56 protein-coding genes and 2 tRNA genes (2 of these 58 only partly in view) are annotated in these 55,324 nt (G+C 62.0%); 34 read left to right on the top strand and 24 right to left on the bottom strand.

The annotated features are described in order from the left end of the window. Positions 1-122 carry the beginning of a PilZ domain-containing protein gene (locus LB543_RS14745; RefSeq protein ID WP_224614564.1) on the bottom strand. Its footprint begins 496 nt before the window's first position, so 122 of the gene's 618 nt are visible here — the first part of the coding sequence; its start codon is at positions 120-122; its stop codon lies beyond the left edge, outside the window. Positions 123-235: 113 nt separating this feature from the next. Next, a complete protein-coding gene (locus LB543_RS14740) occupies positions 236-871 on the bottom strand; it encodes a PAS domain-containing protein (RefSeq protein WP_140760088.1) in 636 nt (211 codons plus the stop codon). 446 nt (positions 872-1,317) lie between these two features. Here LB543_RS14740 and LB543_RS14735 point away from each other — a divergent pair, with 446 nt between their 5' ends. The 5 genes from LB543_RS14735 to LB543_RS14710 all read left to right on the top strand — a co-directional run bounded on the left by LB543_RS14735 (position 1,318) and on the right by LB543_RS14710 (position 5,708). Further along, a complete protein-coding gene (locus tag LB543_RS14735; RefSeq protein ID WP_224614563.1) occupies positions 1,318-2,073 on the top strand; it encodes a rhomboid family intramembrane serine protease in 756 nt (251 codons plus the stop codon). 87 nt (positions 2,074-2,160) lie between these two features. Beyond that, positions 2,161-2,592: a CBS domain-containing protein gene (locus LB543_RS14730; protein ID WP_140760092.1), complete on the top strand. Its 432-nt coding sequence runs from the start codon at positions 2,161-2,163 to the stop codon at positions 2,590-2,592. 268 nt (positions 2,593-2,860) lie between these two features. Further along, complete coding sequence (gatB, locus tag LB543_RS14720) at positions 2,861-4,360, top strand: Asp-tRNA(Asn)/Glu-tRNA(Gln) amidotransferase subunit GatB (protein WP_140813318.1); 1,500 nt, start codon at positions 2,861-2,863, stop codon at positions 4,358-4,360. 2 nt (positions 4,361-4,362) lie between these two features. Then, positions 4,363-4,857 (top strand): GNAT family N-acetyltransferase, encoded by a 495-nt coding sequence (locus LB543_RS14715; protein WP_224614562.1) that lies wholly within the window; start codon positions 4,363-4,365, stop codon positions 4,855-4,857. 152 nt (positions 4,858-5,009) lie between these two features. Next, positions 5,010-5,708: an AIM24 family protein gene (locus tag LB543_RS14710; protein ID WP_224593924.1), complete on the top strand. Its 699-nt coding sequence runs from the start codon at positions 5,010-5,012 to the stop codon at positions 5,706-5,708. A gap of 246 nt (positions 5,709-5,954) precedes the next feature. Here the strand turns inward: LB543_RS14710 and panC are convergent, their stop codons facing one another. Together panC and panB are read right to left on the bottom strand one after the other, a co-directional pair. Beyond that, positions 5,955-6,806: a pantoate--beta-alanine ligase gene (gene panC / locus LB543_RS14705; protein ID WP_224614561.1), complete on the bottom strand. Its 852-nt coding sequence runs from the start codon at positions 6,804-6,806 to the stop codon at positions 5,955-5,957. Continuing rightward, positions 6,803-7,645: a 3-methyl-2-oxobutanoate hydroxymethyltransferase gene (gene panB, locus LB543_RS14700; protein WP_224593935.1), complete on the bottom strand. Its 843-nt coding sequence runs from the start codon at positions 7,643-7,645 to the stop codon at positions 6,803-6,805. Before panB ends, panC begins: the two co-directional genes overlap by 4 nt. 229 nt (positions 7,646-7,874) lie before the next feature. On the opposite strand from panB, the gene LB543_RS14695 reads away from it, so the two are divergent. From LB543_RS14695 to LB543_RS14685, 3 genes are all read left to right on the top strand, one after another. After that, a complete protein-coding gene (locus LB543_RS14695; protein WP_140760106.1) occupies positions 7,875-8,273 on the top strand; it encodes an NADH:ubiquinone oxidoreductase subunit NDUFA12 in 399 nt (132 codons plus the stop codon). Between the two features lie 138 nt (positions 8,274-8,411). Beyond that, positions 8,412-8,999: a DUF2155 domain-containing protein gene (locus LB543_RS14690; protein WP_224595445.1), complete on the top strand. Its 588-nt coding sequence runs from the start codon at positions 8,412-8,414 to the stop codon at positions 8,997-8,999. A 63-nt stretch (positions 9,000-9,062) separates the two neighbouring features. Beyond that, on the top strand, positions 9,063-9,446 hold the full coding sequence (locus tag LB543_RS14685) for a hypothetical protein (RefSeq protein WP_140813356.1): 384 nt from the start codon (positions 9,063-9,065) through the stop codon (positions 9,444-9,446). A 10-nt stretch (positions 9,447-9,456) separates the two neighbouring features. Here LB543_RS14685 and aat read toward each other — a convergent pair whose 3' ends face one another. The 6 genes from aat to LB543_RS14655 all read right to left on the bottom strand — a co-directional run bounded on the left by aat (position 9,457) and on the right by LB543_RS14655 (position 14,811). Further along, positions 9,457-10,074: a leucyl/phenylalanyl-tRNA--protein transferase gene (gene aat, locus LB543_RS14680; RefSeq protein WP_140760111.1), complete on the bottom strand. Its 618-nt coding sequence runs from the start codon at positions 10,072-10,074 to the stop codon at positions 9,457-9,459. 26 nt (positions 10,075-10,100) lie between these two features. Then, positions 10,101-11,444 carry an acetyl-CoA carboxylase biotin carboxylase subunit gene (gene accC, locus LB543_RS14675; protein ID WP_140813326.1) on the bottom strand — a complete coding sequence of 448 codons (1,344 nt, stop codon included), beginning with the start codon at positions 11,442-11,444 and terminating at the stop codon, positions 10,101-10,103. 10 nt (positions 11,445-11,454) lie between these two features. Continuing rightward, positions 11,455-11,916, bottom strand: coding sequence for an acetyl-CoA carboxylase biotin carboxyl carrier protein (gene accB / locus LB543_RS14670; RefSeq protein WP_140760115.1), 462 nt, complete (start codon positions 11,914-11,916; stop codon positions 11,455-11,457). Positions 11,917-11,942: 26 nt separating this feature from the next. Further along, on the bottom strand, positions 11,943-12,377 hold the full coding sequence (gene aroQ, locus LB543_RS14665) for a type II 3-dehydroquinate dehydratase (protein ID WP_027146847.1): 435 nt from the start codon (positions 12,375-12,377) through the stop codon (positions 11,943-11,945). 145 nt (positions 12,378-12,522) lie between these two features. Then, the gene (locus tag LB543_RS14660) at positions 12,523-13,353 is read right to left on the bottom strand and encodes a DsbA family protein (protein ID WP_224614560.1); all 831 of its coding nucleotides are present in this window, start codon (positions 13,351-13,353) and stop codon (positions 12,523-12,525) included. A gap of 63 nt (positions 13,354-13,416) precedes the next feature. Then, entirely contained in the window at positions 13,417-14,811 is a 1,395-nt protein-coding gene (locus LB543_RS14655) for a M48 family metalloprotease (RefSeq protein ID WP_224614559.1), read from the bottom strand. Between the two features lie 147 nt (positions 14,812-14,958). Between LB543_RS14655 and LB543_RS14650 the strand changes: the two genes are divergently transcribed. Both LB543_RS14650 and LB543_RS14645 read left to right on the top strand, forming a co-directional pair. Beyond that, positions 14,959-16,107 carry a pyridoxal phosphate-dependent aminotransferase gene (locus tag LB543_RS14650; RefSeq protein ID WP_224595450.1) on the top strand — a complete coding sequence of 383 codons (1,149 nt, stop codon included), beginning with the start codon at positions 14,959-14,961 and terminating at the stop codon, positions 16,105-16,107. A gap of 4 nt (positions 16,108-16,111) precedes the next feature. Further along, the gene (locus tag LB543_RS14645; protein WP_224595452.1) at positions 16,112-17,041 is read left to right on the top strand and encodes a glutaminase; all 930 of its coding nucleotides are present in this window, start codon (positions 16,112-16,114) and stop codon (positions 17,039-17,041) included. Between the two features lie 97 nt (positions 17,042-17,138). On the opposite strand, the gene LB543_RS14640 is transcribed toward LB543_RS14645, so the two are convergent. Further along, positions 17,139-20,096, bottom strand: a complete 2,958-nt coding sequence (locus LB543_RS14640) for a ribonuclease E/G (RefSeq protein ID WP_224614558.1) — start codon at positions 20,094-20,096, stop codon at positions 17,139-17,141. A gap of 653 nt (positions 20,097-20,749) precedes the next feature. Between LB543_RS14640 and LB543_RS14635 the strand changes: the two genes are divergently transcribed. The 7 genes from LB543_RS14635 to LB543_RS14605 all read left to right on the top strand — a co-directional run bounded on the left by LB543_RS14635 (position 20,750) and on the right by LB543_RS14605 (position 28,965). Further along, positions 20,750-22,012 (top strand): N-acetylmuramoyl-L-alanine amidase, encoded by a 1,263-nt coding sequence (locus LB543_RS14635; protein WP_140760128.1) that lies wholly within the window; start codon positions 20,750-20,752, stop codon positions 22,010-22,012. 213 nt (positions 22,013-22,225) lie between these two features. After that, positions 22,226-24,670, top strand: a complete 2,445-nt coding sequence (locus LB543_RS14630) for a penicillin-binding protein 1A (RefSeq protein ID WP_140760130.1) — start codon at positions 22,226-22,228, stop codon at positions 24,668-24,670. 123 nt (positions 24,671-24,793) lie between these two features. Then, positions 24,794-25,925, top strand: a protein-coding gene (prfB, locus tag LB543_RS14625) for a peptide chain release factor 2 (protein WP_224595458.1) whose coding sequence is annotated in 2 segments (ribosomal slippage) — positions 24,794-24,859 and positions 24,861-25,925 — 1,131 coding nt in all. Because the reading frame shifts where the segments join, the coding sequence is not laid out codon by codon here. 512 nt (positions 25,926-26,437) lie between these two features. Continuing rightward, positions 26,438-26,815 carry a hypothetical protein gene (locus LB543_RS14620; protein WP_140760134.1) on the top strand — a complete coding sequence of 126 codons (378 nt, stop codon included), beginning with the start codon at positions 26,438-26,440 and terminating at the stop codon, positions 26,813-26,815. 116 nt (positions 26,816-26,931) lie between these two features. Continuing rightward, the gene (locus LB543_RS14615; RefSeq protein ID WP_140760136.1) at positions 26,932-27,300 is read left to right on the top strand and encodes a GFA family protein; all 369 of its coding nucleotides are present in this window, start codon (positions 26,932-26,934) and stop codon (positions 27,298-27,300) included. 153 nt (positions 27,301-27,453) lie between these two features. Next, complete coding sequence (locus tag LB543_RS14610; RefSeq protein WP_140760139.1) at positions 27,454-28,104, top strand: OmpA family protein; 651 nt, start codon at positions 27,454-27,456, stop codon at positions 28,102-28,104. A 255-nt stretch (positions 28,105-28,359) separates the two neighbouring features. Beyond that, entirely contained in the window at positions 28,360-28,965 is a 606-nt protein-coding gene (locus LB543_RS14605; protein WP_140760141.1) for a hypothetical protein, read from the top strand. A 150-nt stretch (positions 28,966-29,115) separates the two neighbouring features. Here LB543_RS14605 and LB543_RS14600 read toward each other — a convergent pair whose 3' ends face one another. Next, on the bottom strand, positions 29,116-30,693 hold the full coding sequence (locus LB543_RS14600) for a DEAD/DEAH box helicase (protein ID WP_224614557.1): 1,578 nt from the start codon (positions 30,691-30,693) through the stop codon (positions 29,116-29,118). 192 nt (positions 30,694-30,885) lie between these two features. Beyond that, a complete protein-coding gene (locus LB543_RS14595; protein ID WP_224614556.1) occupies positions 30,886-31,659 on the bottom strand; it encodes an NAD kinase in 774 nt (257 codons plus the stop codon). Positions 31,660-31,992: 333 nt separating this feature from the next. Here LB543_RS14595 and LB543_RS14590 point away from each other — a divergent pair, with 333 nt between their 5' ends. Beyond that, the gene (locus LB543_RS14590; protein ID WP_127869399.1) at positions 31,993-32,184 is read left to right on the top strand and encodes a hypothetical protein; all 192 of its coding nucleotides are present in this window, start codon (positions 31,993-31,995) and stop codon (positions 32,182-32,184) included. Positions 32,185-32,416: 232 nt separating this feature from the next. Beyond that, a complete protein-coding gene (locus LB543_RS14585) occupies positions 32,417-33,385 on the top strand; it encodes an NAD-dependent epimerase/dehydratase family protein (RefSeq protein WP_224614569.1) in 969 nt (322 codons plus the stop codon). Positions 33,386-33,418: 33 nt separating this feature from the next. Here LB543_RS14585 and glf read toward each other — a convergent pair whose 3' ends face one another. Together glf and LB543_RS14575 are read right to left on the bottom strand one after the other, a co-directional pair. Further along, positions 33,419-34,603 carry a UDP-galactopyranose mutase gene (glf, locus tag LB543_RS14580; RefSeq protein WP_224614555.1) on the bottom strand — a complete coding sequence of 395 codons (1,185 nt, stop codon included), beginning with the start codon at positions 34,601-34,603 and terminating at the stop codon, positions 33,419-33,421. A gap of 16 nt (positions 34,604-34,619) precedes the next feature. Next, on the bottom strand, positions 34,620-35,522 hold the full coding sequence (locus LB543_RS14575; RefSeq protein WP_224614554.1) for a hypothetical protein: 903 nt from the start codon (positions 35,520-35,522) through the stop codon (positions 34,620-34,622). A gap of 187 nt (positions 35,523-35,709) precedes the next feature. Between LB543_RS14575 and LB543_RS14570 the strand changes: the two genes are divergently transcribed. The 4 genes from LB543_RS14570 to LB543_RS14555 all read left to right on the top strand — a co-directional run bounded on the left by LB543_RS14570 (position 35,710) and on the right by LB543_RS14555 (position 40,211). Further along, positions 35,710-36,639 carry a hypothetical protein gene (locus LB543_RS14570; protein ID WP_224614553.1) on the top strand — a complete coding sequence of 310 codons (930 nt, stop codon included), beginning with the start codon at positions 35,710-35,712 and terminating at the stop codon, positions 36,637-36,639. 287 nt (positions 36,640-36,926) lie between these two features. Beyond that, complete coding sequence (locus LB543_RS14565; RefSeq protein ID WP_140760159.1) at positions 36,927-37,961, top strand: extracellular solute-binding protein; 1,035 nt, start codon at positions 36,927-36,929, stop codon at positions 37,959-37,961. Positions 37,962-38,060: 99 nt separating this feature from the next. Then, positions 38,061-39,488, top strand: a complete 1,428-nt coding sequence (locus LB543_RS14560; RefSeq protein WP_224614552.1) for an amidase — start codon at positions 38,061-38,063, stop codon at positions 39,486-39,488. A 21-nt stretch (positions 39,489-39,509) separates the two neighbouring features. Next, the gene (locus tag LB543_RS14555; protein WP_224614551.1) at positions 39,510-40,211 is read left to right on the top strand and encodes a TetR/AcrR family transcriptional regulator; all 702 of its coding nucleotides are present in this window, start codon (positions 39,510-39,512) and stop codon (positions 40,209-40,211) included. A gap of 8 nt (positions 40,212-40,219) precedes the next feature. On the opposite strand, the gene LB543_RS14550 is transcribed toward LB543_RS14555, so the two are convergent. Genes LB543_RS14550 through LB543_RS14530 form a run of 5 tightly spaced genes read right to left on the bottom strand, consistent with a single transcriptional unit; the run spans position 40,220 to position 44,795 of the window. After that, on the bottom strand, positions 40,220-40,981 hold the full coding sequence (locus LB543_RS14550) for an MBL fold metallo-hydrolase (protein ID WP_224614550.1): 762 nt from the start codon (positions 40,979-40,981) through the stop codon (positions 40,220-40,222). 2 nt (positions 40,982-40,983) lie between these two features. Continuing rightward, positions 40,984-42,048 carry an ABC transporter ATP-binding protein gene (locus LB543_RS14545; protein WP_224614549.1) on the bottom strand — a complete coding sequence of 355 codons (1,065 nt, stop codon included), beginning with the start codon at positions 42,046-42,048 and terminating at the stop codon, positions 40,984-40,986. Continuing rightward, complete coding sequence (locus LB543_RS14540; protein ID WP_224614548.1) at positions 42,045-42,827, bottom strand: ABC transporter permease; 783 nt, start codon at positions 42,825-42,827, stop codon at positions 42,045-42,047. The genes LB543_RS14545 and LB543_RS14540 overlap by 4 nt, the downstream gene beginning before the upstream one ends. A gap of 2 nt (positions 42,828-42,829) precedes the next feature. Continuing rightward, complete coding sequence (locus LB543_RS14535; RefSeq protein WP_224614547.1) at positions 42,830-43,696, bottom strand: ABC transporter permease; 867 nt, start codon at positions 43,694-43,696, stop codon at positions 42,830-42,832. A gap of 13 nt (positions 43,697-43,709) precedes the next feature. Next, entirely contained in the window at positions 43,710-44,795 is a 1,086-nt protein-coding gene (locus LB543_RS14530) for a spermidine/putrescine ABC transporter substrate-binding protein (protein ID WP_224614546.1), read from the bottom strand. A gap of 92 nt (positions 44,796-44,887) precedes the next feature. Here LB543_RS14530 and LB543_RS14525 point away from each other — a divergent pair, with 92 nt between their 5' ends. Together LB543_RS14525 and LB543_RS14520 are read left to right on the top strand one after the other, a co-directional pair. Beyond that, positions 44,888-45,502 (top strand): TetR/AcrR family transcriptional regulator, encoded by a 615-nt coding sequence (locus LB543_RS14525; protein ID WP_224595485.1) that lies wholly within the window; start codon positions 44,888-44,890, stop codon positions 45,500-45,502. A gap of 128 nt (positions 45,503-45,630) precedes the next feature. Next, positions 45,631-46,200: a DUF2569 family protein gene (locus LB543_RS14520; RefSeq protein WP_224614545.1), complete on the top strand. Its 570-nt coding sequence runs from the start codon at positions 45,631-45,633 to the stop codon at positions 46,198-46,200. Positions 46,201-46,368: 168 nt separating this feature from the next. On the opposite strand, the gene LB543_RS14515 is transcribed toward LB543_RS14520, so the two are convergent. Further along, a tRNA-Thr gene (locus tag LB543_RS14515) sits at positions 46,369-46,444 on the bottom strand. A 146-nt stretch (positions 46,445-46,590) separates the two neighbouring features. Here LB543_RS14515 and LB543_RS14510 point away from each other — a divergent pair. From LB543_RS14510 to LB543_RS14500, 3 genes are all read left to right on the top strand, one after another. Next, positions 46,591-46,758, top strand: a complete 168-nt coding sequence (locus LB543_RS14510) for a hypothetical protein (protein WP_224614544.1) — start codon at positions 46,591-46,593, stop codon at positions 46,756-46,758. Between the two features lie 169 nt (positions 46,759-46,927). Next, positions 46,928-47,143, top strand: a complete 216-nt coding sequence (locus tag LB543_RS14505; RefSeq protein WP_224614543.1) for a hypothetical protein — start codon at positions 46,928-46,930, stop codon at positions 47,141-47,143. Positions 47,144-47,456: 313 nt separating this feature from the next. After that, positions 47,457-47,762, top strand: a complete 306-nt coding sequence (locus LB543_RS14500) for a BA14K family protein (RefSeq protein WP_140760197.1) — start codon at positions 47,457-47,459, stop codon at positions 47,760-47,762. Positions 47,763-47,842: 80 nt separating this feature from the next. On the opposite strand, the gene LB543_RS14495 is transcribed toward LB543_RS14500, so the two are convergent. After that, entirely contained in the window at positions 47,843-48,229 is a 387-nt protein-coding gene (locus LB543_RS14495) for a hypothetical protein (protein WP_224614542.1), read from the bottom strand. A gap of 182 nt (positions 48,230-48,411) precedes the next feature. Next, entirely contained in the window at positions 48,412-49,233 is an 822-nt protein-coding gene (bhcR, locus tag LB543_RS14490) for an HTH-type transcriptional regulator BhcR (protein ID WP_224614541.1), read from the bottom strand. A gap of 209 nt (positions 49,234-49,442) precedes the next feature. On the opposite strand from bhcR, the gene gcl reads away from it, so the two are divergent. The 3 genes from gcl to LB543_RS14475 all read left to right on the top strand — a co-directional run bounded on the left by gcl (position 49,443) and on the right by LB543_RS14475 (position 53,174). Continuing rightward, positions 49,443-51,224 carry a glyoxylate carboligase gene (gene gcl / locus LB543_RS14485; RefSeq protein WP_224614540.1) on the top strand — a complete coding sequence of 594 codons (1,782 nt, stop codon included), beginning with the start codon at positions 49,443-49,445 and terminating at the stop codon, positions 51,222-51,224. A 42-nt stretch (positions 51,225-51,266) separates the two neighbouring features. Continuing rightward, complete coding sequence (otnI, locus tag LB543_RS14480) at positions 51,267-52,064, top strand: 2-oxo-tetronate isomerase (protein ID WP_224614539.1); 798 nt, start codon at positions 51,267-51,269, stop codon at positions 52,062-52,064. A gap of 192 nt (positions 52,065-52,256) precedes the next feature. Beyond that, positions 52,257-53,174 (top strand): 2-hydroxy-3-oxopropionate reductase, encoded by a 918-nt coding sequence (locus LB543_RS14475; protein ID WP_140811923.1) that lies wholly within the window; start codon positions 52,257-52,259, stop codon positions 53,172-53,174. Positions 53,175-53,295: 121 nt separating this feature from the next. On the opposite strand, the gene LB543_RS14470 is transcribed toward LB543_RS14475, so the two are convergent. Further along, on the bottom strand, positions 53,296-54,144 hold the full coding sequence (locus LB543_RS14470) for a TrmH family RNA methyltransferase (RefSeq protein ID WP_140811922.1): 849 nt from the start codon (positions 54,142-54,144) through the stop codon (positions 53,296-53,298). Between the two features lie 198 nt (positions 54,145-54,342). Between LB543_RS14470 and LB543_RS14465 the strand changes: the two genes are divergently transcribed. The 3 genes from LB543_RS14465 to LB543_RS14455 all read left to right on the top strand — a co-directional run. Beyond that, positions 54,343-54,427, top strand: a tRNA-Tyr gene (locus LB543_RS14465). A gap of 273 nt (positions 54,428-54,700) precedes the next feature. Then, a complete protein-coding gene (locus LB543_RS14460; protein ID WP_084637125.1) occupies positions 54,701-54,859 on the top strand; it encodes a hypothetical protein in 159 nt (52 codons plus the stop codon). Positions 54,860-55,092: 233 nt separating this feature from the next. Next, positions 55,093-55,324: the 5' portion of a hypothetical protein gene (locus tag LB543_RS14455; protein ID WP_140760212.1), read on the top strand. The gene runs 200 nt beyond the window's last position; the window shows 232 of its 432 coding nt (coding positions 1-232); its start codon is at positions 55,093-55,095; its stop codon lies beyond the right edge, outside the window.

The raw sequence follows: 55,324 nt of genomic DNA, 5'->3' as shown, positions 1-55,324 counted from the left end.
ACCTGGCACGGGTGCTCGGTGCGGTCCTCCAGCATGAATCGTCCGTATATCTTGACCCGGACGCGCTGAAAGTTACGCCTTTCGGCTTGGGACGGCGTGTAGTCGACCGCCGCTGACCTCATGACTGCCTACACCCCGTTGGCATCCCGCGCGTCAATGCGAGGGACTTCGTCAGAGAAATACAACAAAGCGGGTTAACAAAGGGGAAAAACGGGTCCGCGGGCCCGTGTGATCATCAACTATCTTCGCGCCCGCCATCGAAGACGACGAGATGGCGGATGCGGCGAGCGTGGCCGAGCGCAGAGATCGTGTCGGGCGTCCCGATCTCGTCGGGAACGAGCGAGGGAACGGCGATCGCCGGGCGGTTGTTCAGCAGCTCTTTCTCCGGGTCGATGACGCGTATGGAATCGATCAAGGCGTCGGTGATCGGATCCGCGCCCAGCCAGAACGGCTTCTCAGCGGCGCTGATCACGCCGAGGCAGCGCGGATTCTCAATGCCGCCATCGAGCGGCAAGGCGAGCAATTCGAACTTGTTGGAGCGGCCGTTGCGGCTGAAGCCCTCGAAATTGATCAGCACGACCGATTTCTGGTCGAAAACTCCGTGGATCAGCCGCGAGACCAGCCGTTGATCCTTCTCGCGCCACAGCGAGGGGAAAGAGAACCCCTTGAGTTCGCGGCCGTAGCAGGCGCAGAGCCTGGTGCCGGCCAGACGGAATACCGGCTGTCCGCGCGTGTCCCTTTCCAGGATGAACGTATCGGCCAGCAGCGACTTGATATCGGCCGGCTCGACTTCCGATCGCTTCGGAGCGGGGCGCCCGTCACGCAGGCGGTTCCAATAGTGGAACAGCGTGATCGATCCGTTTTGGTTCATACTAAAAAGCTCCGCGCATTCTGTCGTCTGATGTCCCATCGGTGAACAGAAGGGCGCCCTCCGATGACCTACATGCGTTGGGGAGCAGGAAGCGTGCCAGCGTCGTTAACACTTGTTCACGGGTCGGGGCCGTTAAGGTTAACAACTGGTTTACGTTGCGCCCTGGCAAGCCGTGTGGCACACCAAAACCACTCCAGAAGCGGTCGTTTTGCGACGATCGGCAGCACTTCAGTCAAGAATTTTAGGGGAGCAGGGGGCTCGACCGGCCGTCCAGGGGAAACCCTGGGCGGCTTCTTTTTGATTCGCGTCCCTGATTCGGACCGGGACGATTCGCCGTTTGCGGTTCCATCGGCGGTGATCTAGATGCTGGCCAGACCGAACCGGCCCGGACCCAACCGGCCCAGACCGAACCAGCCCGACCGAACCAGCATCGAGTGCGATTGCAGATGAGCGAACCGCAATATCCGTCCGAGCCCGAAACGGCTGAGCCCATGCCGCCACCGGCGCGTGAGCCGGTGTTCAACCTGCCGCCGATCGTGCTGGCGGTGATGGGCATCTGCGCGATCGTCTATCTGCTGCAGCAATATGCGCTGAACGACGTCCAGCAGATGACGCTGCTGTACGACGGAGCTTTTATTCCGGTCCTCTATACCGGCCAATACGGCTTCGACTGGTTCCTTTTTACCCGGCCTTTCACTTACGCCTTCATGCATGGCGGCTTTGCCCATATCGCCATCAACATGGTCTGGCTCGCCGCTTTTGGCTCGCCGCTGGCCAACCGTTTCGGCACGCTCCGGTTCGCGCTGTTCTTTGCCGTCACCGGACTGGCTTCGGTGGCGCTGTTCTGGGCGATGCATCCCTATGGAGAAGCGCCGCTGGTCGGCGCATCGGGCGCCATATCGGGCATGATGGGGGCCGCGGCGCGTTTTGGTTTCCACACCGACCGCTCGGCCGGCAAGGCGGCTTTCGCCGGCCCGGTGCTGCCGGTCGCGATCGTGCTGCGCGCGCGCAGTGTCGTCATCTTCCTCGCCATGTGGATGATCATCAATCTCGCCACCGGCCTTCTCGGATTCGCGCCGGGCATCGACGGCCAGATCGCCTGGGAGGCCCATATCGGCGGCTTTCTCGCGGGTTTCTTCGGCCTGCGCTGGTTCGACAGGGGATGGCAAGCACCAGAATGGGACACCTCCGACCGGACTTGAAATGCAACCGATCACGGCGCACCATGTTCACTCTTATGTGAAAACCGGTCAGCGCAGGAACCGGTTGGCAAAGTAGAGGAGGACGCCATGACGGTTAAGGCCATTCTCGAGCAAAAAGGCCATGACGTATTGACGCTCGGGCCGAACGAAAAGCTGAGCGAAGCCATCCGAATCCTCGCCGAGCACAGGATCGGCGCGCTGGTCATCACCAATGGCGATCACAAGATCGTCGGCATCCTGTCGGAGCGCGACATCGTGCGTGTGGTTGCCAGGGAAGGCGGCGCCGCGCTCGATATCCCCGTGCGTTCGGCCATGACGCCGAAGGTGAAGATCTGCAATGAAAACCACACCGTCAACGAGGTGATGGAGATCATGACCAGGGGCCGCTTCCGCCATCTGCCGGTGGAAAAGGACGGCCTGCTGGACGGCATCGTCTCCATCGGCGACGTGGTCAAGCGCCGCATCGAGGACGTCGAGCGCGAGGCGGAGGAAATCCGGGCCTACATCGCCACCGCCTGAGCGGTGATAGGAACCGCCGGCCGAATGCCGGCCGGCGGCGCCAAGACTACCTGTTGTCGAGTTCGGAGCGGACGAATGCGAGCCCGTGCCTTGTGATGCGGTAAGGCCCGCCGCCCGCCGACCGTCGAGACGTCCAGGAAACGCCAGGCCGCGGCTTTGCGCTTGTCTCTTTTGGCGGTTTGCACTAGCGAATGACTTTCACGCCAGACGTGAAAGTCACGCCCAAACGTGAAACTCCCGTCAGAGTCACCGTAATTCGCAGGCCGCCATGTCTCTCATCGATACCCGCACGCCCGACGCCAAACGCCTGATATCAGGCGCCACCGGCGACTGGGAAATCATCATCGGGCTTGAAGTGCATGCGCAAGTGATATCGGAAGCAAAACTGTTCTCCGGCGCTTCGACCGCCTTCGGGGCTGCTCCCAACGCCAATGTCAGCCTGGTCGACGCGGCAATGCCCGGCATGCTGCCTGTCATCAACGAGGAATGCGTCAAGCAGGCGATCCGCACTGGCCTGGGGCTGAAGGCGGCGATCAACCACAAGTCGGTCTTCGACCGGAAGAACTATTTCTATCCGGACCTGCCGCAGGGCTACCAGATCTCGCAATTCAAACAGCCGATCGTCGGCGAGGGCACGGTCATCGTCTCGGTCGGTCCCGACCGCCAGGGCGAGTTCGAGGACATCGAGGTCGGCATCGAGCGCCTGCACCTGGAGCAGGATGCCGGCAAGTCGATCCACGACCAGCATCCGACCATGTCCTACGTCGACCTCAACCGCTCCGGCGTGGCGCTGATGGAGATCGTGTCGAAACCCGACCTGCGCTCCGGCGACGAGGCCAAGGCCTATGTGACCAAGCTGCGGACCATCATGCGCTATCTCGGCACTTGCGACGGCAACATGGACGAAGGTTCCCTGCGCGCCGACGTCAATGTCTCGGTGCGCCGGCCAGGTGGCGAATTCGGCACCCGCTGCGAAATCAAGAACATGAATTCGATCCGCTTTATCGGCCAGGCCATCGACTACGAGGCGCGCCGGCAGATCGCCATCCTCGAGGACGGCGGCAAGATCGATCAGGAAACGCGGCTGTTCGACGCCGTCAAGGGCGAGACGCGCTCGATGCGCTCGAAGGAAGAGGCGCATGACTATCGCTATTTCCCCGATCCCGACCTTCTGCCGCTGGAATTCGACCAGGCCTATGTCGATGCCTTGGCCAAGGAATTGCCGGAACTGCCCGATGACAAGAAAGTGCGGCTGATCTCCTCGCTCGGTCTCTCGACCTACGACGCCGCGATCCTGGTTTCGGAAAAGCCGATCGCCGATTATTTCGAGAAGGTAGCGGCCGGGCGTGACGGCAAGCTCGCCGCCAACTGGGTCATCAACGATCTGCTGGGCGCTCTCAACAAAGCCGGCAAGGACATTGAATCTGCTCCTGTTTCGCCCGACCAGCTCGGTGCGGTCATCGACCTGATCAAGGAAGGCACCATCTCCGGCAAGATCGCCAAGGACCTGTTCGAGATCGTCTGGAACGAGGGCGGCGACCCGCGCCAACTGGTCGAGAGCCGTGGCATGAAGCAGGTCACCGACACCGGAGCCATCGAGAAGGCGGTCGACGAGGTGATCGCGGCCAATCCCGACAAGGTCGAACAGGCACGCGCCAAGCCGACCATGGCCGGCTGGTTCGTCGGCCAGGTGATGAAGGCGACCGGCGGCAAGGCCAATCCGCAGGTCGTCAACGACCTCGTCAAGGCCAAGCTGGGCATCGAGTAAGCATGTTCGTCCGCACCGCCGGAGACCGCGACCTCGCAGCCGTACGAGCGTTGCTGGTCGAGACCTGGCATGCCACCTATGACGCGATTTACGGTGCCGAGCGGGTCACCGAGATCACCAATGAAAGGCACTCGATCGCTTCGTTGAAGGCCAGGTTGGCAAAGCCGAACAGCGAGTTCCTCGTTGCTGATGATGGCAAGCGCATTGGCGGCATGGCGTTTGCCGAAGCCGTCGGAGACGGCGGCGTGGTCATGCTCAGGCAGCTCTATGTGCTTCCCTTGCTGCAGGATCGAGGTATCGGCGGCATGCTCCTCGACGAAATCATCGAGAGTTTTCCGGAAGCCCACCGCATTCGGCTCGAAGTGGAAGAGAAGAACGGCCGAGCCGTTGCCTTCTATCAGGCCAATGGCTTCGTCCAGGCCGGCCGCACCGAGAATTGCGGCTCCGCCGGCTCGGCCATCCCGGCGCTGATCTATGAACGGGTACTTGCCGCCTGAGCACCAGGGCGGCGTGATCACCTTCGCGCGAGCGCGAGACCCGGGCTCTGTTTTCGTTTGACGGCCCTGATGTGCGGCACCAAAGCTGCAAATGCCGACCCGCGCGAAGCCGGAATAATCCGGCACGCGCAGGACGGCTTTTGGGGGGAACCATGCCAAGTCTGCCGGAACTGATGCCGACCGAGGTGTCGGACGAAACTTTTGGTGGCGTCACCTATCACATAGCGGGCGAACTGGTGCCTGTGCTTTCCGTCGACGTGACGCGGATGCCCGTCTATTTCGAGCACCACATCCTGTTGTGGAAGAATTCCACGATCTCCATCGGCCTGAAATCGCTGAAGGGTGCGCTGAAGCGCATGATGGCCGGCATGCAGATTTTCGTCACCGAGGCGTCAGGGGCGGGCGTCATCGCCTTCAGCCGCGACGGGCCGGGTCACATCGTGCCGATTCACCTGCGGCAAGGCGAGGAGATCCAGGTCCGCGAGCACCAGTTTCTCGCCGCCACTGGCAATGTCGACTACACATTCGAGCGTGTACGCGGCCTGGCGACGATGCTGTTCGGCCAGAGCGGCTTCTTCATCGACCGGTTTCGCGGCGATACCGGTGACGGCATCGTCTGGCTGCACGGCTATGGCAACGTTTTTGAAAAGACGCTCGCTCCGGGCGAAACCATAGACATCGAGCCCGGCGGCTGGCTGTTCAAGGATGCCTCGGTCAGGATGGAAACCAAGATCGACCGGCTGTCGAGCGGCTTCTTCGGTGCCAACATGAATTTCATCGTCAACCGCTTCACCGGCCCGGGCAGGGTCGGTATCCAGTCGATGTACCTGCATATGCCAACCGAGGAGTAGGTCGGGGAGCCGCAGGCGGGACGGATGGAGGCCGGAGCAATTCCAGGAAAAGTCCGTAGCGCTTTCCCCAGGGAATTGCGTGAAAACAAAGAGTTGGAGCGGTTCGGCGATTCTCGCTGAACCGCTCCAGGATCAGCGCGAACGCAGCGGCGGCGACGGCTCGCGCATCAGCAGTTCGAGGTCCGCTGTGCGCCTGACGCCGGCGGCGTCGCGCCTGCAAACAGCAATCGAGAGTGCGAACGCCGATCAGGCGGTGGGAACTTCCACATTGTCGATCAGCCTGGTTTTTCCCAGCCAGGCGGCGGCGAGAACGCGGCCGGCGCGGTCGTGCCGCCATGGAGTGAGTGTCAGGCTTTCGCGGGCCTCGACATAATCGACCTTCTGGAAGCCGGCGGCGATCAGGGCGCGGCTTGCTTCGGCGATCGTTTCCTCTTGACCTGCGCCCGCTGCCAGCGCCGCTGCCGCCTTGCGCAGGACAAGGTTGAGCCGGCGGGCGATCTGGAGTTCGGCCTCATCGAGATAGGCGTTGCGCGACGACATGGCGAGGCCATGCGCGTCGCGTATGGTCGGCGCGCCGATGATTTCGACGGGCAGGTCGAGGTCGTGGCAAAGCTGCCTGACGACGCAAAGCTGCTGGTAGTCCTTTTCGCCAAAGATGGCGACGTCGGGTGCAGCCTGCAGGAGAAGTTTGGCCACCACGGTGGCGACGCCGTCGAAAAAGGCGGGGCGAAAATCCGTCTCGAGCCCGGCCGACGGGCCGCCGACCGAGATTTTCGTGGCAAAACCGGCGGGATACATCTCGCTGACGTCAGGCGTGAAGGCAAGATCGGCCTTGGCCGTCGCCACCATGTCGAGGTCGCGCGCCAACTGGCGCGGGTACTTGTCGAGATCCTCGCTCGGCGCGAACTGCGTCGGATTGACAAAGATCGACACCACGCAGCGATCGGCTCTTTCGAGGGCGATCTTGACCAGCGAAAGATGCCCGTCATGCAATGCGCCCATGGTCGGCACCAAGGCGATGCGCAGCCGATCGCGCCGCCAGTCGAGGATTCGCGCGCGAAGCGCGGCAACGCTGTCGACGACGTCGGCCCGGCTCATGCTTCATCCCCGTCATTTGTTTTCGAGAAGACATGGGTAGGACCGGGGAAATCGCGGTCCCGCACCTCCGATGCGTAGCGCTCGGCGGCATGCGCGATCACACTGCGCAGGTCGGCATATTGCTTGACGAATTTAGGCACACGATCGACCGTCAACCCGACCATGTCGTCGGTCACCAGGATCTGGCCGTCGCAATCGCCGCTGGCGCCGATGCCGATGGTTGGAATGGCGATGCGGCGGGTGATGTCCGCGGCGACCGTCTCTATCGTTCCTTCGATGACCAGGGAAAACGCACCGGCCTTCTCAACCGCGAGCGCGTCGGCGATCAGCGTGGCCACATTCTCGTCCGTGCGGCCCTTGATCTTGTAGCCGCCATCCTTTTCCACCGATTGCGGCTGCAGGCCGATATGGCCCATGACCGGGATCTCGGCGGCCACGATCGCCGCGATCTGAGCGGCCATGTCGACGCCTCCCTCGAGTTTCACCGCCTGGCAGCCGGTCTCGCCAACGATGCGCCGCGCCGATGCCACGGCCTGCGCGGCTGAATCCTCATAGGTGCCGGCCGGCATGTCGACGACGACGCAGGCTTTGGCCGAGCCCCGCATCACGGCTTGGCCGTGCGCGATCATCATGTCCAGCGAGGCGCCCAGCGTCGTCTCATGGCCATGCAGGACCATGGCCACGCTGTCTCCGACCAGGAGCAGGTCGACATGGGGATCGAGCAGGCGGGCGATCGGGTAAGTGTAGGCGGTGAGGCACACGATCGGCATGCCGCCCTTGCGGCGGCGAATCAGGTCGGCGCCGATGCGAATGTCGGTGGTCGGCAATTGCGCGGCCAATCGTCGCCTCCTTCAGCCCCAGGCCGGACGGGATTTCCGGACGGGCGCGCAGAGCTTTAGAAAGAGCGGCAACGCTTGGCAAGCGCGCATCCGGTCACCCCCGGGGATCACAGGCTTGTGTCGGGTCCCTGGCGCGCCATTTGCGCGCTCCCCATGGCAAAACTCTTGCCTTCCCGAAAGCCTGACGCCATAAGCAGGAAACGGGCGCCGCCAGCGCGAGGGTTCTGAGATGAAGACTTTCCTGACGCAGTTTTTCACTTGGTGGAACAGCCAGACGCTGGGAACGCGCCTGCACACCTGGCGGTACGGCAAGAAGGTCGGCCAGGACGAGGCCGGCAACGTCTACTACGAAGGCGGCATCGATTCGGAAGGCCGTACGCGCCGCTGGGTCATCTACCGCAACTATTCGGAAGCTTCGGCCATTCCGCCGGGCTGGCACGGCTGGATTCACCATCGGGTCGATGTCGCTCCCCCCAGCGACGACTACCGGCCGCGCGATTGGCAAAAGCCACATTTGCCCAATCTGACCGGCACGCCAGCGGCCTATCGTCCGAAGGGCTCGGTGCTGACCAATCAACATCGCCCGCAGGTCACCGGCGACTACGACGCCTGGACGCCGGGGTCGTAACGGCGCGGGTTGTAACGGTAAGGTGCAGGCCGGTCCTTTATCGCCACAATTGGTGTTTAGCTGCTTGCTGATCAGAAAACGGCGACTAGCCTTGGCGATCGACGGAATCACCTGGGCGCGAACCACCGGTACCCCTGCATGAGCTTTTTCAACCCGATATGGACGGGCGGCCTGACGCTAGCCGCCAGCCTCGCCGTCAGCACCATCGCCTTTGCGGCTTCACCTGCACCCGCCGCCCCGGCGCCGGCGGCGCCCGCGGGATCGGATCGGATCACCAATCCGGTCGCCGAGTTCGCCGGCATCGACAAGATCACCGGCCGCATCATCACCTTCGATGTCTATATCGACGAGACGGTGCAGTTCGGCGCCCTGCAGGTGACGCCACGCGTCTGCTATTCCCGGCCGCAGAACGAAGAGCCGAAGACCGACTCCTTCGTCGAGGTCGACGAGATCACGCTCGACCGCAAGATCCGCCGCATCTTCACTGGCTGGATGTTTGCCGAAAGCCCGGGGCTCAATGCTGTCGAACATGCCGTCTATGACATCTGGCTGAAGGCGTGCAAGCAGAAGTCGGATGTGCCGGCGCCCGATGCCGGCAAGAGCGGTGCGACCAAGGCCGACGGGGCGAAAGCCGACGCGTCGAAGCCAGCCGCGGCCACAGTCGGTCCGGACGCGGCACAGCCCGACGACGCCGCGGAACCCGATACGACGGACACCAACAACTGATCTCTTGGAACCGCCATGGCTGGCGCGCGTTGGACAATCACCACGCGCGTGGAGGACACGCCAATGTCGGACAGCAAGCGGATCATGGCCAACAAGGCCGAGTTGCTGGAACTCGAAAAAGGTTTCTGGACCGGTGACGCCGCCTACTATGCTGCCAATGTCGATACCGAATGCCTGGTGGCGTTTCCGCAGATGGCACAGGCGATGGACAATGCCGATCTGGCCAAGACCGCAACCAAACCCAACCGCTGGCGCGACCTCGACATCGAGCTCAAGGGAATAATCGAACCCGGTAGCGATATCGTCATGCTGACTTACGAAGCGCGCGCGACGAGGGAGAATGGCGAGCCCTATGCGGCGTTGGTCAGCACCGGCTACGTCCATCGCGCCAACGGCTGGAAGATGATGTTCCATGCGCAGACGCCGCTCGAGGCTTCGCCCAAATAGGCCTTGATCCCTACGGAAAAAAGACCGCTTCACCTTTCAGCGCGTCGGCCAGCATCTTTTCGTATTTGCCGCGCGGCACGTCTACCGCGCCGAAGCGCTTCAGGTGCTCGGTGGTGAACTGCGTATCGAGGAGCGCGAAACCGCGTGCCTTCAGGCGCTCGACGAGATGCACGAGGCAGGTCTTCGACGCGTCCGTTTCTTTGGAAAACATGCTTTCCCCGAAAAACACCCGCCCGAGCGAGACCCCATAGAGCCCGCCGACCAGACGCCCCTCGCGCCATGCCTCGACCGAATGGCAGTGTCCCATCCGGTGCAGTTGCACATAGGCTTCGCGGATCGGCGCGTTGATCCATGTCGAGCGGCGCTCCTCGCGCTTTTCGGCACAGCCGTCGATCGTCGCCTCGAAATCGAAGTCGAAACGGATGTCGAACGGGTGCCTACGGATCGTCTTCTTCAGGCTTTTGGGCGTGTGAAAGCCATCGAGCGGAATGACGCCCCGCGTCTCCGGTCGCACCCAGAAGACCTCGGGGTCACCAGCACTCTCGGCCATCGGAAAGACGCCCGAGGCGTATGCCTTGAGCAGAAGGTCGGTGGGAATGCGATAGCCTGGCGCGTAGGGACGGGTCATCGCGTCATTATAGCGGCAAGTTGGGGCTATTCGCCCTTGGCCAGATATTTTTCCAGCCAATGGATGTCGTAGTCGCCGTTGGCGATGTCGGCATTGCCGACGAGATCGCGAAACAGCGGCAATGTCGTCTTGATGCCATCGACGACGAATTCGTCAAGCGCCCGGCGCAGCCGCATCATGCATTCGACGCGATTGCGCCCATGCACGATCAGCTTGCCGATCAGGCTGTCATAGTAGGGCGGGATCTTGTAGCCGGAGTAGACACCGGAATCGACACGGATGCCGAGGCCGCCGGGCGTGTGGAAATGGGTGATGGTGCCGGGCGAGGGGGTGAAGGTGCGCGGATCCTCGGCATTGATGCGGCATTCGATGGCGTGGCCGTTGAACTTGATGTCTTCCTGCCTGACCGAAAGGCCGCCGCCGGAAGCGACGCGGATCTGCTCGTGGACCAGATCGATGCCGGTAATCGCTTCCGTCACCGGATGCTCGACCTGGAGGCGCGTGTTCATCTCGATGAAATAGAACTCGCCGTTCTCGTACAGGAACTCGATGGTGCCGGCGCCAGAATAGCCGAGATCGGCAATCGCCTTGGCGCAGATGCCGCCGATGCGCGACCGTTCCTCGGCGTTGAGCGCCGGCGAATTGGCCTCTTCCCAGACTTTCTGGTGGCGCCGTTGCAACGAACAGTCGCGCTCGCCGAAATGCACGCCGTGGCCAAAGCCGTCGCCGAACACCTGCACCTCGATGTGGCGCGGTTTCTCCAGGTATTTCTCGATGTAGACCGCGTCGTCGCCGAAGGCCGCGCCCGCTTCCGAGCGCGCCGTCTGCAAGGCGATCTCGAGGTCGGCCTCGGTATGCGCCACCTTCATGCCGCGTCCGCCGCCGCCGGCCGAAGCCTTGATGATGACGGGATAGCCGATCTCGGACGCAATGCGCCTGGCTTCCTTCTCCTCGGTCACCGCGCCGTCGGAACCCGGCACCACCGGAATGCCGAGGCGTTTTGCCGTGCGCTTGGCCTCGATCTTGTCGCCCATGACGCGGATGTGGTCGCCGGACGGGCCGATGAAGGTGATGTTGTGTGCCGCCAGAATGTCGGCGAACTTGGCGTTCTCCGACAGGAAGCCGTAGCCCGGATGCACGGCGTCGGCGCCAGTGATCTCGCAGGCCGCGACGATCTGGTGAATGTTGAGATAGCTGTCGCGCGACGGCGGCGGACCGATGCACACGCTCTCGTCGGCGAGCCTGACATGCATGGCGTCAGCGTCGGCGGTCGAATGCACCACCACGGTCTGGATGCCGAGTTCCTTGCAGGCACGCAGCACCCGAAGCGCGATTTCGCCGCGATTGGCGATGAGGATCTTCTGGAACATCCGGTCGGCTCTACTCGATCACGACGAGCGGCATGCCGTATTCGACCGGCGTGGCGTCCTCGAACAGGATCGCCGTCACGGTGCCGGCGCGTGGCGAGGGGATCTGGTTCATTGTCTTCATCGCCTCGATGATCAGCAGCGTCTGGCCTTCCTTGACCTTCTGGCCGATCTCGATGAACGGCTTGGCGTCCGGCGAGGGCGCGAGGTAGGCGGTGCCGACCATGGGCGAAGGGACGGCGTTCTTGGACACGTCGACCGCCGCCGGGGCAGCCGCGGCGACAGATTGGGCGGCCGCTGCCGGCGCATAGGTCGGTTGCGGTGCGGCGATCGCATGGACGGTGGGCGCCTGCCGCGACACCCGCACTTTCAGGTCGCCGAGTTCAACCTCGATCTCGGTCAGGTTGGTGTCGTTCAGTATGCCCGCGAGATCGCGGATCAGTTGCTGGTCAACACCGGTCTTCTTTATCGACATTTTCGAGCCTTCTGTTTGTTGGCCGGTCATAGGCGTGCGGCCAGCGCTTGCAGCGCCAGCGTGTAGCCGAGCGGCCCAAAGCCACAGATCATGCCGACAGCGACCGGCGCGACCATGGAGACGTGGCGGAACGGTTCCCGCGCGTGGATGTTGGAAAGGTGAACTTCGGCGACCGGCAGCGGCGCGATCGAGCGGATGGCGTCGTGGATGGCGATAGAGGTATGGCTATAGGCGCCTGGGTTGATGACGATGCCGGCGGCTTTGTCGCCGGCTTCCTGGATCCAGTCGACAAGATCGCCTTCATGGTTCGACTGGCGAAAATCGATCTCGATCCCAAGCGATTTGCCTGCCTGCTTGCAGTCGTCCGCGATGGCTGCGAGCGTCTTGCCGCCGTAGATGCCTGGCTCGCGCTTGCCGAGCGCGTTGAGATTGGGACCGTTCAGGACGAAAACCGTTTTCAAAAAAGCCGACCTTTTCCGGCGCCAGCGTCAAGCCGGCGCGCTGGGCCTCTATACCGGGCATAGTCGTCCGCGGAAAGAGCGCAAGTGCGTTCTTTCACTGTCCACAACAGGCCGAAATGCGCCCGTGAAGAAAACCGCTTGCCGGTCAAAGCGCGGCTTTCGCCGCCTCGATCTTTTCGGCAAGCAGTTCCTGCCCGAGCGCCCCGAACACGACCTCGTTGCCGACGACGTAGGAAGGGGTTCCGGTGATCTGCAGCTTGTTGGCAAGATCGTAAGTCTTGGAGAAGGCCTGGGGGATCGACGCGTCCTTCATCTTCTCGCGCAGCGTCGCCTCGTCGGCGCCGAGCGAAAGCGCGATCTTGATCGCGGTTGCCTCGGTGGCGCGCCCCTGGCCGCCGAGCAGCGCATTGTGGAACTCGCCGTACTTCTGCGGCATCATCATGTGGAACGCCATCGAAACGACGCTGGCCTTCTGCGAATCCGGGCCGAGGATCGGGAATTCCTTGAGCACGAAGCGCAGATCCGGATCGGACTTGGTCAGCGCCCGCATGTCCTCGATTGCGCGTTTGCAGAAGCCGCAATTGTAGTCGTAGAACTCGACGATCGTGACCTTGCCGTTCGGGTTGCCGACGACCCCGTCGAAAGTGGAGTTGAAGATCTGGTCCTTGGCGTTCTTGATGACGCCGAGCGCCGCGAGCCGCTGTTCCTCCTTCTGCTTCGCTTCGAGCGCGTCCTGCACTTCGAGCAGCACTTCCGGATTCTTCAGCAGATAGTCGCGGATGATTCCCTCGACCTCGGTGCGGTCGATTTTGGTATCGGCCACCGCCGTCTGGACGGGCTGAGCCGTCTGGACAGGCTGAGCCGTCTGTGCCGTTCCGGCCTTCGCAACCTGCGGACTGCCGGCCACGAAACCGAAAGCCAGCATGGCAAGGGCGACCGCAACCCCCGTGGTGCCCAGCAGCAGTGCCTTTTTCATCGTTCTCGTTCCTTCTGCCTGTTTTCCGGTCTGTCGCAGCACGCGGCCGGAGGGTTCATGAAATTACTGGCTCTTGCCTGATGATTTGTAGTTAATGATGTCCTGGGCGCGTATCCAGCGCGGCTCGCCGCGCTTCATCTGCTGTTGCGCCCGCATGGCGAAGATCTTCGCATCCTTGTAGTCGCCGGAATAGAAGTGGCCTTCGGCGGTGGCAAGCTCGGCCCCCGGTATGTCTCCCAGCTCGCCGTAAGCCTGCGCCAGATAACGATACCCCGTGGAATTTTCCTTGTCGCGCCCCAGGCCATTGTTGATCTGTACGACGGCTTTCTTGAGCGAGTCGGGCGTGCCGACCGCCATCAGCGCCTGGCCAAGCGAGACAGGCAGCAGGCCGGATCGTGCCGGATCGAGGCTGACCGCTTTGGAATAAGCGTCGGCCGCATCTCCAGGTTTGTTCGCTTTCATCAATATGTCGCCGCGCAGCTCCTGGAAGTAGGCATTCTTGGGCTGCGCCTTGATCAGGGCGTTGGTCTTGGCGAGCGCCGAGGCGAGATTGCCGTAGAGATAGGTCGACTGGGCATCGCCATAGAGCGCCGCCATGCTGCCCCGCATCTTCTGCATCAGCCGCGCCGCGGCGGCCTGGCCTTCCATGTAGACGGCAATCTTCACCCGCATCATGTCATGGCGCTGCTGCAGCGTCGGCGGGTCGAGCTTGTCGACGTTGGGGCTTTGCTTGACCAGCACTTCGAGGTTGGCGATGCGGTCCTGCGGCATGGGATGGCTGATCCGGTAGGGATCGACCTGCGCGCCCGACAGCGACAGCGCGGTCTGGAAACGGTGGAAGGTCTTCAGCATGCCCATGCCGGACTGGCTGGTGGCGTTAAGATAGGTGATGGCCGAGCGGTCGGCCGTGATTTCCTCGGTGCGCTGATAGGCGAGGATGCTGCGCTGCGCCATCTCGCCGCCGCCTGCCGCCACGCCCATGCCGGCGCCGGCAAGACCGCGGCTGTTTGTGGTCGCGCCGGCAACCATGGCGCCGGCGCCGAGCAAGGTGGCGATGATGGCCATGGTCTTGGCGCGTTCGAGCTGGTCGCGCAGTTTCTGCTGGTGGCCGCCGGCGATATGCCCGGCTTCGTGCGCGATGACGCCGATGATTTCGTTCGGCGTCTCAGCCGTCATCAGTGCGCCGGTGTTGATGAACAGACGGCGCCCGGTGACGAAGGCGTTGAAGCAGGAATCGTTGACCAGCACGATGTCGATGCCGTCATTCGCCAGCCCAGCCGCCCTGAAGATCGGCCGCGCATAATCGCGCACCAGAGCTTCGATCTCGGCGTCGCGTACCACTGGCACGCCCTGGGCGAAGGCGGTCGCCGAACCGGCCACCGCAACCGCGGCGGCAAGCGAAATCGTCGCGAAGACACGCGCTGTCTTGGCAATCGTCGATCTGGATCGGCTCAACATAATGTGTCCACTGGTAGACGAGCGGGCGAAAGATGAAAAGTCGGCGCCGGAAAAACTTCCTCAACTTGTGATCCTAACATCAATCGGGCATTTGTGCGGCGCATGCGTCAGGACCTGGCGCGCTCAATCCTCGGAACAGGGGTAAAAATGGTCGTTTCGCTCTCCCATCGCGGCAATGTCGAGCCGTTCCACGCCATGGATGTACTGGCCGAAGCGAACCGGCTGAAGGCCCAAGGCGTGCCGGTGATTTCCATGGCGGTTGGCCAGCCATCCGATCCAGCGCCCGTACGGGTTCGCGCCGCCGCGGCCAAGGCGCTGGAGCATGGACGCATAGGCTATACCGACACCTTGGGTCTTGCCTCGCTGCGCAAAGCGATCGCCGGGCATTACGCGGACCACTATGGCCTCGATGTCGACCCCGGCCGGATCGGGGTGACCACCGGATCGTCGGCGGCCTTCAATCTCGCCTTCCTGGCGATGTTCGATCCGGGCGACCGGGTCGCCATCGCCGCGCCCGGCTACCCCGCCTATCGTAACATCATGGCGGCCCTTGGCATGGACGTGGTCGAAATCGAGCTCGGCGATGCGGCTTATCTGCATGCCGGCCATCTGGAGGCCGCGCATCGCGAGAAGCCGCTGAAGGGCGTGCTGTTCGCAAGTCCGGCCAATCCGACCGGCGCCGTCATACCGGCCGACGAGCTGGCGACCCTGGTCACCACGGCGGAGTCACTCGGCATCGCCGTCATTTCCGATGAGATCTACCATCGGCTGGCCTATGGCGCCCCGGACACCACGGCACTCGCCTTTAGCAACAGCGTGACGGTGATCAACTCCTTCTCGAAATACTACTGCATGACCGGCTGGCGCATCGGCTGGATGGTGTTGCCGGACGAACTCGTGCGCCCCGTCGAGCGCATCGCCCAGAGCCTCTACATCTCGCCGCCGGAGCTGTCGCAGATCGCGGCGATCGAGGCCTTTGCCGCAACCGAGGAATTGGAGGCGGTGAAACGACGCTATGCCTGGAATCGCGAGCTCTTGATGAAGCGACTCCCGGAGTTGGGTTTTCCCCTGGCGGCGCCCATGGATGGCGCCTTCTATGCCTTTTGCGATGTCACCCGGCACAGCAATGACAGCATGGCCTTTGCCCGCAAGATGCTGGCCGAAGCGCATGTGGCGGCGACGCCCGGCCGCGACTTCGACACCCGGGCTGGGCACCGTACGATGCGGTTTTCCTATGCCGGCAGCCACGACGACATGGTCGAGGCGCTGGCACGCATCGAACGCTGGTTGAGGTAGCGCTATGCCGGAGCTCGAACAGGCGCTGGCGGAAGTCGCGGCGGAAATGGCTGAACGCACCGATCGCGGCGATGTCGCGACCTACATTCCCCAACTGGGCAAGGTCGACCCGAAGAAATTCGGCATCGCCGCCGTCACCAATGATGGCCGCACGCTGGTGGCCGGCGATGCCGACCAGGTTTTTTCGATCCAGAGCATCTCGAAGGTGTTCACCCTGACGCTGGCGCTCGGCAATGTCGGCGACGCGCTGTGGGAGCGGGTAGGGCGTGAGCCCTCCGGCAACCCGTTCAACTCGATTGTCCAGCTCGAGCATGAGAACGGCATTCCGCGCAATCCGTTCATCAATGCCGGCGCCATCGTCATTTCCGACATCCTGCTTGCCGGCCACCAGCCGCGCGAGGCGATCGGCGAGATCCTGCGCTTCATCCAGTTCCTCTGCGACGACGAGACAATCATTATCGACCGCGAGGTCGCGGCCTCCGAACGCGCGACCGGCTACCGCAACTTCGCACTCGCCAATTACATGAAATCCTTCGGCAACCTCCATCATGCGCCGGAACTGGCGCTGGGCGTCTATTTTCACCATTGCGCCATCGCCATGAACTGCCGGCAGCTGGCAATGGCCGGCCGCTTCCTCGCCAATGGCGGCAAGAACCCGGCTACCGGGCATTCCGTGGTCTCGGCGGAGCGGGCGCGGCGCATCGGCGCCATGATGCTGACCTGTGGCCACTATGACGGCTCGGGCGATTTCGCCTTCCGCGTCGGTATTCCCGGCAAGAGCGGCGTCGGCGGCGGCATATTGGGCATCGTGCCGGGTGTCGCTTCGCTCGCCGTCTGGTCGCCCGGCCTCAATGCCAACGGCAATTCCAAGCTGGGTTCGATCGCGCTGGAAAAGCTCGCCAGGATGATGAACTGGTCGATCTTCGCGCCATAAGGATCACGACCTGCCGGACATGAAAAATCCCGCGCCGTTCGTTTCGATCGGCGCGGGATTCTTTTTGTCAGAAAATCAATTCAACAGTTTGAAAAGCTTAGAAAAACCCTTTCCGCTGCCACCAGCCGGCACGCTTCGGCTTTTCTTCGGCCTTGGCTTCGGGCTCATCGGCCACGGTCGAGGAAACCACCGGCACGACAGGTGTATCGGCTGCTGCCGCCTTGCGGCGTGACGGCCGGGCCTTCGGTGTCTCCCCGGCGGCCGCTGCCTCGTCTGATGCCGTGGCCGGCGTCTCGGCGGGTGCCTGCACGGCTACTTCCGCGGTCGGCTCCTCGGCGGTGGCTTCGGCGGCTGCCTTCTTCGGCTTGGCTGCGCGACGCGGCTTCTTGGGCTTCTCGGTGCTCGGCGCCTCGTCGCTCACGGCAGCCGCCGGTTCTTCGACGGCAGCGGCAGCCACCGGCTCGATCGACACAGGCTCGCTTAGGGAAGCGTCAGCCTCGGCAGGCTCGGTCGCGTCGCCGGCTTCCGCCTCGGTCTCGCCTTCGCCGTCTTCGCGACGGTTGCGCTTGCCGCCGCGTTTGCCGCGCCGGCGCTTCTTGCCTTGGCCATCGTCGGATGCTTCCGCCGTTTCGACGGTCTCGCTTGCGGCGACCGCGGCCTCGTCGTCTGTCTCGGCGTCGTCATGGTCCGCCGCGCCTTCCGACGCGGAGAGGCCGTCATCTGACGTGGAGAGAGAAGTGCCGTCCGTCGGGGCGCCATGCTCGCGGTCGCGATCCTTGCCGCCGCGCCGCCTGCGACGCTTGCGGCGCTTGCGGTCGCGGCCTTCGCCTTCCTCACCGGATCTGGGCTGCTGATGCTGCGACGGCTGGGCGTGCCGTGGTTGCTCGGCTTGAGCCGGCGCTTCGTCTTCCTCCTCGACGACGACGATCTCGTCCTCGGGCTCTTCCGGCTCGACATAGGCCGGCAGACTGCGCACCTCGACGAAGCCTTCCGGCTTCTCGGCCAGTGCCCCGCGGAAGATCGCATAGTGCTGCGAGCCGACCGTATCGTCGGCCTCGATGGTGACGGTCAGGCCGAAGCGGCTTTCCAGTTCCACCAGCGTGCCGCGCTTGTGGTTGAGCACGTAGAGCGCGGTCGCGGCCGGCGTGCGTACCGTGATGTGGCTGCGCGAATCCTTGAGCAGGAATTCCTCGATCGCCCGTACCACCATCAGCGCCACCGACGAATCGGAGCGCACATGCCCGGTGCCGCCGCAATGCGGGCACGGCTTCATGGTCGATTCCAGCACGCTGGCGCGGATGCGCTGGCGCGACATCTCCATCAGGCCGAAATGCGAGATGCGGCCGACCTGAATGCGTGCGCGGTCGTTCTTGAGGTGATCCTTCAGCCGCTTCTCGACGGAGCGGTTGTTGCGGTTCTCCTCCATGTCGATGAAGTCGATGACGATCAGGCCCGCAAGGTCGCGCAGCCGGAGCTGGCGGGCGACTTCCTCGGCCGCTTCCAGATTGGTGTGGAGCGCGGTGTCCTCGATCGAGTGCTCCTTGGTGGAGCGGCCCGAATTGACGTCGATGGCTACCAGCGCTTCGGTCTGGTTGATGATGATGTAGCCGCCGCTCTTCAGCGTCACTTGCGGCTGCAGCATGCGGTCGAGCTGCGCCTCGATGCCGTTGCGCACGAAGATCGGCGTCGTGTCGCGGAACGGCTGAACCACCTTGGCGTGGCTCGGCATCAGCATGCGCATGAAGTCCTTGGCTTCGCGGTAGCCCTCTTCGCCGGAAACCAGAATCTCGTCGATATCCTTGTTGTAGAGATCGCGCACCGAGCGCTTGATCAGGCTGCCTTCTTCATAGACGAGGGCAGGGGCCGTGGACTGGAGCGTGAGATTGCGCACGTTCTCCCACAGTCGCATCAGATATTCGTAGTCGCGCTTGATCTCGGCCTTGGTGCGGCTCTCGCCGGCGGTGCGCAGGATGACCCCCATGCCTTGCGGCACTTCGAGATCGGCAACGACTTCCTTGAGGCGCTTGCGGTCGACCGCGCTGGTGATTTTGCGCGAAATACCGCCGCCGCGCGCCGTGTTCGGCATCAACACCGAATAGCGGCCGGCGAGCGACAGGTAGGTGGTGAGCGCCGCGCCCTTGTTGCCACGCTCTTCCTTGACGACCTGCACCAACAGGATCTGCCGGCGCTTGATCACTTCCTGGATCTTGTACTGGCGGCGCACCGGCTTGCGGCGGTTGCGCACTTCCTCGAGTGCATCCTCAGCGCCGACGGATTCGATCTCATGATCGTCGGGATGGGAAGAGGATACTTCCTCGAGCATCCCGCGATCATTGTCGCTGGAAGTGGCTTCGCTGCCCTGTTCCGGCTGCGGAACAGGCTCGGAAATCACATCGGCTTCGACGGAGGCGGCGATCGACTTGGGGTCGCCGTCGCTGGTCTCGCTTTCGTCCTGTACTGAAGAGCCCCCGTCATCTTCGGATGCACCGTCCTGTTCGGATGCACCGGCGTGCTCCGAGGCATCCGCCGCGTGTTCCGTGATCCCGGAAACGTCGGGCATGTCCTCGGCGACGGCATCCGCGCCATTGTCGCTGTGTTCGTCTGCCTCGCCAGCGGTTTCGTTTGCCTCGCCGGTATCGGCTGTGCCGGCATCGCGCCTGTTTTCACCACGGTCGCGGGTCTTGCCGCCGCGCCGGCGACCGCGCCGTCCACGATCCCGGCTCTGGCGATCGTCGCCTTCGCCGTCCTCGTTCTCTTCGTCCTCGGCCTCCTGTGCTTCCGCGCGCAGCAGTGCCTGACGGTCGGCGACCGGAATCTGGTAGTAGTCGGGGTGTATTTCACTGAAGGCGAGAAAACCGTGACGGTTGCCGCCATATTCGACAAAGGCTGCCTGAAGGGAGGGTTCGACGCGCGTTACGCGGGCGAGGTAGATATTTCCTTTGAGCTGCTTCTTGTCCTGGGATTCAAAGTCGAATTCTTCGATACGGTTACCGCGTACGACGACAACGCGTGTTTCCTCCGGGTGGGAGGCGTCTATCAGCATTTTGTTGGGCATTATTTCGTTTCCCCCCGGCAGCCGTCAGCCGCAGCTGGCGGGGCAAAGCCCGCTGCTGTGTGTCTGGATGAGAGTGGGTGCCGGATAATTGAACGTCCGCCGGACGCTGCCCGCGTGTCATGGCGGTGCCGCCCGCAGCCATATTGGCGCGGTTTGATGCGGACCTTTCCATGATTGCGCTTGAAGCCATCGTCACCAGCAGAACCTTTTGAACCAAAGCCCGGAAACCGGACCAGCTTGTTTGCTCATACAGAGCCGGCGCGGGAACAAACCCGGCCGTTTTCCTCACGCAGGCGATTCCCCCGCCACGGGAGCACACCTGCGAAATTCGTCGCAATCACCTGAAGCCTTTTCGCCTGAAGCGAAAGGAGCCGCCTTTCATCTGACCCTGTAGCAGGAAGCTGCGGAGGAGGGCGGTTCCAGGATTGCAGTGATCCACCATCGCTTTTATGATTTGGCGGGTTGGAAGGCAACCCCGATTTCCGATGCCGGCAAAAACCAGTTCCGTTGCGTAAGCCTGGGTTCCGATCCTGCATGAAAAGGCTTGGTTAACCTTCTCTGGATACCAATCGTTAATCGAGTTCGCGGCCTAACCGGCACTTCGACGAAACGAGCCGGCGCCTGGCGCCAAACCGGGAGCGACTGGAAGAGAGATGGGACTGGCGGACTTCACAGACAAGGGATGTCGTGTTGGCGGCCAGATCCTCGGTGCCTTCTGTCTCGTGCTGCTGGTGGTGTTTTCGTTCGCCTTTTCCACTATTGCCGATGCCGCCGACGCGCCGCTCGTGGCGAAGGGCTACAAAATGGCCGGCGATGCCACCAAGATGCGCATCGTCATGGATTTCGATCGCGAGCCTGACATCAAATGGTTCCTGCTGCGCGGGCCCAACCGCCTTGTCATCGATCTTGCGAACACCCGATTTGCCGTCGATGCCAAGGATTTGAAGCCGCGTGGCCTTGTCAAGGGCGTGCGGCTCGGCGAACTCGGCGAGGGCGTCTCGCGACTGATCCTGACCGGCAAGGGGCCGTTCGCCGTCGACAAGCTCGATGTGCTCAAGAACGAGGACGGAAGCGGCTACCGCATTGCCATCGACATGTCGGCGGCGTCCGAACGTGAGTTTGACGCCGCCCTTGCCAATCAGGCACTGAGCACCGGTTCCACGGTTTCGACCGACAAGGGCGGCCGGGTCGGCACGGGACCAGTCTCCAATCCGGGCCACCGATTCACCGTCGTCATCGACCCCGGCCATGGCGGCATAGATGGCGGCGCCGAGGGCCTGCACGGTACTATCGAGAAGAACGTCACGCTGGCCTTTGCCACGGAGTTGCGCGACAAGCTCGCGGCCATCGGCAAATACGATGTCTTCATGACCCGTGATACCGATGAATATCTGCGCCTGGACGACCGCGTCCGCATTGCCCGCCAGCATGAGGCCGATCTGCTGATTTCCATTCATGCCGACACGATCAGCGTCAAGGGCATCCGCGGCGCCACTGTCTATACGGTCTCCGACAAGGCTTCCGACCCGGAAGCGCAGGCGCTTGCCGACCGTGAAAACCTGTCCGACCAGTTCGCCGGCATGGTCATCAAGGACGACAACAAGGAAGTGACCGATATCCTGATCGACCTGATCCGCCGCGAGACGCACACTTTCTCGATGAGTTTTGCCCACACATTGGTCGGTCAGCTCTCGACCAGCGTCGGCCTTATCAACAATCCGCAGCGTTCGGCCGGATTCAAAGTGCTGAAGGCCCCGGACGTGCCGTCCGTGCTAGTCGAGCTCGGCTATCTCTCGAACGCCAAGGACGAGGCGCAACTGCTCGACGCCGAGTGGCGCGGCAAGGCAGCGCAAAGCATCGCCAACGCCGTCGCATTGTTCGCTTCCGCGCGCGCCGGGATCGGAACCGGAGGTTGACCTCTGTCGCGGCGCCTGCAACCAGAGGCGGCGTTGCGGGATGACAACACCCGGCACTTTTATTTCCGGCTTGTGGCCGTGAAACGCGGCCCTGCCGTATTTTGTCCACATGGTGGCGACATGGGTTTTCGATTGCGGATTGGGACCGGCTCGAAAGCTTGCGTGGAAGGCGGCTTCGTTTAGGAAATTCCCGAACCAAGGACTGGAGCGGGTATGATTCGTCTCATTGGCTATTTTTTCGGCATCGGAACGACGCTGGCCCTTCTGGCCGCGGCGGGCGTTGCCCTCTACATCGGCCATATAGCAAAGGATCTGCCCGACTACGAAGTGTTGGCCAAGTACGAGCCTCCGGTGACCACCCGTATTCATGCCTCGGATGGCTCCCTGATGGCGGAGTATGCACGAGAACGGCGCCTGTATTTGCCAATCCAGGCCATCCCGGATCGCGTCAAAGCCGCCTTTCTGTCCGCGGAGGACAAGAATTTCTACAGCCACCCTGGTGTCGACATAACGGGGTTGGGCAGAGCGGTGATGACTTATGTTTCGGGTGGCCCCATGCAGGGCGGCTCGACGATCACCCAACAGGTTGCCAAGAACTTCCTGCTGACCAACGAGCGCTCCCTGGAACGCAAGGTCAAGGAAGCCATCCTTTCGTTCCGCATCGAACAGGCCTATTCCAAGGATCGTATCCTCGAGCTCTATCTCAATGAGATTTTCTTCGGCTTCAACGCCTATGGTGTCGCCGGCGCCGCACTGACCTACTTCGATAAATCGGTGAACGAGCTGACCGTGGCCGAGGCCGCTTATCTGGCATCGCTCCCGAAAGGTCCGGCCAACTACAATCCCTTCAAGCACGCCGACCGGGCTATCGAACGGCGAAACTGGGTGATCGGCCAGATGGTCGAAAACGGTTATGTGACGCCCGAAGAGGGCGCAAAGGCGAAGGCCGAGCCGCTTGGCGTTGCTCCGCGCCGCACCGGCTCCTACCTTTTCGCCGGCGAGTACTTCACGGAAGAGGTTCGTCGGCAGATCATCGCCCGCTATGGCGAGAACGCGCTCTATGAGGGCGGGCTGTCCATCCGCACCACCCTCGACCCGAAGGTCCAGCTCATTGCCCGCAAGGCGATGCAGAATGGATTGATGAAATACGATACTTTGCGCGGCTATCGCGGGCCGGTGAAGACGATCGACGTCTCGGGCGACTGGGGTGTGCCGTTGGGCGCCGTCAAGGGACTGGAAGACGTTCCCGAGTGGTCGCTGGCCGTCGTGCTCGACAGTTCGGCGTCCGGGCTATCGATCGGCCTGCAGCCCGCACGCCAGGCGTCGGGCGATATCGTGAAGGAACGCGTCGAAGGCACCGTCAGCAAGGAAGACATGGGGTTTGCCATGCGCCATGTGGTCGACGGCAAGACAGTCAAGGCCAAGTCGCCGGCCGACGTGCTGAAGCCGGGCGACGTCATCTTCGTCCAGAAGAACGACGGTTCCGACAATGCCTACAGCCTTCGCCAGGTTCCCGAGGTGGAAGGCGGCCTGATCGCGATGGATCCGCACACCGGCCGCGTGCTGGCCATGGTCGGCGGTTTTTCTTATTCGCAGTCGGAATTCAACCGCGCCACGCAGGCAATGCGCCAGCCGGGCTCCTCGTTCAAGCCGATCGTCTATTCTGCCGCGCTCGACAATGGCTATACCCCGGCCTCGGTGATCATGGACGGACCGATTACGATCCAGAGCGGCAACACCACCTGGACGCCGAAGAACTATGACGGCACGGTCGCCGGCCCGGCGACACTGCGTTCCGGCATCGAGAAGTCGCGCAACCTGATGACGGTGCGGCTTGCCAATGACATGGGCATGAAGCTGGTCGTCGAATATGCCGAGCGCTTCGGCGTCTATGATCATCTGGCGCCATATCTGCCGATGGCGCTGGGTTCGGGCGAGACGACCGTCATGCGCATGGTTTCGGCCTATTCGATCATGGCCAATGGCGGTAAGTCGATCAAGCCGTCACTGATCGACCGTATTCAGGACCGCTACGGCAAGACGGTGTTCAAGCAGGACGAGCGTGGCTGCGAAGGTTGCAACGCGACTGAGTGGAAGAATCAGCCGGAGCCGGAACTTGTCGACAATTCCGAGCAGGTGCTCGATCCGATGACCGCCTACCAGATCACCTCGATGATGGAAGGCGTCGTCCAGCGCGGCACCGGTGCCACCGTCGGCGAGCTTGGCCGCCATATCGCCGGCAAGACCGGCACCACCAACGACGAGAAGGACGCCTGGTTCATCGGCTACACGCCGAACCTCGTGGTTGGTCTCTACATGGGTTACGACACGCCGCGCGGCCTTGGTCATGGCGCCACCGGCGGCGGTCTTGCCGCCCCGATCTTCAAGGATTTCATGCGCGTGGCGCTGGACGGCACGCCCAATGTCGACTTCAAGGTGCCTGACGGCATGAACCTGATCGCCATCAACCGCAAGACCGGCATGCGCGCCACCTCGGGCGATCCGGGCACCATCATCGAGGCCTTCAAGCCGGGCACCGGCCCCGCCGATAGCTACTGGGTAATCGGCATGGGCGCCGACGGCTCCAATGCCTCCGGCGGCGCGTTGTCGCCACAGGCCAACCAGGCCATCCAGGACGGCGGCGGCGGCCTTTACTGACGGTTCACACGTCCAAATGGGCCAGCCTCGAACTGGCCCATTTCGCTTTACACTTGGCGGCACCGTCCCTATGTATCGCGCCGACCGAAGCGTCATTTCAGCAACAGGACAAATTACCAGGCCATGCGCGCGGAAACGCAGAATATTGTCGACGAGATCAGGCAGGCGATAACCCTGCTGAGGAGGCATCTTTGACTGGGATCAGGCCATAAAGCGGCTTGAATACCTGAACGTGCGGGCCGAGGACGCCAGCCTCTGGAACGAACCGCTGGAAGCGCAGAAGCTGATGCGCGAACGCCAGGGCCTCGAGGAAGGCATCGCGGCGGTCAAGGGGCTGACCCAGGCGCTGGAAGATAACATCGGCCTGATCGAGCTGGGCGAGGAAGAGGGCGACGAAGGCGTCGTCGCCGAAGCCGAAGCCGCGATCCGCTCGATGCAGGGCGAGGCCAAGGCCCGCCAGGTCGAGACGTTGCTCTCGGGCGAGGCCGATGCCAACGACACCTATCTCGAAATCCACGCTGGCGCCGGCGGTACCGAAAGCCAGGACTGGGCCTCGATGCTGTTGCGCATGTACACGCGCTGGGCCGAGCGCCGCCGCTTCAAGGTAGAGGTGCTGGAAGTGCATGACGGCGAAGAGGCCGGCATCAAGTCCGCAACCTTGCTGATCAAGGGCCATAATGCCTATGGCTGGATGAAGACCGAATCCGGTGTCCATCGCCTGGTGCGCATCTCACCCTATGACAGCAATGCGCGCCGTCATACGTCGTTCTCCAGCGTCTGGGTCTATCCTGTCGTCGACGACAGGATTGAGATCGACGTCTCCGAATCGGACGTGCGCATCGACACTTATCGTTCGTCCGGCTCGGGCGGCCAGCACGTCAACACCACCGATTCGGCCGTGCGCATCACCCATATCGCCACCGGTATCGCGGTCGCCTGCCAGGCCGAACGCTCGCAGCACAAGAACAAGGCCAAGGCCTGGGAAATGCTGCGCTCGCGACTCTACGAGGAAGAGCTGAAGAAGCGCGAAGCGGTCGCCAACGCCACCGAGGCGTCGAAAAGTGATATCGGCTGGGGTCACCAGATCCGCTCCTACGTGCTGCAGCCCTATCAGTTGGTGAAGGATCTGCGCACCGGCGTCGAAAGCACCAGCCCGTCGAGCGTGCTCGACGGCGACCTCGACGATTTCATGGAGGCCTCGCTGTCACAACGCATCGAGGGCGGCGCGGGCGAAGTGGTAGCCGACCTAGATTAGGCTGCTTGTGCGGTCATCGCAAGGCTTCTGATTCGGCATGTTGCTCTCGTGCGGGACGGGGTCTTTCCCTGTCCCCAAAACGGGAGCGTCGCATGTTTGTCGCTCGTCCGGCGGCCCCACATCTTCGTGGGCTGCGGGGCGACTGGTTCTCCATTGCTGACGATCTGCGACCATATCACCGGCAATCAAGAGCATGTGATCGCGCGCATCTGCGATCGGCCGGCTGGAACCACTCCGGACCAATCCCGTTGTTTGCATGCCCCGCCTTCCGGGAACGAACTTGGTCTGAATCTCGTCAGGGGTAGCAGTATGTATGTCATGCGCGTGCGCCCCATGGTCTGGGCGCTGCGGCTTCTTGCGCCGACCAAGGAATCAGCCCAGCATCCAAACGCTGGGAGACAAAAAGCATTTATGGCCGGACGCGGCATATCTGCGACTGACGATCCGGCCACTGGGAAGACACGTTCCGGGAACGGGCAGGCGAAATGCTTGACGCTCGAAAGGAACGTCCCATGTCTGCTGCCACGCCCAGATCGGCCCGAGCCGTTCAACCGGTCGGCCGGCTTATGTTTTCCCTGTTCGCCATCGGCGTGATCGCGATGTTCGCGCCAGCTGCTTTTGCTCATGACGCCAAGCCGACGGCGGCAAAGCCGCAGGGTTGGAGCTATCCATTCGCCTGCTGCGCCAACTATGACTGTCGTGCCGCGCATACCGGCGAGGTGCTGGAGAAACCCGAGGGCTACGTGATCGCCGGCACCGGCGAGGTGGTTCCGATGACGGACAAGCGCGTCAAGGACAGCCCTGACGGCGAGTTTCACTGGTGCGCTCATCAAGCCGGTCTCGATGCCGGCAAGACGATATGCCTGTTCGTGCCGCCGCGTTCTTTTTGATGCCGCGCTGGCGGCCAACGCCCTTCGGCAGACGCGTCTGTTGACGGACGGTTGTCAGGATCGCTTCTTTATGGTGCCTTGCCGCTTGGGCGCAGGACAATGGAGAGGTGATGTTCATGGCCATCAAGGGAAGCTGCCACTGCAAGGCGACGATATTCGAGGTGTCGGAGGCGCCGCGGACGGTGACACAATGCACCTGTTCGTTCTGTTCGAAACGCGGCTCGCTTTGGGCCTACTATACCCCATCGCAGTTCAAGCTCGTCACGCCGCTGAAGAACGTTTCCTTCTATCAATGGGGCTCGAAGACCGTAAAGCATGGTTTTTGCGCAAGCTGCGGCTGCGGCACCTTCACCGAAACACCGGACTGGTCGACCGGCGAGCCGGATTTCGACAATCCGAAGATCAGCGTCAACTCGCGGCTGTTCGATGACTTCGATCTCGACAAGGTCGAAGTGGTGATCATTGACGGCAAGAATCTCTGGTAGCCCGTCAAGGGTGCTTCGTTGCGCAACAGAGCCCGGGAAAAGCCGCGACGCCCACTTTTCCCGTTCCGTTTTTCGCCGCATTTCATGGTACAAGTCGCGGTAAGGGCTGATTTGGCGCCGTCGTAAGGCGTGACTTGGAGAGGGAACCATCCTATGAAAAAGACCGTGCTCGTCGCGATGGCGACGGCTCTGCTCGTGACCGCGTGCACCACCACCGATCCGTATACGGGCGACCAGAAGATTTCCAACACGGCCGCGGGCGCGGGTCTTGGCGCCCTGGCAGGCGCCAGCCTTGGTCTGCTTGCTGGCGGCAATGATCGTCGCAACGCGCTGATCGGCGCCGGCATCGGCGCGCTGGCCGGGGGCGCCATCGGTGCAACCATGGACCAGAACGAGGCTGAACTGCGCCGGCAGCTCCAGGGCACCGGCGTCAGCGTCACCCGCAGCGGTGATCAGATCATCCTCAACATGCCGTCCGACATCACCTTCAACACCGACCAGGACGCGGTGAAGCCCGGCTTCTACCAGGTGCTGAATTCGGTGGCGCTGGTGCTGAAGAAGTTCAAGCAGACCACGGTCGACGTTTTCGGCCATACCGATTCGACCGGTGGCGACCAGCACAATTTCGATCTGTCGCAGCGCCGTGCGCTGGCGGTCGCGAACTATCTGTCCGGCCAGGGCGTCGATCAACGCCGCTTCGCCGTCACCGGATTTGGCAAGACAAGGCCCGTCGCGTCGAATGCCACGGCCGAGGGCCGGGCCCAGAACCGACGCGTCGAGATCCAGCTTTCGCCGCTCACCTGAGCAGAATCGCGTCTCAAGCGATGCGAGAAACGGCCCCAAATGGGGCCGTTTTTCATCCAGCCGTGTATTGGCGCTCGGTTTCGTGACAGCAGTCAAAGAAAATTAGCAAGATCTAATAAATTCTTTTCCGCGGCCGTGGAAAGGATTAGCATCGACGCTGTTCCAGAGAGGATGGGGCGGTTTAATCGGCCGCGCAATCAACATCGTTGCCGCCTCGGTCTTGCACGGCCAGATCATGAAATCTGGGAGGAATGCATGACAAGAACAGCCAGTCTTGGGCGCTGCGGCGTCCTCGCTTTGACAAGCGTTGTAGGCGCATGGTTAGGCCTCGCCACGGCTCATGCCGAGGACGCCAACAAGGCCGACATCGACGCGTTGAAGAAATCGCTCGCCAAATATCAGGATTACACCGCCGCCGTCCGCGATCTCTATCTGTCGACGGTCGGCTGCGTCTACTACAGCGGAGAAAAGATACCCGGCTCCATGGTTTATCCGAAGGGCGCCATGGGCATCCATTTCGTCAACGTCCCAAGTGTCGGCCAGAAACTAGATCCGATGCATCCCAATGTATTGATCTACGAGCCGACCAAGAAAGGCCTGAAATTGGTCGGCGTGGAGTGGCTGGTGCCGCTGACCCCGGACATCAAGGAACCACCCAAGCTGTTTGGTCAAACCTTCATGGGCCCGATGGAGGGACACTATCCGCTAATTCCCAGGGAGTTCGTCCACTACGATCTTCACGCCTGGCTCGAGGACAATCCGAACGGCATGTTCAGCCCGACGAACCCGAAGGTGAAATGCGACAAGGCCGAGTTTCCGATGCTGGAGAAACCGACCAAGATGATGCCCGGGCCGATGTGACCTGGAGCGGACCAGTGTCCAATGGAATTGCTGAACCGCCCCAATGTTTCGTTCCCACGCAATTCCGGGACGCTATACGCTTTCCTCGAATTGCTCTTGGCTGCAGGGCGAAAAAGGAGGCAAGCCGGGTAGCCGGCTTGCTGGCTGGAATCAGACCTTGGCGACGATGCGCATGAAGGCCGGCATGTCGTCGCCGAAGCCGACTGTGGTGTCGTTGTCTTCCTGATGATGGCGGGCAGGGCGGTTATTGCTGCGCTGCGGCCTGGTATCACCGCGCTCAGGCGCGCGCGGCTCATTGCGGTCGGACGATTTGCGCTCCGTGTTTTCCGAACGGATTGCATCCTTGCGCGCGCGCCGTTCGGCAATATCGGCCGTCTCGGCCACATCGGGCTGCGGTTGAGCAACCGCGGTCGCGGCATCTTCCTCGCTGTGCCTGCCGCGACGCTCGCCGCCCTTCTTGCGCCCGCCCCTGTCGTTGCGGTCCTCGTCCTTGCGGCCGGCACGGCGCGGCGCGCCTTTGCCGCGGCGCGGAGCATCGTCCTCGCCTTCGCTGGCAACCACCGTCGACAGGTCGCCGTCATGCCACTCGATCTTGGCGCCGATCAGCCGCTCGATGGCATCGATATACTTGGTGTCGGACTTGGTCGCGATGGTGAAGGACTTGCCCGAGCGCCCGGCGCGGCCGGTGCGGCCGATGCGGTGGACATAGTCCTCGGCGTGGATCGGCACGTCGTAGTTGAAGACATGGCTGACATCGGGAATGTCGAGGCCGCGCGCGGCGACATCCGAGGCGACGAGATAGCGCAGCTTGCCGTCGCGGAAATTGGCCAGCATCTGCATGCGCGCGCGCTGGTCCATGTCGCCATGCAGCGCACCGGCGTCGAAATCATATTTCAGCAGCGAGCGGAACAGCTCCGAAACCTCGATCTTGCGGTTGCAGAAGATGATCGCGTTCTTCAGCTCCGCGTCCTCGGCCTTGATCAGGTTACGCAGCGTTTCGCGCTTGTCCCAAGGCTTCGAGCCCGATTTGACCAGCCGCTGGGTGATGTTGGTAGCCGCCGACGCGGCCTTGGAGACCTCGACGCGGACCGGCGCATGCAGGAATTTTTCCGTCAGCTTGGTGATCTCCGGCGGCATCGTCGCCGAGAAGAACAGCGTCTGCCGAGTGAACGGGATCATCTCGCAGATACGCTCGATATCGGGAATGAAACCCATGTCGAGCATGCGGTCGGCCTCGTCGATGACCAGGATCTCGACGCCGTTGAGCAGCAATTTGCCGCGCTCGCGGTGGTCGAGCAGGCGGCCTGGCGTCGCGATCAGCACATCGGCGCCGCGCTCCAGTTTCTTGTCCTGCTCGTCGAACGACACGCCGCCGATCAGCAATGCGATGTTGAGCTTGTGGTTCTTGCCGTATTTGACGAAGTTTTCTTCGACCTGCGCGGCAAGCTCACGCGTCGGCTCCAGGATCAGCGTGCGCGGCATGCGGGCGCGGGCGCGGCCCTTTTCCAGCCGGGTCAGCATCGGCAGCACGAAGGAGGCGGTCTTGCCGGTGCCGGTCTGGGCAATGCCCAGCACGTCCTTGCCGAGCAAGGCGTGCGGGATCGCACCAGCCTGGATCGGGGTCGGCTGGGTGTAGCCGGCATCGGTGACTGCGGAAAGCACCTTCGGCGACAGGCCAAGGTCCGAAAAGGTCAACGCTTCTTGAGCGATCGTCGTGTCTGAGGACAAGTGTTGCTGTCTTTGGCTGGTTCGGGGAAGCGCAACGTCATTCGTCGCGGCAAGCGCCACGCGCCTGCAAGATTGGTATTGCGATTAGGCGCAAGCCCGCGATTTGTCAACAGAAACGGGCAGGATTGGTGCGATTGTGAAGTTGTAACCTTAATCGCGATGCTTAATCCGACCGCTTGTCTCCGTGCCGGCTCAGTAACGGAACTGTTCGGCCAGGATGCGTTCGTTCCAGGAGTGGTTGGGATCGAACAGCAAAGTCGCGGTGGCGGTCGGCGATTCCCGCACCGTAACCGATGTCACCGCCTTGACCTCCGTGTGGTCGGCGGCGGCGTTCACCGGCCGCTTTTCCGGCTCCAGAATGTCGAAGCGCACGGTCGCCTTGTTGGAGAGCAATGCGCCGCGCCAGCGTCGCGGACGAAACGGGCTGACCGGCGTGAGAGCCAGAAGCGGCGCGTCGAGCGGCAGGATAGGGCCGTGCGCGGAAAGATTGTACGCGGTCGATCCGGCCGGCGTCGCGATCATGACGCCGTCGCAGTTCAGTTCCTCGAGCCGTATCTGTTCATCGACGCTGATGCGGATCTTGGCCGTCTGATAGGATTGGCGCCACAGCGCAACTTCGTTGATCGCCAGCGCCATGACGTGTTCGCCATCCGAGGTGGTTGCCAGCATCTCCAGCGGGCGGATCGTCTCGGCGACCGCGGCCGCGATGCGCTCGGTGAGCCCTCCGGACCGGTACTCATTCATCAGGAAGCCGATGGTGCCACGGTTCATGCCGTAGACTTTCTTTCCAGTGCCCATCGTGTCGCGCAAGGTCTGCAGCAGGAAGCCGTCGCCTCCCAGCGCCACCACGACGGTCGCCTCGGCGACCGAACGTTGGCCATAGCGCGCCGACAGGCTTTCAACAGCCGCCTTGGCGTCTGTTGTCTCGGACGAGACGAAGGCGATGCTGTTGGCGGCTGTGCTCATGGCTTCCCGATCGCGACCGATTGGCGCCGGCAGGTTCTGGCCGCGCCAGCGCCGGGGTAGCATGGGGCGGGCGGGTCTGCAAAGAGAGCCTCCGCCAGTTCACGAAGTGACGTGCGGCAGTGCCGCCACATGGGCCGGTCGCGGTTGATGTCGTGGCGCGATCGAATGTGATGGTTAAGGCCAGGCTTAAGGTCTCGTAAAGCCGGATCGATCATGTTAGCCGGCATGGGTGGCGTGGGGCGCCCGCAGCACTACCTTATCCTTCGGGACGCAAAGGACGTTGCGGCACGTTAGATTTGTGCGCGTGATCCCGCGGATCCTGATGCCGGGGACATGCGCCAGCCAGACGAGGCCGACATATTGCCGGTAGCACGCCTGATCATCGTCTTTGTCATGTTGGGAAGTTTCGCGCTTGTCTTCGCCGAACTGGTGCGCCAGTCGGAACAAATGAGCGCCAGGCCGGTCCCGACGGCGTCACGCTGCGGTGATGCCGCCGGAATGCCTTGCCCGCAAAGGGCACTGTAGGCCGCCCAGACACGCTGACCGGACCAATATCGCCGAACTCGGCAGGCACCAGCCGTGATCCAGAGGTGACCGATCACCGGCTGGCGCAAGACAAGTTTGATCGTTGCAATTGCGGCATATACAAAAGCACTGATAGAAGCGCTTTGGATCTGACATTGGATTCCGTTTCTCTCGTTTCTGGGAATCGAGCCGCGCGCCGGGTTGACCGGCCGAATCTGGGTGGTAGGGCATGCTGCGTAGCGTATTGGTTTCCGGGGGCTGCGGCTTCATCGGATCGCATCTTGTCGATCGCCTGCTGCGGCGCGACGATCTGGAAACGCTTGTCGTCGTCGACAATTTGTGGACCGGATTGCGCGACAACATAGCCCATGTCTCGGATCCACGCTTCAGCCTGCGGATTGGCGATGCCGAAAGCTTCGAGGCGAGTGGGCATTTCGATGAGATCATCCATCTGGCGTCACCGGCTTCGCCCGTATGGTATATGCGCGAACCGGTCCGCACGATCAAAGCCAATATAGGCGGCGCGCTCAATCTCCTGTCGCTGCTGCGGCCCGGCGGCCGCTTCTGTTTTGCCTCGACCTCGGAAGTTTATGGCGATCCCCTGGTGTCGCCGCAGCCGGAGAGCTACCGGGGATCCGTCGACTGCACCGGGCCACGGGCGTCCTACGACGAGGGCAAGCGCTGCACCGAAGCGCTGCTGTTCGAACAGCAGCGCGTCAGCGGGCTCGATGTCCGAGTCGTCAGGCTGTTCAACACATATGGGCCGCGAACGCGCATCGATGATGGCCGCGCCGTTTCGAATTTTGTCAGCCAGGCCCTGACGACCGGAATCCTGACGGTTTACGGCGACGGTTCCCAGTCACGCAGCTGGGGTTATGTCGACGATATTGTCGATGGGTTGGAGCGCTTCTTCTGGCGCGACAGCATCTCGCACCGTGGTCCCCTGAACATCGGCAACAACCGCGAAATCTCGGTTCTCGACACCGCGAAATTCGTCTGCTCGCTTGTTCCCGGCAGTCGTATCGAACACCATGCGCCTGTCCCGCAGGATCCGACGACCCGGTGCCCGGACCTGACACTGGCAAGGCAGGTTCTTCCCGGCTGGGAAGCCACGACCGGTTACCAGGAGGGGATCCGGCGTACTTTCGAATGGTTCAGGCAACAGATTGCCGACGGCGGCAAATTGGCGGCGACGGCCTGAGAACCAGAGATTTGCGGCTTCAGACCCGGTCCGTCATGGCGACCGCGAAACAGAATCGAGCCGACCGGCGAAATAGGGCTCAAGCACGGTTTCGAAGGCCTTTAGGGCGGCACCGATCGCCTGGTGCATGTCGAGGTAGCGGTAAGTCCCCAACCGTCCCCCGAGATGCAGGTTTTTCTCCGCACTCGCCCGATCGAGATAACGGCGATAGACCGCCTGATCCTTGCGCGTGTCGATCGGATAATAAGGCTCGTCGGCGCGGCCGGCAAAACGGGAATACTCGCGGCCGATGAGCGTTTTGTCGCTCCCGTGCTGGCGCTCCGGGTTGAAATGCCGGAATTCGACGACGCGGGTATAAGGCACGGCTTCGTCCGCGTAGTTCATGATCGCCGTACCCTGGTGGTCCGGCATGTTCAGGACCTCCAGATCGATATCGATGGTTCGCCAGCCGAGTTCGCCCTCGCTATAGTCGAAATAGCGGTCGATCGGGCCGGTGTAGACGACCGGCAGGCCCTTCGGCAGCAAGGGCTTGATATCGAAGAAGTCGATGCCAAGCCGTGTTTCGATAAGCTCGTGCGCGAGCATCCTTTCGAATATCGCCGTATAGCCATCCACGGGTTGCCCCTGGAAGCGGTCGTTGAAATAACCGTCCTCGAACGTGTAACGGACGGGCAGGCGCGCGATGACCTGCGCCGGCAGTTCGCGCGGGTCCGTCTGCCATTGCTTGGCGGTGTAGCCCTTGATGAAGGCCTCGTAGAGGTGGCGGCCGACGAGGGAGATCGCCTTCTCCTCGAGATTGGCCGGTTGGCGGTCGCCCAGTTCCGCCGCCTGCTCGGCGATCATGCCACGCGCCTCGTCGGGGCTCAGCCGCTTGCCGAAGAACTGGCAGATCGTGGCAAGGTTGATCGGCAGCGGATAGACCTTGTCGCGATAAGTTGAGAACGCACGATGGCGATAGGCCGTGAAACCGGTGAAGGCGCGCAGATAGTTCCAGACCTCCTCGTTGGATGTATGGAACAGATGCGGCCCGTAGCGATGGATCTCGACGCCGGTGACCGGATCTTGTTCGGTGTAGGCATTGCCGCCGATATGCCGGCGCCGGTCGATCACCAGCACGCGCCGGCCAAGCTGCGTAGCGATGCGCTCGGCGAGTGTCGCACCGTAAAAGCCTGCGCCGACGATGAGGATGTCGGCCTTGGCCAGCAGGTTCCTGTCCATTCGCCTATCCGAATCCTTAGGGCTTGAGAATTATCTGGGACAGGTCGACCGACTTGGAATATTGCCTGCGCAGCAGGCGCCATAACAATTTCATCAATCGGTTCGCCTGGCGAAAGGCTTTCCTGTCCAAGAGATAGTCGGCCACCATACGCAGGCCGATCATGGGTTTCGATCGCCAGCGCCTGCCTTCGCGATCGACGGCCTCATAGGACAATGGAAAGAACTCGCCAAATCCATATTGCGACGCCAGTTGGCGATATTCGTCGTGAGGCGTTCTGCCTGACTTGAGCATCGCTGTCGCCAGATGAACTCCCACCGGCCGCGTATGACGAACGGGCAAGGCGTCGAAAACAGCCGATCTTCCCAGATTTTGCGCGGCAAGCCTTGTCCACAGGGAATCGAGGCCAAAACCGCTCATGGATTCTTTGAAAAGGGGCAGCATCTTGGCCGCGACGTCGGCTCTCAGGCAGGGAGCCATGATCTCGATCTTATCGACCAGGCGAAATTCGAAGCTCTTGCAGCGGAGAAATGGTAGGTGAGAAAAATAGCTGTCCAGCGTCAGTGCCGGCTGGGCAATGTGCAGATCCAGTCGGCGCATTTTGGCGAACATTGCTTCGATAGTCGTCCGGTCAGCCTCCAGATCATCGTCGGGGAACCAGATATACTGGTAACGATCGAGCAGGTCCGGCCGCTGGCTGAACAGGGCATGGATGCCATCCCATTTGCCGCCCTTGTGGTCGACCCTGTTTTCATACGGCTGCCGAAATGACGACGGATCAGTTCCATAGTAACTGACAACCAGGTCGAATTCGCATTCGGACACATCCGCTCCCCATCCGCGATGGAGAGAATTGTCTCCAGCCCTGACGATGACGAGATTGCGGCGGGTACTTGTCAAGGACTTGGTTTCGGCGTCCATTCATGGGTCCAAAGCTGTTATGGTGAGCCCCTACACCAAACCCGAATGAAAGCGAAGAGCCAAACATCCGAAGAAAATGATCGTCCAGCATTGATGTCTTGTACTGTGCTTGCGACACACCGCGAATCTAGATTCGCCTCTCGATCGATTCTAAGCTCGATGCGGAACCATTGCAGGCGGGACTCTCATGAAGCTGATTGTTGTGACCCCGGCCGGCCGCGAGAAATATCTTCGCCTGCTGAGCCATCATGTACTGAGAAGTCCCGAGGTGCACGAATGGCATCTGTGGGACAATTGCCGCAATGAAGCAGACCGCGCCTATCTCCAGAAATTGGCAGCCAGCGATCCTCGCTGCAAGATCAAGACGCTCCCGAGCGCCGACGGCAGCTTAGAGATCATCGGCAGGTTTTTCCGCTTCTGTGACGACGCCGACGCTCTCTATCTGCGCCTCGATGACGACGTGGTGTTTCTGGAGGAGGGTTTTCTTCCCAGATTTAAGGAGCGGGCGATGGCGGAAAAAGGCTCGGCCCTCTGGTATGCGCCGCTCATCATCAACAACGCGGTCTGCAGCACCCTGATCAAGAATTTTTCCAGGGTGCTGATCGATGGGCCACTCACCTGTCAGGCGATGTGTCCATATTCCTGGGCGCACGCAAGCTTTCCAATGGCGCTGCATCCGGTCTTCATCGAGGCCGTTCGGACGAACCGGCTTAGTGATTTCCGCGTCCCTGATCGGGAAGTCAGGTTGGGGCGCTTCTCGATCAACGCGATCGGTTTTTTCGGGTCGGAAGTGCTGGACATCGGCGAAGTCTTCTTTCCGCCGGGAAATGACGAAGAGGAATGGCTGTCAGTGACGTTGCCGGCGAAGCTCGATCGCCCAGGCAAGGTTTTCGGCGATCTGGTCGCCGCCCATTTCAGCTTCTTCACACAGGAGCAGCGCCTGCTGCAAACCACCATCCTTGACGACTATTACGCGCTCGCCGGGCTGCCCGCTCCCGCTTACGAGAAGCCGGTTGTCAAAACGAGATTGAAGGACCGATTGAGGCCATGGCGGAAGCGGAAGGACCCCGCGCCTAAATATAGGGTTTCCCTTCCAGCCGACAGGCATGACGCCTGAAGGCTGGAGCCTTCTCTTCGCTTTTTCACTCAGGTCGAAAACGTCAGGCAATTGCCGGCCAACACCAAGCCTGTCGAAAAGATATTGACTGTATAGTTAGTTATAATCTAGCTTCGAAAGCGAACACCGAGTTGGTCAGCTGGCGTCAGCCAGTGAATGGCCGCGAAGAGGGGAATTTTCCTGACCGCCATTCGGCCCGTTGCTGGGCGGAAGGCTCAGGCTTGTTCATCAGCAGGAATGGACCTGAGGCGGCGACGCCGCCGGTCCCAACAATGGGAGCAACTCGCATGAACTGGAAATTGACCGCTGCGGCCGTCGGGCTGTCGCTGTTCGCCGCAACAGGCGTCGCCCGCGCCGATGGCGAACTCAACATCTACACCTGGGGCAACTACACCAGTCCGGACCTGATCAAGAAGTTCGAGGAGACCTACAAGATCAAGGTCACCGTGACCGACTACGACTCCAACGACACCGCATTGGCTAAGGTCCGCCAGGGCGCTTCCGGCTATGACATCGTCGTGCCTTCCGCCAGCGTCGTGCCGATCTGGATCAGCGAAGGCCTCCTGCTGGAAACCGATCCCAACACGATGGAGAATTTCAAGAATGTCGATCCGCGATGGGTCGACGTTCCCTTCGATCCGGGCCGCAAATACACCGTTCCCTGGCAGTGGGGCACGACAGGCATTTCAGTGAACAAGTCGGTCTATTCAGGCGACCCGAACACGTCTGCGCTGTTCCTCGACCCACCGCCCGAGCTTGTCGGCAAGATCAATGTCGTCCCCGAAATGGGGGACATCATGTTCCTCGCAATCGCTTATGAAGGCGGAAAATACTGCACCAACGACATGCAGGTGCTGAAGAAGGTCCGTGACAAGCTGGTCGAGGCGAAGGCGAAATGGCTTTCGCTCGACTACGCGGCCGTCGACGGCCTGGGCAGGGGCGACATCGCCGCCGGCGTCGACTGGAATGGCATATCGCTGCGCGAGCGGCTGCAGAACGACAAGATCGTCTACGGCTATCCGAAGGAAGGTTTTCCGATCTGGATGGACAATGTCGCGGTTCTCAAGGACGCCAAGAACGTCGACAATGCCAAGCTCTTCCAGAACTTCATAATGGACCCGAAGAACGCCGCGATGATCTCGGCTTTCGCTCGCTATTCGAACGGGATCAAGGGCTCGGAAGCCTTCATGCCCGATGATATGAAGAACGCACCCGAGGTGAATATTCCGGCCGAATTCGCCGCCAAGGGCCAGTTCATGCCGGCCTGCCCACCGGATGTGCAGGCGCTTTACACCAAGATCTGGACCGATCTCCAGAAGTAGCGCCACCAGCCGAACCCGACAAAAAAGCCACCGGGCCGCGATGCGCGGTCCGGTCACCCCCAATGCCAGGTGCGATCACGTGATCGCGGGAGATTTTCGATGTCCGATCTCGACCTTTGCTACATGCCGGCAAGCGAGGCGCTGCGGCTGTTCAGGGCGAAGAAACTCTCGCCCGTCGAACTGATGCGGGCCACCATCCGCCGCGCCGAGGCTACCAAATCGACGATCAACTGCTTCACCTTCACGCATTTCGAGGAGGCGATGAAGCTGGCCGCTAAGGCGGAGGCGAAATATGCCAAGGGCGCCAGGACCGGCGCGCTCGAGGGGCTGCCGATCGGCATCAAGGACGAGAGCTACATCAAGGGCAAGCCGACGTCGCATGGCTCGCTGCTGTCCAGGGATGCCATAAGCGGACACACCTCGACGATGAACGAGCGCATCATCAAGGCCGGTGGCATCGTCCATGCGCGCACGGCGACGCCCGAATTCAGCTGCGCCGGTTATACCTGGTCGAAGCGGTGGGGCGTCACCCGCAACCCTTGGAATCCCGACTTCACACCGGGTGGCTCGTCGGGAGGTTCGGCGGCAACGCTGGCTTCGGGCACATCGTCGATCGCCACCGGCTCCGACATCGCCGGATCGATCCGAATTCCGGCGTCGGCCTGCGGTCTCGTCGGCTACAAGCCGCCTTATGGGCGCAACCCGGACGAGCCGCCCTTCAACCTGGATTTCTATTGCCATACCGGGCCGCTGGCGCGGAACGTCCGGGATGCGATCCTGCTGCAGAATGTCATGGCGGGGCCTAGTCCGCTCGACATCGCCACGCTTCGCCCCAAGCTGCGCCTGCCGCTCGATTACAAGCCGATCAAAGGCTGGAAGATTGCGTTCTCGATGGACCTGGGCTCTTTCGAGGTCGATGCCGACGTCCGCAGCAACATGCTTGCCGCGAGCGATGTGTTCCGCTCGCTTGGGGCGACGGTCGAGGAAGTCGATCTTGGCTGGGATGATGGAGTGCTCAAGGCAGGAATGGCCTATCTGGAGCATCTTTTCGGCGCTTCGCTGTCGCAATTGCTGGCCGAGCACGGCAGCGACATGACCAGCTATGCCAGGCGGTTTGCCGAGGACGGGCAAAAGTCCAAGGCCACCGACTTCGTCGCAACGCTGGATGTGGCGGCACGGATGTATCAGACGCTGGGTCCGCTGCTGGAAACCTACCATGTGCTGATCTGCCCGACGAACGCGCTTCCCGCGGTGCCGGCGGAGTTCGATCAGACCACCGGAACCGTCGAGATCAACGGCAGAGAGGTGAACCCTTCGCTGGGCTGGGTGATGACGACGCCGTTCAACATGCTGAGCCGCTGTCCGGTGCTTTCCATGCCTTCGGGGCGGGCGGCGAGCGGTGTGCCGACGGGCTTCCAGATCGTCGGTCGTACCTATAGCGACGCCGATGTCTTCCGGGCGGCGATGGCCTATGAAACGGCGCAGGGGCAATGGTACACAGACGCCGGAACGCGCCCATCGCTTTGACAGGCGGTGCAAGGGAAGTGGATGAAGATGGTGCAACGCAAGGCAACGGCAAAAGGCACGGCCGAGAGGGCCAAAGGCAGGGCTTCGGCCAATGACGCCGCGCCCAAGGACCGTCGCCGGGAACGCGGTGAAGCCAGCGTGCAGCGCATCATCGACGCCACCATCGAACTCATTGCGGAGGAGGGGCTGGCGAGCGTCACCATGCAGCGCATCGCCGAGCATGTCGGCTCGTCCAACGCCCTGGTGGTCTTTCATTTCCGCAGCAAGGAGAACTTGTTCAGGGCGGTGCTTCAGTATCTCAGCGATCAATATGACGCGCTGTGGCTCAATCTGGTGCGAGCCCCCGGCCTGTCGCCGGTCGAACGGCTGTTGGGCGCGGTCGGCTGCGCGCAGCGTTTCGCCAGAGAGCATCGGAAATGGGTGTCGGTCTTTGTCGCCTTCTCCAGCGACCGCAAGAGCATGCAGATCTACAATGAAATCGGCCTGCCCAGCGATCTCGCCTACACCGCCGAAGCGCGCGAACTGCTGGTCGAGATTTCGCGCGGCGGCGGTTACGCCGGCGTCGACATAGACACGCTGTCGGAGAGCCTGAATTACCTCGTTCACGGAGCGTGGTACTGGGATCACCTCAACCCGGCTGGCCGCGACACTGACGTCGTGCGCAAGACCATGCTGCTGCTGCTGCACCAGGCCTTTCCACGGCATTTTGACTTGATGCCATAACCCGCCCCTCAAAGGCTCTGCCGCAGATGGCAGCCGGCCTGCCGCTTGCGCGCGAGATACTCGTCGATCAACTGGCGGTAGCGCACCTTGCCGAAGCTCGGGAAATGGCCGCCATGCACGACCGAGACGTCCAGATCGCGCATGGCGAGCAGCGTCGCCATGTAGTCTGGAATATCCGAGTGGTAGACATCGTCGATAAGCGGGCCGTCATAGATGATGTCGCCGGACAGCAGGATGCCGGTCTTCTTTTCGTAAAGCGCAATGCCGCCCGGCGAGTGGCCTGGCGTGTGGACGACTTCGAAGGCGCGGTCGCCGAGATCGATGATGTCGCCATGCGCGAGCAGATGGTCGGCCGGCGCCGGCTGGATGCGGTAGCGCGCTGTTTCCCAGCCCTTCGGCTGGCGATCGAACATGTCATCGGTCGCATAGGTGCCGGCGGCGGTCCATTCGTTGCGCGGATCGCCGAGGATTGCCGCCTCCGCCGAATGCACGCAGCGATCGGGGAACTCATGGTGGCAGCCGATGTGGTCGAAATGCGTATGGCTGGCGACGCAGGTCAGCTTGCGCTCGCTCACCAGAGGCACATGCGTGCGCAGGCTGAAATGACCGAGACCACTGTCGAACAGGAGATCGCGGTCGCGGCCGCGCACGTGCCACATATTGCAGCGGAAGAACGGCTTGATCCAGGGCTCGTGGATCAGCGTGATGCCGTCCGCCATGCGGATCGTCTCGTACCAGTCCGGTGCGTCGATGACCGCGAGCATGCCCATGTTCAATCCGTCAGCAGGATGATCTGGTCGGTATCGCACGAAACGGCCACGGTGTCGCCCGGCCGGACAGTGGCGGTAGCGGGCAGCTTGGCGATGAATTGCAGGGAGGGCTCTTCGACGGACGTCGCAAGCACGCGTTTGAAACTGCCCTGGAAGACGACGTCGCTCACTTCCGCCTCGCCGAGCTTCGTGCCACCCGAGGCAGTGCCCAGTACGAGGTGCTCGGGCCGTATGGCCAATGCGGCCGCCGACCCCAACGGCAACGCATTGGGCAGCAACACCGATCCGACCGGCGTCGCAAGGGTGCTTGTCCTGTCCCCGGCCTCCACGACCGTACCGGCGAGAATCGTGCTCTCGCCCATGAAGGTCGCGGAAAAGCGCGTCGCCGGCCTGGCATAGACGCGCTCGGGCGGCCCTTCGTCCTCGATGCGGCCATCATTCATCACCACGCAATGGTCTGCCAGCGCCATCGCTTCTTCCTGGTCGTGGGTGACATGAATGAAGGCGGTGCCGACGCGCTTCTGGATCGCCTTCAATTCATCCTGCATCTGGCGGCGCAGTTTGAGGTCCAGCGCACCGAGCGGCTCGTCGAGCAGAAGCACCGCCGGCTCGATGACCAGCGCGCGTGCCAGTGCCACGCGCTGGCGCTGGCCGCCGGAAAGCTGGTGCGGCCTCTTGTCGAAGGCGGCGGCCAACCCCACCAGTGCCAGGGCTTCGCGTGCCTTTGCCGCCCGCGTCGCGCCGTCTACGCCCTGCATGCGCAGGCCGAAGCCAACATTGCCGCCGACGCTCATATGCGGGAACAGCGCATAATCCTGGAACACCGTCGTCGTCGGGCGCTTGGCCGGCGGCACCGAGGTGCAATCCTGGCCGCGGATGACAACCTGGCCCTCGCTGGGGTTGACGAACCCGCCCAGGATGGAGAGCAGCGTCGTCTTGCCGGAACCGGATGGTCCAAGCAGGATCGTATAGCTGCCGGCCTCTATCGTCAGCGAGACATTCTTCAGCACGGGATGCTGGCCGAAGCGGTGCGAGACGTCGCGGATATCGACCAGGGGCGCGTTCATGCCGGTTTTCTCCGCAGCAAGGTCAGTTCGAAGAACACCACCAGCACGATCGAGACTGCAAAGACCAGTGAACCGACGGCGTTGGTCTTGGGGTTGAGGCCGGAGCGCAGCAGGTTCCAGATTTCCACCGGCAGTGTGGTGTCGAAGCGGGTGAGCAGGAAGGAGATCACGAACTCGTCCCAGGAGAAGGTCATCGACAGGAAGAAGCCGGCGAAAATGGCCGGTGCCATCACCGGCACGCTGATCAAAAGCAGCACCTTCCATTCGGGAGCGCCGAGGTCGCGCGCGGCGCGCTCGATGTTGATCTGGTGGTCGCCCATCTGGCTGTAGATGATGGCAAAGCACAGAGGCAGATTGATCACGACATGGCCGATGCCTGCGGCAAGCAGCGATTTCGGCACGCCGGCCCAGTTGAACAACACCAGCAATCCCATGCCGATGATGAGATAGCTGACGGTGAGCGGCAAGGTGATCAGTCCGCGCAGCAGGCCAGAGCCGGGCAGCACGAAGCGCGCGAAACCCCAGGCCGAGAGGAAGCCGAGCGTGACGGCGGCAGCCGAGGAAAGCACCGCGACCAGCAGCGAATTGACCAGCGCCGACGTCAGTCGCGCGTCCGAGAGAACCGCCTCGTACCAGCGCAGCGACGGGCCGGTGAAGGGCGGAATCGGGAAGGAGGTCGACTGCAGCGAGAACAGCACCAGCACGACGACCGGCAGGAAGATGAAGCCGTAGACGGCAAGCGCATAGATCCAGGAAGCGATGCGGACAATCCTGCGCATGGTCAGGCCCGCTCGACCTTCAGCCAGCGGGCGCAGGCGAGATAGGCGATGGTCACGACCGCCATCAGGATGATCGACAGCGCCGAGGCCAGCGGAAAATCGCCGCGCCGGCCGATCTGCATCATCACCAGCTGCGGCATCAAAAGCTCGTTGTTGCCGCCGAGGATCTGCGGCGTGATGTAGTCGCCGATGCACAGCACGAAGGTCAGGAAAGCGCCCACCATGATACCGGGCAAGGTCAGCGGCAGGATGACATGCAGGAAGGTGCGCACCGGCCCGGCGCCGAGATCGGCGGCCGCCTTGCGGTAGCTAGGGCTGAGCTGCTTCAGATTGGCGAAGATGGTCAGCGTCAAAAGCATGACGAAGAAATGCACGAAGCCGGTGACGGTGGCCAAGCGCGTGTTGGCGAGCTGCAGCGGTTCGCTGATTAGGCCGGAGGCGGTCAGCGCACGGTTGATGACGCCGTTCTGCGCCAGCACCAGCAGCCATGAGTAGGAGCGTACGACATAGGATGTCCAGAACGGCAGCACGGCCAACATCAGTGCCAGCCGCTGCCAGCGCTCCGGCACTTGTTCGGCCAGGATCCACGCGAAGGGATAGGCGAGCAGAACGGAGACCACGGTGACGATTGCCGTGACCTGCAGCGAGTTCACCATCGCCTGCCAGTAGGAGGGATTGCTGAAGAACTGGCTATAGTTGGCAAGCGTGAAGCCGCCGCCCTCATGCGCCGTGAGGCTCGAAAACCCCATGGCGACGAACGGCAGCACGAAGAACGCAAGCGTCCAGCCGAGTGCCGGCGTGACCATCGCCCAAGGCAGGGCGCGGCCCGCCCGGGGCAGGGCACGCCCACTGTTTCCCGCAGAGTTCATGGGCAACGGTCGCTCACTTCGCCTGCAGCATTTCCGTCCACATATCCTGCATCTTCTTGTCGAGGTCGGCATTCGGCGCCGGATAGGCCTGCGCGCGGGCGAGGAAGCCGGGCTGCTCGTCGAAGCGCAGGACCTTCTTCTGATCGTCGGTCAGTGTGGCCTTGGTGTTGGACGGCATGCCCCAGTAGCAGGACGAGGTGGCAAGGCGCGCCTGGCCTTCCGGGCTCATGATGTACTGGATGAATTTCAGCGCCATGTCCTTGTTCTTGGAGTCCTTGAACATGGCCAGCGACTGCGACCACGGCACCGCACCCTCTTTGGGAATGGAGAAGTCCAACGCCGGGTTTTCCTTCGCCAGCCCCGCCGTCACCCATTCGCCGCCGCCGACCAATATGTCGACCTCGCCGGTGGCGAGCGCCGTCTGGCTGGCGGTGACTTCACCGACCAGCTTGGCGTTGGCCTTCATCTTGAGCAGCTCTTCCCTAAGGGCAGGCAGGTCGGCTTCGGTGAGTTCAGCCGTCTTCTTGCCGATGGCAAGTGCGGCCATTCCGATGACGGGGAGATAATAGTCGTAGATGGCGACCTTGCCCTTGTATTTGTCGCTGGTCAGCGACGTTAGGGACTGCATGTCGGCCGGATCGACCTTGGTCTTGTTGAAGCCGATCGTGTTGTAGCCGAACTTTTCGGTGATGCCGTAGCGCTTGCCGCCGACAATGGTCGACCCGTCCATCTTCACCTGCGGGAAGAGGTCGGCGAAGGGCAGCTTGTCTTCCGGCAGCGGTTCGAACAGGCCTTTTTCGACGCCACGCGGCACGTCGATGCTGTCGATCACCATCACGTCCCAGTCGCCCTGCTGCGACTGCTCGATGATGGCGAGGCCAGCACCGGTGCCTTCGAACTCCTTGACGTTGACCTTGACGTTGTTGGCCTCCTCGAAGGGCTGCAGCAGCGCCGGATCGGAATGATCGCACCAGATCAGCGCGTTGAGATCGGCGGCCTCGGCGAGGCTGCCTGCCGCAAGCAGCACTGCGGTGGCGGCACACGCGGCGTGCAGCCGGCGCTTCAGGACGGAAAGCGGATTCCCGGATTTGACGGACATCGAGTGTTCTCCCTTTGCCTTTGTGGCTTCTTGCAAAAAATTGAACCAATTCTAAAATTGAGTCAATTCGATTTTTGTGGCAAGAGGCTGATATGAGCGGATTGCGGGCAAGGCAGAAGGCGGACCGGCACAGGCGCATCATCGAGGCTGCTGCGGCACTTTTCCGCGAGGCCGGCTACGAGGGCGCCAAGATCGAGGCGATCGCCGCGCAGGCAGAGGTGTCGATCGGCACCATCTACAACTACTACCGGAACAAGGGCGACATCCTCGGTGCCATCGTCTCGCTGGAGGTCAACGAGGTGCTCAACGCCGGCCGCGGCGTGGTCGCTAGGCCGCCGGCCAATGTCGGCGATGCGCTGGATACGCTGATCGGCATCTATATCGAGCACTCGCTGCATTACCTCAGCAAGGAAATGTGGCGGCAGGCGATGGCGATCTCGACGCAACTGCCCGACAGCCCATTCGGCCAGGCCTACACTGGCCTCGACCGCTCGCTCACCGAACAGATCCGCGCGCTGATCGCCCGGCTGCAGGAAATTGGCTTGGTGCGGCAGGATATCGACGGCACGGCGCTCGGCGAACTGATCTTCAACAACATGAACATGATGTTCATCGAATTCGTGAAGCGCGACGAGGCGAGGATACCCGAGTTGAGGGCGGCGATACGACGACAGAACCGGATATTGGTGGCGGCAATCGGGGTGTGAGGGGAGTCAGGAGCAGGCAGGAGAGGTCGTCGCTTCGGCATCAGACCATCGTCTTACGCAAAGCTCAGCTCTTGAGTTGAGTTTGAAATCTTGTACAACTTAAAGGGGTATAAAAAGGGGAGGGGTAAATGGGGGCGTTTTCCATCTGGCATTGGGCGATCGTGCTGCTTTTGATCGGCGTGCCTGTTTTCTTTGCTGTCCGGTCAGCCGCGAAGCCGTCGCTGAATCCTGAGTCACTTGTGGGCTTCGGTGGCTGGCTGATGCTGCTGGCGATCGGTCAGGCATTGTCACCGTTGCGCACACTCGCCAACTTCGCCAATTCGGCTGACGGTTACCGGCAACTCATGATCCTCCCAAACGGCTCTCTGGCTGTATATGGCGAGGTTGCTCTCAATCTCGCATTTCTGGCGCTTCAACTGGTTGTGCTGGTTTCGATGCTGCGGCGAAGCCGCCGGTTCCCGCAATTGTTTCTGCTTCAGTGGCTTGCGATCCCTGCCGTATTTATCCTGGATACGATCTGGATTTCGTCAATTCTAGGCGTCCCGGTGAACCAGGTGCTCGCAGGCGATGCGCTGGTGGCACCCCTGGCGTCTTTTGCGGGGGCTGGCATCTGGGCTGCTTATGTCTACAAGTCCGTGAGGGTGAGGAATACGTTCACCAGGACGAACGTGTCGGCCCAAATCGCGAGCGCTTCGTAGAGGGCGCTCGTAATCGCTCTACACCGGGGTTTCGGAGGACACTCCTGCCCCCACGGGCTTGCGGTGGCCTGCGTCTAAGGTTTGGGGTGGCCTGCGTCTTAAGGTTTGGGGTGGCCAGCATGTACGGGCTTGGGGTGGCCTGCCACCCGGAGCTCGAAGAGCGAAGGGTGGTGCCCCCGGACGGAATCGAACCGCCGACCTTCGGTTTACAAAACCGCTGCTCTACCAGCTGAGCTACAAGGGCACGGCGCTTCGGTTAGCATATTTGTTGCGCCAGTAAAGACAAAACTCCATTTTTGGCCCCGGATGACGCCATGGCCCGTGCTGAAATCCGCAAACGCGCTTCCTACATGAAGGCAAGGGTGCAATCGCTTCGGACTGGAGTGTCGCATGATCAGGCTTGTCATCATTCTCCCTGTCGTCGTCGTGGCGTGGATGCTGCTGGTGAAGCTCATCACTGACGTGAAGAAGGCCAATGTCGACTGGACGGGCGTCACGACGATCATCGGCTTCATTGCGCTCGCCTTCTGGCTTCGCCATATCACCGGCATGGGCTGAGCCCGTGGTGAGTAATCGGTAGTGGTCATGGCGCGGACCGATATGGCCCGCTCGCTACACACCAACCGTGTTTAAAAAAATCTCCGGATCTGTCGAACCTTTCGCCGTGGCGCGCCGACTGATCCTCAGAGGCGAATGGTCGCCTCGATCAGAGATCCAGGAGATCATCATGTTCAAGCGCAGTTTCGTTTCCGCCCTCGTCGCCATCTTCGTTGCAACCGGCGCGCTCGCCGGCACCGTACAGTCTTCGTCGGCTCATGGCATGCATCACCATCATGATCATTACGACTACCTCGACTACCAGGATTATCCGGACTACCCGGATTACTGGTGGGTCTACGGCCATCACCATCACCATCATCACCACCACATCATCGTCTACTGAACGCGGCCTGGCCGCGTGATTGAAGAAACCAGTTCCAGGAAAGGGCGGCTTCGGCCGCCCTTTTTGCTTTTGCATTGACGCGGCCTCCCTGTCGCAGTCACGGACGATGACCTGATTGGCGAAAGGTACCTGAAGCGCACGAGTCTGGTTGATCAACGCCGGCGAGGGGCCGAGCCCTTCAGGCTGCGGCTATCTGCTTCTTCGAAAATTCTTCGAAAAAAATCAAAGCCCCTTCGAACCTTTTTCAATGCCGCTGCGACAGATGATCAAGAGGCGGATGGATCGCCTCGGTCAACGAAGCAAGGAGATCGTCATGTTCAAGCGCACACTCGTTTCCGGCCTTATCGCCTCCACCGTCGCCGCCACCGCTTTGGTCGGCACCGTCCAGCCCTCGGCGGCCCATTCGCATCACCACGACCTCGGCATCGGGATCGCCGCCGGCGTTGGCGGTTTCGTCCTCGGCAGCCTTCTCGCCCAGCAGCAGCCGCGTACGGTCTATGTCGATGAAGATGGTGGTTCCTGGCACGTCCGTCGCTGCTTCGAGCGTTACGCGAGCTACGATCCGGACTCCGACACCTATATCGGCCATGACGGCTACAGCCACTACTGCCGGCTCTGAGGGACCAGCGACAGGAAAGTGGACCAACAGGAAAGAGGGGTTGCGAGGCAGCCCCTCTTCCTCGTTTGAAGACCGCCCGTCTAGAGGTGCGTCCTCGGGCCGGTATCGAGGATCGGCAAACCGGCCGCGCGGCAGGAGCCGCCAATCTGAAGCCGGGCAGCCTCCGTATCTTCGCCCATCGCGACCAGTTCAAAGCTGCTTGCGGCTTCCGGGTAGACCTTGGCGATGAATGGCTTGTCGCCGCCATGGGCGCCGGCCAAGGTCTTGGCGCTGACGGTGCCGCAGGCCACGATCTCCTGGCGGCCATCAAGCGTTCGCACGCCGGCGAGCATGGTTCCGAACCTGGCGGAGGCGGGATTCGGCAGGCGCTGGCGGACACCGGTCGTGATGATCTCCTCCAGCGCGAGTGAGATCGGAATGGGATTGACCCGTTGGCCACCGGTATCGGGGCGCGGCGTCGCCGCCACGCATCCGCATAGCGAAGCGGCAAGCAGAAGCTGAACTATTGTCCTCATTCGCGCCCTTTCGCATGCATTCGGGCGCCACGGCAAGACGGCCAATCTTATTCAGCGTGCGCCATGTCGGACTGGCGATGGTGGTCGATTTCTTCGACATGGCGGCTACAAGCATCTAGGCAGGCGCTTCGTGATCAACTGACCGCCACGCCGCCTATCATCCTGGTCACCTCGGCTGCGGCATCGCGCACCAGCGGGCCGATCTCCGCCAGTCGGTCGGGCGTGACCCGTACCGTCGGCCCGGACACGGAAACGCCGCCAATCGGTTCGCCATACTCGTTGAAGATGGCGGCGGCGACACAACGCATGCCGGGGTGGCGCTCCTCGTCGTCGACCGACCAGCCGCGATGCTTGGTGGCCGCCAGATCGTGGGCGAGGGCGGAGATGTCGGAAAGGGTCCTGTCAGTATAGCGCTGCAGGCCCGCCTTGCGCAGGATGGCTCCGACGCGCTCCGGTTCGAGATGCGCCAGCACCGCCTTGCCGATGCCCGAGGCATGGAAGGGACTGCGCGTGCCCGGCCGGAAGAAGGCGCGGATCGCCTGGTGCGTCTCGACCTGGCTGACGAAGACCACGCAGTCGTCCTCGGCGACGCCGAGATTGGCGGTCTCGCCGGTCTTCTCCATCAGTTCCTGCATGACGATGCGGGCACGGTCGACCAGCTTGCGGCGGCGCAGGAACGCCGCGCCCATACGATAGGTCTCGACGCCGATCGACCAGAGCTGGTCAGACGTATCGAACTCGACCATGCCGTGGTTTTCGAGCGTCGTCAGCATGCGGTAGGCGGTGGAGGCGGCGAGCCCGCTTTGCGCCGATATCTCGCTCAGCGACAGGCCGCTGCCGTCCGCGACAATGGCCAGAATGCGCAAGGCCCGGTCGAGCGACTGTACCGAGGAAGCTTCGGCCGGACCATTGAAGGCACGCGGGCGCCCACGTTGCCGTTTTTCGGTCGTTTCCATGGTCGGCATTCTCGGCCGGTTTTCCCAAAAAAAGCAATGAAAAAGTTTTCCATGAAATTCCGGGTGCAAATACTGGAAAAGGGAAAACCAAATAAATTCAGGTGGTAGCGTTTGTTTTCTAAAAATGAAAAAATATTCTGAAAAAATTGAAAAATCGTCCGCCCGATGACATTCTTAGCCATCCAACAATCATCTCGTGGAGGCTGGAAATGGCCAGGATGCGCGCTGTCGATGCCGCTGTTCTCGTTCTCGAAAAGGAAGGCATTTCCTGCGCCTTCGGCGTGCCGGGCGCGGCGATCAATCCCCTGTATTCGGCGATGAAGGCGAGGGGCACCATCCGCCATGTCCTTGCCCGCCACGTCGAGGGCGCCTCGCATATGGCGGAAGGCTATACCCGCGCGAAATCAGGCAATATCGGTCTCTGCATCGGCACTTCGGGGCCGGCCGGCACCGACATGATCACCGGGCTCTATTCGGCCGCGGCCGATTCCATCCCGATCCTGTGCATCACCGGCCAGGCGCCGCGTGCGCGCCTCAACAAGGAGGATTTCCAGGCCGTCGACATCGCCGCCATCGCTGCGCCCGTCGCCAAATGGGCGGTGACGGTCATGGAGCCCTATCTGGTGCCGATGGCGCTGCAGAAGGCGTTCCATCTGATGCGGTCGTCGCGGCCGGGTCCGGTGCTGATCGACCTGCCGGTCGACGTCCAGTTGGCCGAGATCGAGTTCGACATCGATGCCTACGAGCCGCTGGCGCCGTTCAAGCCGGCAATGACACACGCCCAGGCGGAAAAGGCGCTGACGATGCTCAACGCGGCCGAGAAGCCGCTGATCGTCGCCGGCGGCGGCATCATCAACGCCGACGCATCGGACCTGCTGATCGAATTTGCCGAGATCACGGGCGTTCCGGTCATCCCGACGCTGATGGGCTGGGGCGCAATCCCCGACGACCACCGGCTGATGGCCGGCATGTGCGGGCTGCAGACCTCGCACCGCTACGGCAATGCCACCATGTTGGAAGCCGATTTCGTCTTCGGCATCGGCAACCGCTGGGCCAACCGTCACACCGGCTCGGTCGACGTCTATACCAAGGGCAAGAAATTCATCCATGTCGACATCGAGCCCACTCAAATAGGCCGTGTCTTCGCGCCCGATCTCGGAGTCGTCTCCGATGCCGGCGCTGCGCTGAAGATGCTGCTCGACGTCGCCACCGAGTGGAAGACGGCGGGCAAGCTGCGCGACTGGTCGGGCTGGGCCAAGGAATGCCAGGGCCGCAAGAAGACGATGAAGCGCAAGACCCATTTCGAACAGGTGCCGCTGAAGCCGCAGCGTGTCTACGAGGAGATGAACAAGGCGTTTGGCCGCGACGTCACCTATGTCACCACGATCGGCCTGTCGCAGATCGCCGGGGCGCAGTTCCTGCATGTCTACAAGCCGCGCAACTGGATCAATTGCGGCCAGGCCGGCCCGCTTGGCTGGACCTTGCCGGCAGCACTCGGCGTGCGCGCCGCCGATCCAGACCGCACCATCGTGGCGCTGTCGGGCGACTATGATTTCCAATTCATGATCGAGGAACTGGCGGTCGGCGCCCAGCACAAGCTGCCCTACATCCACGTCGTGGTGAACAATGCGTATCTCGGCCTGATCCGCCAGGCCCAGCGCGGTTTCTCGATGGATTATGAGGTCAGCCTGGCCTTCGAGAACATCAACCGTACCGGCGATCCGGAGGCCGGCTACGGCGTCGACCATGTCGCCGTCGCTGAGGCAATGGGCTGCAAGGCGGTCAGGGTGCGCAAGCCGCAGGAGTTCGCCGGCGCCTTCAAGCAAGCGGAGCGGTTGATGAAGGAACATCAGGTTCCGGTCGTGCTCGAATTCATTCTCGAACGCGTCACCAACATCTCGATGGGCACCGAGATCGACAAGATCACCGAATTCGAGGACCTTGCCGAACGTCAGGAAGACGCTCCGACCGCCATCGTGATGCTCGACTAATTTTGTTCGAGCATCGGGTCCCATGCTCCAGGGAGAAAAAGAATGCCACGTTTTTCAGCCAATCTGTCGATGCTCTTTGGCGAGCATGATTTCCTCGACCGTTTCGATGCCGCCGCCCGCGCCGGCTTCAAAGGTGTCGAATATATCGGCCCTTATGATCACGCACCCGAGGTAGTGGCCGCGAGGCTGAAGAAGAATGGTCTAACACAAGTGCTGTTCAACCTTCCCGCAGGCGACTGGGCCAAGGGCGAGCGCGGCATCGCCGTGCTGCCGGATCGCGTGCCGGAATTCCGCCAGGGCATCGCCAAGGCGATCACCTATGCGCAGGCGCTGGATTGCCAGCAGGTCAACTGCCTGGCCGGGATCGCGCCGCAGGATATTGCACGGGACACGCTTGAAAATGTCTTCGCCGAAAACCTCGCCTTCGCGGCGGAGAAGCTGGAGCAAGCCGGCATCAAGCTGCTGATCGAACCGATCAACACGCGCGATATTCCCGGCTTCTTCCTGAACTATTCCGACCAGGCGCTGGCGCTGATCGACCACGTCGGCTCGAAGAACCTGTTCCTGCAATACGACATCTATCACATGCAGATCATGGAGGGGGATCTCGCCCGTAAAATCGAGGCAAACCTCGGGCGCATCGCGCATATCCAGCTTGCGGACAATCCCGGCCGTCACGAGCCGGGGACGGGCGAGATCAACTATCCCTTCCTCTACGACCATATCGATCGGATTGGTTATTCCGGCTGGGTGGGGGCGGAATACAAGCCGAAGGCGGGGACGGAAGCCGGACTGGGGTGGTTCAGGGAACTGACCGGGCAGGGAAGCGCGGCGGCGTAGCGGCTGGGAAATTGTCAACGTCGGCGCTGCCCCTCACCCTTACCCTCTCCCCGTGAAGAACGGGGAGAGGGGATCGTCAGCGTTGAAGCGCGTCCCTTCTCCCCGTCACTATACGGGGAGAAGGTGCCGGCAGGCGGATGAGGGGCAGCGCCAACTTTTGATGAATTCGAAAGAACTTGCAGGAGAAACCACATGGAAACCATCGGCTTCATCGGCCTCGGCATCATGGGCGCGCCCATGGCGGGGCATCTGCTCGACGCCGGCTACAGCGTCATCGCCAGCGACCATCGCTCCAAGCCGCCGGCTGATCTCGTCGCCAAGGGCCTGAAGACGGTTACCGGCCATGCCGCCGTGGCCAAGGCCGCCGACATCATCATCACCATGGTGCCGGATACCCCACAGGTGGCCGAGGTGCTGTTCGGTGAGAACGGCGTCGCCTCTGGCCTTTCCAAGGGCAAACTCGTTATCGACATGAGCTCGATCTCGCCGATCGAGACAAAGGAATTCGCAAAAAGGATCAACGATCTCGGTTGCGACTATCTCGATGCGCCGGTTTCGGGCGGCGAGGTCGGCGCCAAGGCCGCATCCCTCACCATCATGGTCGGAGGCGAGGAACAGGCGTTCGATCGTGCGAAACCGGTTTTCGAAAAGATGGGCAAGAACATCACCTTGGTCGGGCCGAACGGTGTCGGCCAGACCACCAAGGTCGCCAATCAGATCGTCGTCGCGCTGACCATTGAAGCCGTCGCCGAAGCACTTGTTTTTGCATCGAAAGCCGGGGCCGATCCAGCCAAGGTCAGGCAGGCGCTGATGGGCGGGCTGGCAGCGTCACGCATCCTGGAAGTGCATGGCGAGCGCATGGTCAAGCGCACCTTCGCGCCGGGTTTCCGCATCGAACTGCACCAGAAGGATTTGAACCTGGCGCTGGAGGGTGCAAAGGCGCTTGGCGTGTCGCTGCCCAACACATCGACCACCCAGCAGCTATTCAATTCCTGCGCCGCCAACGGTGGCGCCAAGGAGGATCACTCGGCGCTGGTGAGGGCGCTGGAGCGGATGGCGAATTTCGAGATCGGCAAGGAGGCAAAAGAAAGCAAAGGCAAAGCGGCATAGGTCGGAAGAGGGCGGCATAACGTTCCCAAGCCGCAAACTTTTGTCTTAACCCAGGAACGGGTTCCGGCAAGCGTTCGCCGGAACCCGTTTTGATTCATGGCGGGAAGCTTGCCGCTTCCAATCAGCCACGCTTCAGAAATGCCCGCGCTGCATAAAGGCTCACCGCCGCTGCGTTCGACACGTTGAGTGAGCGGATAGCGCCGGGCATGTCGAGCCTGGCCAACGTCGTCACCGTCTCGCGCGTTTTCTGGCGCAGGCCCTTGCCTTCAGCGCCGAGGACCAGGGCTATCTTCTCGCCAGCAAAACTCGTTTCGAGTTCCGCCGGCCCGTCCGAATCGAGCCCGATGGTCTGGAAGCCGGCTTCGTGCAACTGGCCGAGCGCATCGGCGAGATTCCTCACCTCGATCTGGTCGATATGCTCCAGCGCGCCGGAGGCGGATTTCGCCAGCACGCCGGATTCCTGCGGACTATGGCGGGCCGTGGTAATCAGCGCTCCGGCGCCGAAAGCGACCGCCGAGCGCAGGATGGCGCCGACATTGTGCGGGTCGGTGACCTGGTCGAGCACCAGCACCAGCCTGGTGTCGCCGAGTGCGTCGAGACGCTTCGGCTTCAGCGGCTCCGCCTCGATCAGCACGCCCTGATGCACGGCGTCCGAGCCGGTGACTTTGTCGATGTCCCTGGGTTCGACCAGTTCAGCCTTGAAGCGCAGGGCGGCGAGATCGCCGATCTCGAGCCGTTCGGCCGCATTGCGCGTCACCAGCATTTTCTTGATCCGACGGCGCGGATTGTCGAGTGCCGCGCGCACTGTGTGCAGGCCATAAAGTCGCACCAGGCCATCCCCGGCGTTCTCGCCTGGTGGCACGGGTTGGCGGGGCCTGAACGCCGGCGCGCCGCCGCTTTTCTCGTCGCGAAAGGCGCGGCGCAGCTTGGCGTAGTGGGTGTCTTTCGGGGTGTTGGAATTGTTGCTCATGGCCGGCTTCTATAGCGGTCTCCTCCGGCCAAGGATACGCCCTGTCGCCGCAGCCGGCGAACAACGTCGAAAAACCCTTCCTGCGCGGTTGACACCCACTGGCCTTGCCGCCATAAGGCGCTTCGCTGGTTTCGGAGAAGACACAACTCGGGTCCGAACTGGCGCGAATGCCTCGTTGCATGGCTCCGGTGGCAGATTGGAGAGGTGCCCGAGTGGTTAAAGGGGACGGACTGTAAATCCGTTAGCTTAGCTTACGTTGGTTCGAATCCAACCCTCTCCACCACTGCCGGCCCGGAAGCCCTGAACGCGAAAAATATCGGACCGAAAGTGCGCGGCGCTTTCGGCAATCTGGCACGTCAGCTTGCCGGCTGAGCCGCTCGCACGGAATCATCGCTTGATCTGCTTTTGGACCGGGCCAGAATGTGGCTGACGGCGATCGCAGGTACCGCTCCGTACGAAATCGACAATTGGCTCCTGTGTGAAAATGCGCGATCATTGGAAAATGGCACGCAAATTGGACGACAAACTCGATTGCAAGGCTTGCGGGACGATCCAGATGGACATTCCCGACGACGCCACGGAGTCGACGCCAATTTATTGCAGCAATTGCGGTGCCTTCCTCGGCGAATGGGGTGAATTGCAGGACGATTTCTACCGCCAGGCTCGCGACGCCGAAGCATTCGACCTGCGCGACGGCAACATTATCAAAAAGTAGGATGCCATAAAGGCAACCGCCGGGGTGCTAGGCCGCTATTGGACCGCTCCTCCGTCGGCAGAGCCTGTGGAAAAGCGCGCCATTGAGTGAACGCGGTCAGCGCATTTGTGATCCGGCCCAGACGCATTCGGTGGGGCCGAATTCTTCCGGTTTCGCGCTCTTGTCGAAGTACCGCCGCGCGGTAATTCCCTTGAAGGGGTGGGCACTCCTCCCCTTCACGACAGGAGCTGACCATGAAACACCAGACACTCGACCAACTACAGGCCGTCGCCAGGATTGAACCCTCGGCGCCATATTCGGAAATGACACGGGATGAGCGCATCGCGCGATGGGCTGAACTTCTCGATCAGAATCCCGAGCGATGCCTTGGCGCGTTTACAGGCACCGAACATATGCATCCGGAGGCACGCGCCATCGCACGCGGCGAAGGGTCGGCAATTACTGTTGCCTTCGAAGACCCGATGC

The organism is Mesorhizobium sp. ESP7-2, from assembly GCF_020164715.1.
GTDB lineage: Bacteria > Pseudomonadota > Alphaproteobacteria > Rhizobiales > Rhizobiaceae > Mesorhizobium.
The sequence above is the reverse complement of the archived record's forward strand: the minus strand, read 5'-3'. Positions and strand labels throughout refer to the sequence as shown.

What these genes read in the sequence shown, in the direction of transcription:
- LB543_RS14740 (WP_140760088.1), bottom strand. Translation starts at nt 871, where the DNA reads ATGAACCAAAACGGATCGATCACGCTGTTCCACTATTGGAACCGCCTG.
- LB543_RS14735 (WP_224614563.1), top strand. Translation starts at nt 1,318, where the DNA reads ATGAGCGAACCGCAATATCCGTCCGAGCCCGAAACGGCTGAGCCCATG.
- LB543_RS14730 (WP_140760092.1), top strand. Translation starts at nt 2,161, where the DNA reads ATGACGGTTAAGGCCATTCTCGAGCAAAAAGGCCATGACGTATTGACG.
- gatB (WP_140813318.1), top strand. Translation starts at nt 2,861, where the DNA reads ATGTCTCTCATCGATACCCGCACGCCCGACGCCAAACGCCTGATATCA.
- LB543_RS14715 (WP_224614562.1), top strand. Translation starts at nt 4,363, where the DNA reads ATGTTCGTCCGCACCGCCGGAGACCGCGACCTCGCAGCCGTACGAGCG.
- LB543_RS14710 (WP_224593924.1), top strand. Translation starts at nt 5,010, where the DNA reads ATGCCAAGTCTGCCGGAACTGATGCCGACCGAGGTGTCGGACGAAACT.
- panC (WP_224614561.1), bottom strand. Translation starts at nt 6,806, where the DNA reads ATGAGCCGGGCCGACGTCGTCGACAGCGTTGCCGCGCTTCGCGCGCGA.
- LB543_RS14695 (WP_140760106.1), top strand. Translation starts at nt 7,875, where the DNA reads ATGAAGACTTTCCTGACGCAGTTTTTCACTTGGTGGAACAGCCAGACG.
- LB543_RS14690 (WP_224595445.1), top strand. Translation starts at nt 8,412, where the DNA reads ATGAGCTTTTTCAACCCGATATGGACGGGCGGCCTGACGCTAGCCGCC.
- LB543_RS14685 (WP_140813356.1), top strand. Translation starts at nt 9,063, where the DNA reads ATGTCGGACAGCAAGCGGATCATGGCCAACAAGGCCGAGTTGCTGGAA.
- aat (WP_140760111.1), bottom strand. Translation starts at nt 10,074, where the DNA reads ATGACCCGTCCCTACGCGCCAGGCTATCGCATTCCCACCGACCTTCTG.
- accC (WP_140813326.1), bottom strand. Translation starts at nt 11,444, where the DNA reads ATGTTCCAGAAGATCCTCATCGCCAATCGCGGCGAAATCGCGCTTCGG.
- accB (WP_140760115.1), bottom strand. Translation starts at nt 11,916, where the DNA reads ATGTCGATAAAGAAGACCGGTGTTGACCAGCAACTGATCCGCGATCTC.
- LB543_RS14660 (WP_224614560.1), bottom strand. Translation starts at nt 13,353, where the DNA reads ATGAAAAAGGCACTGCTGCTGGGCACCACGGGGGTTGCGGTCGCCCTT.
- LB543_RS14655 (WP_224614559.1), bottom strand. Translation starts at nt 14,811, where the DNA reads ATGTTGAGCCGATCCAGATCGACGATTGCCAAGACAGCGCGTGTCTTC.
- LB543_RS14650 (WP_224595450.1), top strand. Translation starts at nt 14,959, where the DNA reads ATGGTCGTTTCGCTCTCCCATCGCGGCAATGTCGAGCCGTTCCACGCC.
- LB543_RS14645 (WP_224595452.1), top strand. Translation starts at nt 16,112, where the DNA reads ATGCCGGAGCTCGAACAGGCGCTGGCGGAAGTCGCGGCGGAAATGGCT.
- LB543_RS14640 (WP_224614558.1), bottom strand. Translation starts at nt 20,096, where the DNA reads ATGCCCAACAAAATGCTGATAGACGCCTCCCACCCGGAGGAAACACGC.
- LB543_RS14635 (WP_140760128.1), top strand. Translation starts at nt 20,750, where the DNA reads ATGGGACTGGCGGACTTCACAGACAAGGGATGTCGTGTTGGCGGCCAG.
- LB543_RS14630 (WP_140760130.1), top strand. Translation starts at nt 22,226, where the DNA reads ATGATTCGTCTCATTGGCTATTTTTTCGGCATCGGAACGACGCTGGCC.
- LB543_RS14620 (WP_140760134.1), top strand. Translation starts at nt 26,438, where the DNA reads ATGTCTGCTGCCACGCCCAGATCGGCCCGAGCCGTTCAACCGGTCGGC.
- LB543_RS14615 (WP_140760136.1), top strand. Translation starts at nt 26,932, where the DNA reads ATGGCCATCAAGGGAAGCTGCCACTGCAAGGCGACGATATTCGAGGTG.
- LB543_RS14610 (WP_140760139.1), top strand. Translation starts at nt 27,454, where the DNA reads ATGAAAAAGACCGTGCTCGTCGCGATGGCGACGGCTCTGCTCGTGACC.
- LB543_RS14605 (WP_140760141.1), top strand. Translation starts at nt 28,360, where the DNA reads ATGACAAGAACAGCCAGTCTTGGGCGCTGCGGCGTCCTCGCTTTGACA.
- LB543_RS14595 (WP_224614556.1), bottom strand. Translation starts at nt 31,659, where the DNA reads ATGAGCACAGCCGCCAACAGCATCGCCTTCGTCTCGTCCGAGACAACA.
- LB543_RS14590 (WP_127869399.1), top strand. Translation starts at nt 31,993, where the DNA reads ATGCGCCAGCCAGACGAGGCCGACATATTGCCGGTAGCACGCCTGATC.
- glf (WP_224614555.1), bottom strand. Translation starts at nt 34,603, where the DNA reads ATGGACAGGAACCTGCTGGCCAAGGCCGACATCCTCATCGTCGGCGCA.
- LB543_RS14575 (WP_224614554.1), bottom strand. Translation starts at nt 35,522, where the DNA reads ATGGACGCCGAAACCAAGTCCTTGACAAGTACCCGCCGCAATCTCGTC.
- LB543_RS14570 (WP_224614553.1), top strand. Translation starts at nt 35,710, where the DNA reads ATGAAGCTGATTGTTGTGACCCCGGCCGGCCGCGAGAAATATCTTCGC.
- LB543_RS14565 (WP_140760159.1), top strand. Translation starts at nt 36,927, where the DNA reads ATGAACTGGAAATTGACCGCTGCGGCCGTCGGGCTGTCGCTGTTCGCC.
- LB543_RS14560 (WP_224614552.1), top strand. Translation starts at nt 38,061, where the DNA reads ATGTCCGATCTCGACCTTTGCTACATGCCGGCAAGCGAGGCGCTGCGG.
- LB543_RS14555 (WP_224614551.1), top strand. Translation starts at nt 39,510, where the DNA reads ATGAAGATGGTGCAACGCAAGGCAACGGCAAAAGGCACGGCCGAGAGG.
- LB543_RS14550 (WP_224614550.1), bottom strand. Translation starts at nt 40,981, where the DNA reads ATGGGCATGCTCGCGGTCATCGACGCACCGGACTGGTACGAGACGATC.
- LB543_RS14545 (WP_224614549.1), bottom strand. Translation starts at nt 42,048, where the DNA reads ATGAACGCGCCCCTGGTCGATATCCGCGACGTCTCGCACCGCTTCGGC.
- LB543_RS14540 (WP_224614548.1), bottom strand. Translation starts at nt 42,827, where the DNA reads ATGCGCAGGATTGTCCGCATCGCTTCCTGGATCTATGCGCTTGCCGTC.
- LB543_RS14535 (WP_224614547.1), bottom strand. Translation starts at nt 43,696, where the DNA reads ATGAACTCTGCGGGAAACAGTGGGCGTGCCCTGCCCCGGGCGGGCCGC.
- LB543_RS14530 (WP_224614546.1), bottom strand. Translation starts at nt 44,795, where the DNA reads ATGTCCGTCAAATCCGGGAATCCGCTTTCCGTCCTGAAGCGCCGGCTG.
- LB543_RS14525 (WP_224595485.1), top strand. Translation starts at nt 44,888, where the DNA reads ATGAGCGGATTGCGGGCAAGGCAGAAGGCGGACCGGCACAGGCGCATC.
- LB543_RS14520 (WP_224614545.1), top strand. Translation starts at nt 45,631, where the DNA reads ATGGGGGCGTTTTCCATCTGGCATTGGGCGATCGTGCTGCTTTTGATC.
- LB543_RS14510 (WP_224614544.1), top strand. Translation starts at nt 46,591, where the DNA reads ATGATCAGGCTTGTCATCATTCTCCCTGTCGTCGTCGTGGCGTGGATG.
- LB543_RS14505 (WP_224614543.1), top strand. Translation starts at nt 46,928, where the DNA reads ATGTTCAAGCGCAGTTTCGTTTCCGCCCTCGTCGCCATCTTCGTTGCA.
- LB543_RS14500 (WP_140760197.1), top strand. Translation starts at nt 47,457, where the DNA reads ATGTTCAAGCGCACACTCGTTTCCGGCCTTATCGCCTCCACCGTCGCC.
- bhcR (WP_224614541.1), bottom strand. Translation starts at nt 49,233, where the DNA reads ATGGAAACGACCGAAAAACGGCAACGTGGGCGCCCGCGTGCCTTCAAT.
- gcl (WP_224614540.1), top strand. Translation starts at nt 49,443, where the DNA reads ATGGCCAGGATGCGCGCTGTCGATGCCGCTGTTCTCGTTCTCGAAAAG.
- otnI (WP_224614539.1), top strand. Translation starts at nt 51,267, where the DNA reads ATGCCACGTTTTTCAGCCAATCTGTCGATGCTCTTTGGCGAGCATGAT.
- LB543_RS14475 (WP_140811923.1), top strand. Translation starts at nt 52,257, where the DNA reads ATGGAAACCATCGGCTTCATCGGCCTCGGCATCATGGGCGCGCCCATG.
- LB543_RS14470 (WP_140811922.1), bottom strand. Translation starts at nt 54,144, where the DNA reads ATGAGCAACAATTCCAACACCCCGAAAGACACCCACTACGCCAAGCTG.
- LB543_RS14460 (WP_084637125.1), top strand. Translation starts at nt 54,701, where the DNA reads ATGGACATTCCCGACGACGCCACGGAGTCGACGCCAATTTATTGCAGC.